This is a genomic window from Streptococcus sp. 3109, assembly GCF_013276905.1.
GTDB lineage: Bacteria > Bacillota > Bacilli > Lactobacillales > Streptococcaceae > Streptococcus.
Genome location: NZ_VMLY01000008.1, coordinates 1 through 56730 on the forward strand (window position 1 = coordinate 1; position 56730 = coordinate 56730).

The 56730-nt window shown below is 40.7% G+C and carries 60 protein-coding genes and 3 riboswitches; of the genes, 52 read left to right on the plus strand and 8 right to left on the minus strand.

Annotation, left to right across the window (positions count from 1 at the left end; translation table 11 throughout):
* Positions 1-295 precede the first annotated feature (295 nt).
* A complete protein-coding gene (locus HT698_RS05365; RefSeq protein WP_001051780.1) occupies positions 296-466 on the minus strand; it encodes a DUF3042 family protein in 171 nt (56 codons plus the stop codon).
* A 120-nt stretch (positions 467-586) separates the two neighbouring features.
* Between HT698_RS05365 and miaA the strand changes: the two genes are divergently transcribed.
* Genes miaA through HT698_RS05390 form a run of 5 tightly spaced genes read left to right on the plus strand, consistent with a single transcriptional unit; the run spans position 587 to position 5038 of the window.
* Positions 587-1471 (plus strand): tRNA (adenosine(37)-N6)-dimethylallyltransferase MiaA, encoded by an 885-nt coding sequence (miaA, locus tag HT698_RS05370; protein ID WP_173217714.1) that lies wholly within the window; start codon positions 587-589, stop codon positions 1469-1471.
* On the plus strand, positions 1464-2702 hold the full coding sequence (gene hflX / locus HT698_RS05375; protein WP_173217713.1) for a GTPase HflX: 1239 nt from the start codon (positions 1464-1466) through the stop codon (positions 2700-2702). Before miaA ends, hflX begins: the two co-directional genes overlap by 8 nt.
* Complete coding sequence (locus tag HT698_RS05380; RefSeq protein WP_173217711.1) at positions 2695-3318, plus strand: cystathionine beta-lyase; 624 nt, start codon at positions 2695-2697, stop codon at positions 3316-3318. Before hflX ends, HT698_RS05380 begins: the two co-directional genes overlap by 8 nt.
* A 14-nt stretch (positions 3319-3332) precedes the next feature.
* Entirely contained in the window at positions 3333-4262 is a 930-nt protein-coding gene (rnz, locus tag HT698_RS05385) for a ribonuclease Z (protein ID WP_000354331.1), read from the plus strand.
* Positions 4263-4282: 20 nt separating this feature from the next.
* Positions 4283-5038, plus strand: a complete 756-nt coding sequence (locus tag HT698_RS05390) for an SDR family oxidoreductase (RefSeq protein ID WP_173217709.1) — start codon at positions 4283-4285, stop codon at positions 5036-5038.
* 53 nt (positions 5039-5091) lie between these two features.
* Here the strand turns inward: HT698_RS05390 and HT698_RS05395 are convergent, their stop codons facing one another.
* On the minus strand, positions 5092-6000 hold the full coding sequence (locus tag HT698_RS05395) for a LysR family transcriptional regulator (protein WP_173217707.1): 909 nt from the start codon (positions 5998-6000) through the stop codon (positions 5092-5094).
* Positions 6001-6102: 102 nt separating this feature from the next.
* On the opposite strand from HT698_RS05395, the gene HT698_RS05400 reads away from it, so the two are divergent.
* The 3 genes from HT698_RS05400 (at position 6103) to HT698_RS05410 (ending at position 7012) form a co-directional block, all read left to right on the plus strand.
* Positions 6103-6333 carry a YqgQ family protein gene (locus HT698_RS05400; RefSeq protein WP_001808324.1) on the plus strand — a complete coding sequence of 77 codons (231 nt, stop codon included), beginning with the start codon at positions 6103-6105 and terminating at the stop codon, positions 6331-6333.
* Positions 6333-6713 carry a rhodanese-like domain-containing protein gene (locus HT698_RS05405; protein WP_173217705.1) on the plus strand — a complete coding sequence of 127 codons (381 nt, stop codon included), beginning with the start codon at positions 6333-6335 and terminating at the stop codon, positions 6711-6713. The genes HT698_RS05400 and HT698_RS05405 overlap by 1 nt, the downstream gene beginning before the upstream one ends.
* Before the next feature lie 71 nt (positions 6714-6784).
* On the plus strand, positions 6785-7012 hold the full coding sequence (locus HT698_RS05410; protein ID WP_049524359.1) for a hypothetical protein: 228 nt from the start codon (positions 6785-6787) through the stop codon (positions 7010-7012).
* 39 nt (positions 7013-7051) lie between these two features.
* Here HT698_RS05410 and HT698_RS05415 read toward each other — a convergent pair whose 3' ends face one another.
* Entirely contained in the window at positions 7052-7777 is a 726-nt protein-coding gene (locus HT698_RS05415) for a pseudouridine synthase (protein ID WP_173217703.1), read from the minus strand.
* A gap of 161 nt (positions 7778-7938) precedes the next feature.
* Between HT698_RS05415 and typA the strand changes: the two genes are divergently transcribed.
* The 21 genes from typA to thiE (HT698_RS05520) all read left to right on the plus strand — a co-directional run bounded on the left by typA (position 7939) and on the right by thiE (HT698_RS05520) (position 30777).
* A complete protein-coding gene (gene typA, locus HT698_RS05420; RefSeq protein ID WP_000164111.1) occupies positions 7939-9780 on the plus strand; it encodes a translational GTPase TypA in 1842 nt (613 codons plus the stop codon).
* Positions 9781-9799: 19 nt separating this feature from the next.
* The gene (locus HT698_RS05425; protein ID WP_050253188.1) at positions 9800-10054 is read left to right on the plus strand and encodes a DUF3165 family protein; all 255 of its coding nucleotides are present in this window, start codon (positions 9800-9802) and stop codon (positions 10052-10054) included.
* A 520-nt stretch (positions 10055-10574) separates the two neighbouring features.
* Positions 10575-12596 (plus strand): bacteriocin-associated integral membrane family protein, encoded by a 2022-nt coding sequence (locus HT698_RS05430; RefSeq protein ID WP_173217701.1) that lies wholly within the window; start codon positions 10575-10577, stop codon positions 12594-12596.
* 1 nt (position 12597) lies between these two features.
* Positions 12598-13239: an ABC transporter ATP-binding protein gene (locus tag HT698_RS05435; protein ID WP_000571284.1), complete on the plus strand. Its 642-nt coding sequence runs from the start codon at positions 12598-12600 to the stop codon at positions 13237-13239.
* A gap of 221 nt (positions 13240-13460) precedes the next feature.
* The gene (murD, locus tag HT698_RS05440) at positions 13461-14813 is read left to right on the plus strand and encodes a UDP-N-acetylmuramoyl-L-alanine--D-glutamate ligase (RefSeq protein WP_173217699.1); all 1353 of its coding nucleotides are present in this window, start codon (positions 13461-13463) and stop codon (positions 14811-14813) included.
* Position 14814: 1 nt separating this feature from the next.
* The gene (locus HT698_RS05445) at positions 14815-15873 is read left to right on the plus strand and encodes a UDP-N-acetylglucosamine--N-acetylmuramyl-(pentapeptide) pyrophosphoryl-undecaprenol N-acetylglucosamine transferase (RefSeq protein ID WP_173217780.1); all 1059 of its coding nucleotides are present in this window, start codon (positions 14815-14817) and stop codon (positions 15871-15873) included.
* 9 nt (positions 15874-15882) lie between these two features.
* Positions 15883-17103 carry a cell division protein FtsQ/DivIB gene (locus HT698_RS05450; protein ID WP_173217697.1) on the plus strand — a complete coding sequence of 407 codons (1221 nt, stop codon included), beginning with the start codon at positions 15883-15885 and terminating at the stop codon, positions 17101-17103.
* A gap of 232 nt (positions 17104-17335) precedes the next feature.
* Complete coding sequence (gene pyrF, locus HT698_RS05455) at positions 17336-18037, plus strand: orotidine-5'-phosphate decarboxylase (RefSeq protein ID WP_173217695.1); 702 nt, start codon at positions 17336-17338, stop codon at positions 18035-18037.
* Positions 18038-18069: 32 nt separating this feature from the next.
* On the plus strand, positions 18070-18702 hold the full coding sequence (pyrE, locus tag HT698_RS05460; RefSeq protein WP_173217693.1) for an orotate phosphoribosyltransferase: 633 nt from the start codon (positions 18070-18072) through the stop codon (positions 18700-18702).
* A gap of 373 nt (positions 18703-19075) precedes the next feature.
* Complete coding sequence (gene lysS / locus HT698_RS05465; RefSeq protein WP_088791010.1) at positions 19076-20566, plus strand: lysine--tRNA ligase; 1491 nt, start codon at positions 19076-19078, stop codon at positions 20564-20566.
* Between the two features lie 698 nt (positions 20567-21264).
* A complete protein-coding gene (lctO, locus tag HT698_RS05470; protein ID WP_088791092.1) occupies positions 21265-22401 on the plus strand; it encodes an L-lactate oxidase in 1137 nt (378 codons plus the stop codon).
* A gap of 148 nt (positions 22402-22549) precedes the next feature.
* A riboswitch (TPP riboswitch) is annotated at positions 22550-22638 on the plus strand.
* 215 nt (positions 22639-22853) lie between these two features.
* Positions 22854-23522, plus strand: a complete 669-nt coding sequence (locus HT698_RS05475) for a TenA family protein (protein ID WP_173217691.1) — start codon at positions 22854-22856, stop codon at positions 23520-23522.
* A 128-nt stretch (positions 23523-23650) separates the two neighbouring features.
* Positions 23651-24433 (plus strand): hydroxyethylthiazole kinase, encoded by a 783-nt coding sequence (gene thiM, locus HT698_RS05480; RefSeq protein ID WP_050262178.1) that lies wholly within the window; start codon positions 23651-23653, stop codon positions 24431-24433.
* A 1-nt stretch (position 24434) separates the two neighbouring features.
* The gene (gene thiE / locus HT698_RS05485) at positions 24435-25064 is read left to right on the plus strand and encodes a thiamine phosphate synthase (protein ID WP_173217690.1); all 630 of its coding nucleotides are present in this window, start codon (positions 24435-24437) and stop codon (positions 25062-25064) included.
* Positions 25065-25272: 208 nt separating this feature from the next.
* A riboswitch (TPP riboswitch) is annotated at positions 25273-25361 on the plus strand.
* Between the two features lie 157 nt (positions 25362-25518).
* Positions 25519-26079 (plus strand): ECF transporter S component, encoded by a 561-nt coding sequence (locus tag HT698_RS05490; protein ID WP_173217688.1) that lies wholly within the window; start codon positions 25519-25521, stop codon positions 26077-26079.
* Positions 26080-27465 (plus strand): ABC transporter ATP-binding protein, encoded by a 1386-nt coding sequence (locus tag HT698_RS05495; protein WP_173217686.1) that lies wholly within the window; start codon positions 26080-26082, stop codon positions 27463-27465. It begins immediately after the preceding gene.
* Between the two features lies 1 nt (position 27466).
* Entirely contained in the window at positions 27467-28117 is a 651-nt protein-coding gene (locus HT698_RS05500; RefSeq protein ID WP_173217684.1) for an energy-coupling factor transporter transmembrane component T, read from the plus strand.
* Positions 28118-28127: 10 nt separating this feature from the next.
* On the plus strand, positions 28128-28820 hold the full coding sequence (gene tenA / locus HT698_RS05505) for a thiaminase II (protein WP_023933983.1): 693 nt from the start codon (positions 28128-28130) through the stop codon (positions 28818-28820).
* Between the two features lie 4 nt (positions 28821-28824).
* On the plus strand, positions 28825-29349 hold the full coding sequence (gene thiW / locus HT698_RS05510) for an energy coupling factor transporter S component ThiW (RefSeq protein WP_023933981.1): 525 nt from the start codon (positions 28825-28827) through the stop codon (positions 29347-29349).
* The gene (locus HT698_RS05515) at positions 29349-30152 is read left to right on the plus strand and encodes a hydroxyethylthiazole kinase (RefSeq protein ID WP_173217682.1); all 804 of its coding nucleotides are present in this window, start codon (positions 29349-29351) and stop codon (positions 30150-30152) included. The genes thiW and HT698_RS05515 overlap by 1 nt, the downstream gene beginning before the upstream one ends.
* Positions 30145-30777: a thiamine phosphate synthase gene (gene thiE / locus HT698_RS05520; protein WP_172923372.1), complete on the plus strand. Its 633-nt coding sequence runs from the start codon at positions 30145-30147 to the stop codon at positions 30775-30777. Before HT698_RS05515 ends, thiE (HT698_RS05520) begins: the two co-directional genes overlap by 8 nt.
* A 163-nt stretch (positions 30778-30940) precedes the next feature.
* Here thiE (HT698_RS05520) and thiD read toward each other — a convergent pair whose 3' ends face one another.
* Positions 30941-31732, minus strand: a complete 792-nt coding sequence (gene thiD / locus HT698_RS05525; RefSeq protein ID WP_173217680.1) for a bifunctional hydroxymethylpyrimidine kinase/phosphomethylpyrimidine kinase — start codon at positions 31730-31732, stop codon at positions 30941-30943.
* A gap of 83 nt (positions 31733-31815) precedes the next feature.
* Positions 31816-31913, minus strand: a riboswitch (TPP riboswitch).
* Between the two features lie 184 nt (positions 31914-32097).
* Here thiD and HT698_RS05530 point away from each other — a divergent pair.
* From HT698_RS05530 to manA, 8 genes are all read left to right on the plus strand, one after another.
* Positions 32098-32493, plus strand: a complete 396-nt coding sequence (locus HT698_RS05530) for a CopY/TcrY family copper transport repressor (protein WP_173217778.1) — start codon at positions 32098-32100, stop codon at positions 32491-32493.
* 10 nt (positions 32494-32503) lie between these two features.
* Positions 32504-32875 (plus strand): cupredoxin domain-containing protein, encoded by a 372-nt coding sequence (locus tag HT698_RS05535; RefSeq protein WP_173217678.1) that lies wholly within the window; start codon positions 32504-32506, stop codon positions 32873-32875.
* 9 nt (positions 32876-32884) lie between these two features.
* On the plus strand, positions 32885-35128 hold the full coding sequence (locus HT698_RS05540) for a heavy metal translocating P-type ATPase (RefSeq protein WP_173217676.1): 2244 nt from the start codon (positions 32885-32887) through the stop codon (positions 35126-35128).
* A 206-nt stretch (positions 35129-35334) separates the two neighbouring features.
* Complete coding sequence (spxB, locus tag HT698_RS05545) at positions 35335-37110, plus strand: pyruvate oxidase (RefSeq protein WP_173217675.1); 1776 nt, start codon at positions 35335-35337, stop codon at positions 37108-37110.
* Positions 37111-37363: 253 nt separating this feature from the next.
* The gene (locus tag HT698_RS05550; RefSeq protein ID WP_173217673.1) at positions 37364-37711 is read left to right on the plus strand and encodes a VOC family protein; all 348 of its coding nucleotides are present in this window, start codon (positions 37364-37366) and stop codon (positions 37709-37711) included.
* A gap of 282 nt (positions 37712-37993) precedes the next feature.
* Positions 37994-38161: a hypothetical protein gene (locus tag HT698_RS05555; protein ID WP_173217671.1), complete on the plus strand. Its 168-nt coding sequence runs from the start codon at positions 37994-37996 to the stop codon at positions 38159-38161.
* Between the two features lie 178 nt (positions 38162-38339).
* Positions 38340-38600, plus strand: a complete 261-nt coding sequence (locus tag HT698_RS05560; protein WP_004261618.1) for a SemiSWEET family transporter — start codon at positions 38340-38342, stop codon at positions 38598-38600.
* Between the two features lie 258 nt (positions 38601-38858).
* On the plus strand, positions 38859-39803 hold the full coding sequence (gene manA, locus HT698_RS05565; RefSeq protein WP_173217669.1) for a mannose-6-phosphate isomerase, class I: 945 nt from the start codon (positions 38859-38861) through the stop codon (positions 39801-39803).
* A gap of 41 nt (positions 39804-39844) precedes the next feature.
* Here the strand turns inward: manA and HT698_RS05570 are convergent, their stop codons facing one another.
* Positions 39845-41185, minus strand: coding sequence for a sodium-dependent transporter (locus HT698_RS05570; RefSeq protein WP_173217667.1), 1341 nt, complete (start codon positions 41183-41185; stop codon positions 39845-39847).
* A 234-nt stretch (positions 41186-41419) separates the two neighbouring features.
* On the opposite strand from HT698_RS05570, the gene HT698_RS05575 reads away from it, so the two are divergent.
* Positions 41420-42160, plus strand: coding sequence for a MerR family transcriptional regulator (locus HT698_RS05575; RefSeq protein ID WP_000274768.1), 741 nt, complete (start codon positions 41420-41422; stop codon positions 42158-42160).
* Between the two features lie 41 nt (positions 42161-42201).
* On the opposite strand, the gene HT698_RS05580 is transcribed toward HT698_RS05575, so the two are convergent.
* From HT698_RS05580 to HT698_RS05590, 3 genes are read right to left on the minus strand one after another with little or no spacing between them, the layout of a single operon-like run.
* Entirely contained in the window at positions 42202-42723 is a 522-nt protein-coding gene (locus tag HT698_RS05580; protein ID WP_164226370.1) for a DUF1697 domain-containing protein, read from the minus strand.
* Between the two features lie 48 nt (positions 42724-42771).
* Complete coding sequence (locus HT698_RS05585; RefSeq protein WP_173217665.1) at positions 42772-43944, minus strand: NAD(P)/FAD-dependent oxidoreductase; 1173 nt, start codon at positions 43942-43944, stop codon at positions 42772-42774.
* Between the two features lie 58 nt (positions 43945-44002).
* Positions 44003-44848: a DegV family protein gene (locus HT698_RS05590; protein WP_173217664.1), complete on the minus strand. Its 846-nt coding sequence runs from the start codon at positions 44846-44848 to the stop codon at positions 44003-44005.
* A 124-nt stretch (positions 44849-44972) separates the two neighbouring features.
* Between HT698_RS05590 and HT698_RS05595 the strand changes: the two genes are divergently transcribed.
* The 14 genes from HT698_RS05595 (at position 44973) to ftsX (ending at position 56508) form a co-directional block, all read left to right on the plus strand.
* A complete protein-coding gene (locus tag HT698_RS05595) occupies positions 44973-45530 on the plus strand; it encodes a TetR/AcrR family transcriptional regulator (RefSeq protein ID WP_173217662.1) in 558 nt (185 codons plus the stop codon).
* A gap of 18 nt (positions 45531-45548) precedes the next feature.
* A complete protein-coding gene (locus HT698_RS05600; protein WP_000136974.1) occupies positions 45549-46016 on the plus strand; it encodes a cytidine/deoxycytidylate deaminase family protein in 468 nt (155 codons plus the stop codon).
* A gap of 88 nt (positions 46017-46104) precedes the next feature.
* The gene (gene upp, locus HT698_RS05605) at positions 46105-46734 is read left to right on the plus strand and encodes a uracil phosphoribosyltransferase (protein ID WP_000515974.1); all 630 of its coding nucleotides are present in this window, start codon (positions 46105-46107) and stop codon (positions 46732-46734) included.
* Between the two features lie 173 nt (positions 46735-46907).
* Positions 46908-47498 (plus strand): ATP-dependent Clp protease proteolytic subunit ClpP, encoded by a 591-nt coding sequence (gene clpP / locus HT698_RS05610; RefSeq protein WP_000613471.1) that lies wholly within the window; start codon positions 46908-46910, stop codon positions 47496-47498.
* Between the two features lie 78 nt (positions 47499-47576).
* Positions 47577-47843: a YlbG family protein gene (locus HT698_RS05615; RefSeq protein WP_050223575.1), complete on the plus strand. Its 267-nt coding sequence runs from the start codon at positions 47577-47579 to the stop codon at positions 47841-47843.
* Positions 47844-47927: 84 nt separating this feature from the next.
* Positions 47928-49088, plus strand: coding sequence for an ABC transporter substrate-binding protein (locus HT698_RS05620; protein ID WP_173217660.1), 1161 nt, complete (start codon positions 47928-47930; stop codon positions 49086-49088).
* A 267-nt stretch (positions 49089-49355) separates the two neighbouring features.
* A complete protein-coding gene (locus HT698_RS05625) occupies positions 49356-50225 on the plus strand; it encodes a branched-chain amino acid ABC transporter permease (RefSeq protein ID WP_000941421.1) in 870 nt (289 codons plus the stop codon).
* Positions 50226-50228: 3 nt separating this feature from the next.
* Positions 50229-51185 (plus strand): branched-chain amino acid ABC transporter permease, encoded by a 957-nt coding sequence (locus HT698_RS05630; protein WP_000662290.1) that lies wholly within the window; start codon positions 50229-50231, stop codon positions 51183-51185.
* A complete protein-coding gene (locus tag HT698_RS05635; protein WP_164226364.1) occupies positions 51185-51949 on the plus strand; it encodes an ABC transporter ATP-binding protein in 765 nt (254 codons plus the stop codon). The genes HT698_RS05630 and HT698_RS05635 overlap by 1 nt, the downstream gene beginning before the upstream one ends.
* Positions 51949-52659, plus strand: coding sequence for an ABC transporter ATP-binding protein (locus tag HT698_RS05640; protein WP_000062200.1), 711 nt, complete (start codon positions 51949-51951; stop codon positions 52657-52659). Before HT698_RS05635 ends, HT698_RS05640 begins: the two co-directional genes overlap by 1 nt.
* A 361-nt stretch (positions 52660-53020) precedes the next feature.
* Positions 53021-53677 carry a CBS domain-containing protein gene (locus HT698_RS05645; RefSeq protein WP_000268665.1) on the plus strand — a complete coding sequence of 219 codons (657 nt, stop codon included), beginning with the start codon at positions 53021-53023 and terminating at the stop codon, positions 53675-53677.
* Between the two features lie 106 nt (positions 53678-53783).
* Positions 53784-54879, plus strand: a protein-coding gene (gene prfB, locus HT698_RS05650; protein WP_173217658.1) for a peptide chain release factor 2 whose coding sequence is annotated in 2 segments (ribosomal slippage) — positions 53784-53855 and positions 53857-54879 — 1095 coding nt in all. Because the reading frame shifts where the segments join, the coding sequence is not laid out codon by codon here.
* Positions 54880-54896: 17 nt separating this feature from the next.
* Complete coding sequence (gene ftsE, locus HT698_RS05655; protein WP_000022265.1) at positions 54897-55589, plus strand: cell division ATP-binding protein FtsE; 693 nt, start codon at positions 54897-54899, stop codon at positions 55587-55589.
* The gene (gene ftsX, locus HT698_RS05660; RefSeq protein WP_000625541.1) at positions 55582-56508 is read left to right on the plus strand and encodes a permease-like cell division protein FtsX; all 927 of its coding nucleotides are present in this window, start codon (positions 55582-55584) and stop codon (positions 56506-56508) included. The genes ftsE and ftsX overlap by 8 nt, the downstream gene beginning before the upstream one ends.
* The last annotated feature ends 222 nt before the right edge of the window (positions 56509-56730 follow it).

A 56730-nucleotide genomic window follows, 5' to 3' on the forward strand; every position in this document is an offset into this window, starting at 1 on the left:
TTGATATCAAAGCAGAAGATTTTGACTTGGTGGATTATGACCCTGTTAAGCCGCAGTTGAAGTTTGACCTAGCTATTTAATACTCTTCGAAAATCTCTTCAAACCACGTCAGCGTCGCTTCATCAACAACCTCAAAACCATGTTTTGAGCTGACTTCGTCAGTCTTATCTACAACCTCAAAGCAGTGCTTTGAGCAACCTGCGGCTAGCTTCCTAGTTTGCTCTTTGATTTTCATTGAGTATAAAAGAATAGAAAAAAAGAAGTTGAGACAATGAATCCTAACTTCTTTTGTTTCTTAACGTGATACGCGGCGGCGAGCTGCTTTTTTACGGTTTTCTTCGATGAAAGCTGCTTTTTGCTCTTCTGGTTCGATTACTTTCTTTTTAAATGCGTATACTGCACCTGCAACGGCAGCGACAGTTCCTGCGACACCTGTTACAAGACCTTTAGCGAATCCTTTAGCCATGAGTCTTCCTCCTTTATATTCTCAATCAGTCAGCCTCCTCAAGAGGTCACATTTTTCTGACTGACCTTTTTGTGTTATAATAATAGTAACGAAAAAATGGGAATTTTTCAAGGAAAAAAGATGAAAACAAAAATAATTGTGATTGTTGGACCGACTGCAGTTGGAAAGACGGCTCTAGCCATTGAAGTGGCCAAGCGTTTTAATGGCGAAGTGGTTAGTGGAGATAGCCAGCAAGTCTATCAAGGACTTGATATTGGGACGGCTAAGGCTAGTCCAGAAGAGCAGGCAGCTGTTCCTCATCATTTAATCGATGTTAGAGAGGTAACCGAGTCTTACTCGGCTTTTGATTTTGTTTCAGAAGCTAAGATAGCTATTGAGGATATTCACAGCTGTGGCAAGCTAGCCATTATTGCTGGTGGAACTGGGCTTTATATCCAGAGCTTGCTTGAAGGTTACCACCTAGGTGGGGAGACTCCCCATGAGGAGATTTTGGCCTATCGGGCTAGTTTAGAGCCTTATACAGATGAGGAATTAGCTCATCTGGTGGAGCAAGCTGGCCTTGAGATTCCCCAGTTTAATCGTCGTCGTGCGATGCGTGCCTTGGAAATTGCCCATTTTGGTCAGGATTTGGAAAATCAAGAGACCTTGTATGAACCATTGATTATCTGCTTGGATGATGAACGTAGTCAACTTTATGAGCGTATCAATCGCCGAGTGGATTTGATGTTTGAGGCTGGGCTTTTGGATGAGGCCAAGTGGTTGTTTGATAATTATCCAGATGTGCAGGCTGCTAAGGGAATTGGCTATAAGGAACTCTTTCCATATTTCCGTGGAGAGCAGAACTTGGAGGAAGCTAGTGAGAGTCTCAAACAGGCGACCCGTCGTTTTGCCAAGCGTCAGCTGACCTGGTTCCGTAATCGCATGCAGGTCACCTTTTATCAGATTGGAGAGTCTGGTGTGCAAGACCGCATTTTAAGCCAGATAGAGGAGTTTTTAGATGATTGAAACGGAGAAAAAAGAGGAGCGGGTCCTGCTGATTGGTGTGGAATTGCAGGGCATGGACAATTTTGACCTTTCTATGGAAGAATTGGCCAGTCTAGCTAAGACAGCTGGGGCAATCGTTGTAGATAGCTACAGACAAAAACGTGAAAAATATGATTCTAAGACCTTCGTCGGCTCTGGTAAGTTGGAAGAGATTGCGCTTATGGTGGATGCAGAAGAAATCACCACTGTCATTGTCAACAACCGTCTGACGCCAAGGCAAAATGTCAATTTAGAAGAAGTTCTGGGTGTTAAGGTTATTGATCGTATGCAGTTGATTTTGGATATCTTTGCCATGCGAGCTCGAAGCCATGAAGGGAAGCTCCAAGTTCACCTAGCCCAGCTCAAATATCTCTTGCCTCGTTTGGTTGGTCAGGGAATTATGCTCAGCCGTCAGGCAGGGGGAATTGGTTCCCGTGGACCTGGTGAAAGCCAGCTGGAGCTGAACCGTCGTAGTGTTCGCAACCAAATCACGGATATCGAGCGCCAACTCAAGGTGGTTGAGAAAAATCGGGCGACTGTCAGAGAAAAACGTTTGGAGTCCAGCATCTTTAAGATTGGTTTGATTGGTTACACCAATGCTGGGAAATCAACCATCATGAACACCTTGACAAGTAAGACTCAGTATGAAGCGGACGAGCTATTTGCGACTCTGGATGCGACGACTAAGAGTATCCATCTGGGAGGCAATCTCCAAGTAACTTTGACAGATACCGTGGGATTTATCCAAGATTTGCCGACAGAGCTGGTATCCAGTTTTAAGTCAACCTTGGAAGAAAGCAAGCATGTGGATCTTCTGGTTCATGTTATCGATGCTAGCAATCCTTACCACGAGGAGCATGAAAAAACGGTCCTGTCTATCATGAAAGACTTGGACATGGAAGATATTCCTCGCCTGACCCTTTATAATAAAGCGGATTTGGTGGAGGACTTTACACCTACCCAAACACCTTATGCCCTCATTTCTGCCAAGTCTGAGGATAGTCGTGAGAATTTGCAGGCACTATTTTTAGAGAAAATCAAGGATATTTTTGAATCTTTTACTCTGCGCGTGCCTTTTTCAAAGTCCTACAAGATTCATGATTTAGAAAGTGTTGCGATTCTGGAAGAACGCGATTATCAAGAGGACGGCGAAGTGATTACAGGCTACATTTCTGAGAAAAATAAATGGAGGTTAGAAGAATTTTATGACTGATATTAAAACTTTGGCTCTAAAGTATGGAGGTTATACAAGTCTGGACAAGGTCTATCTGGATCAGCTTCTAGCTGGTAAAACAGAGCAGGAGCAGTTAACACTTATCACACCTCCGCCTAGCGTGGTCAATGCTTACTTTGCAGAACTTTATCAAAAAAAGAGTCCTCAAGCTGCAACCGATTATTTTGCGGAACTCAGTCAGGAACTGAATCTTTACAATACTGAGCCAAGTTTCACTCTAGAAAATAAGCCCTTTATTCGGCTTAATCTATCTGGTAAATCCTTTGGTTTTTGTTATGAGAGTGAGGGTCTGGGTCGGATTTTCTCTGAAAATGAAAAGGTAATCTCAGATGACTTGCTTTTTGAAATTGCGCAAATTTTCCCCCATCAACTGGTCTTTGAGGAGTCTGGCAAGATTTACATGAAGGCTGTTGGAGATGAGGAAGTTGTTAGCATGGAGAGTCTAACAGCTTTGACTGATTTGGAAAGCTTGGCTGATGGTCGCAAGCGTCTTAAAGGATACAGCCAAGAGGAGCTATTACAAGAAGCTACTGCTTTTTCTGGCAAGCGCTATTTCCGATCGGAAAACCGCACAGCCATGTTATATATTGATTAATTAGGAAGTATCGAATGGATATTCAATTTTTAGGAACGGGGGCTGGCCAGCCCTCTAAAGCCCGCAACGTTTCAAGTCTCGCCCTGAAACTTTTGGACGAGATTAACGAAGTCTGGCTCTTTGACTGTGGAGAAGGTACGCAAAATCGCATTCTGGAAACCACAATTAGACCACGTAAGGTCAGCAAAATCTTTATCACTCACTTGCATGGAGACCACATTTTTGGTCTGCCAGGTTTCCTTTCTAGCCGTGCCTTTCAGGCCAATGAAGAGCAGACAGATTTGGAAATCTATGGACCGCAAGGGATTAAGTCCTTTGTCTTAACCAGTCTTCGTGTGTCCGGTTCGCGCCTGCCTTACCGTATTCATTTTCATGAGTTTGACCAAGATTCTTTAGGAAAAATCCTTGAAACCGATAAATTCACGGTGTATGCAGAGGAGCTGGATCATACTATTTTCTGTGTTGGCTATCGTGTCATTCAAAAGGACTTGGAAGGAACGCTGGATGCTGAAAAACTCAAGGCGGCAGGTGTCCCATTTGGTCCACTTTTTGGAAAAATTAAAAACGGTCAGGACGTTGTTTTAGAAGACGGTACTGAAATCAAGGCAGCTGACTATATCTCAGCTCCACGTCCAGGTAAAATTATCACTATTTTAGGAGACACTCGAAAAACGGATGCCAGTGTGCGTCTAGCTGTCAATGCCGATGTCCTTGTCCATGAGTCCACTTATGGCAAGGGTGATGAAAAAATTGCTCGTAACCATGGCCACTCTACTAACATGCAAGCTGCGCAAGTAGCGGTAGAAGCAGGTGCTAAACGCCTCTTGCTCAACCATATTAGTGCCCGTTTCCTCTCAAAAGATATCAGCAAGCTCAAAAAAGACGCTGCTAGTGTCTTTGAAAATGTCCATGTGGTCAAAGATTTGGAAGAAGTGGAAATCTAGCAGTCACAGAAAGGAACAGTATGCCTACTATTCTCATTACCGGAGCTAGCGGTGGCCTAGCCCAAGAAATGGTCAAACTCCTGCCAGAAGACCAGCTCATCTTGCTTGGTAGAAATAAGGAAAAATTAGCCCAACTCTACGGAAACCATCCCCATGCAGAATTGATTGAAATCGATATTACCGATGATTCAGCCTTAGAAACTCTGGTAGCAGACCTCTATCTACGTTATGGCAAGATTGATGTTTTGATAAACAACGCTGGTTACGGGATTTTTGAGGAATTTGACCAGATTTCTGACCAAGATATTCATCAGATGTTCGAGGTCAATACCTTTGCCCTAATGAATCTGTCTCGTCGCCTTGCGGCTCGGATGAAGGAAAGCCGAAACGGCCATATCATCAATATCGTTAGCATGGCTGGTTTGATTGCTACTGGCAAGTCCAGTCTCTACTCAGCGACCAAGTTTGCGACCATTGGTTTTTCAAATGCGTTACGCCTCGAACTTATGTCATATGGAGTCTATGTGACAACAGTCAATCCAGGACCAATCCGTACAGGATTTTTTGACCAAGCCGACCCAGATGGAAGCTATCTCAAATCTGTTGACCGTTTCCTGCTAGAGCCAGATGCAGTGGCTAAAAAGATTGTCAAGATTATAGGAAAAAAGAAACGAGAACTTAATCTCCCGATTTTGTTGAACCTAGCCCATAAGTTTTATACTCTCTTTCCCAAGCTAGCTGATAAGTTGGCAGGGGAAACTTTTAATTATAAGTAAAAAGAACCAATATGCAGGTTGTTGCTAGCCTACATATTGGTTCTTATCATTTATCAACGATCAAACTGGACTTCTTCTAGTAGATAGTCGATAAAGCGTTCGCCCATCTTAGATAGGCTGGTTTTTTCATGCTGGATATAGACCAGCTCAATTGGATCATCAATATCAAGTGGGATAGAAACGATATTGTCTCCGTTGAGGTTGCTGTTCAAAATCCCTGTCGCAATAGTATAACCATCCAAACCAATCAAGAGATTAAAAAGGGTGGCACGGTCACTGACTACGATGGATTTCTTGTGATGCTCTTGAGAAAGAATTTCTTCTGAAAAGTAGAAGGAGTTGTGAGTTCCTTGGTCATAGCTGAGGTAAGGGAAATTCTCCAAATCAGACAGTTTGACCTTGTCTTTCTTTGCCAGAGGATTGGTCTTGCTGACAAAGATATGGGGCTGGGCTGTGAAGAGATGGTGAGCCAGCAGGTGGTTGTCATCCAGCATTTTGGTTAAAACATCACGGTTGTAGCTGTTTAAGAAGAGGACACCGACCTCACTACGGAAGTTCTTGACGTCGTCGATAATCTCCCAAGTCCGAGTTTCACGAAGGAAGAGCTCGTATTTCTCCATATCACTTTTCTTGAGCAGAGAGACAAAAGCGTTGACTACAAAGGCATAGTGCTGGGAGGAAACGCTAAAGAGTTCGCGGTGGGCGACAGGATTTTTATAGCGTTCTTCCAGAAGCTGAGTTTGCTCGACAACCTGACGGGCATAAGAGAGAAACTCCATCCCATCACGGGTCAAGGTGATACCCTTGGGATTGCGGATAAAGATTTCAATGCCCATTTCATTTTCCAAATCTCTCACGGCATTGGAAAGACTCGGTTGGGTGATAAAGAGCTGTTTGGCTGCCTCATTCATGGAGCCGGTTTCGACGATTTTGATAATATAGTGTAATTGTTGAATTCTCATGTTTTTATTGTACCACACTTGCGTCAGAATCGCCAAAGAAGATAGGAAAATCAGGAGCTTTGTGTAAGTCTCTTCTTGAAAAAAACACAAAATTTTGCTAGAATGAGTCTTATGAAAACATTCTATGATGTGCAGCAATTCCTCAAACGATTTGGTATTATTGTTTACATGGGAAAACGCTTATATGATATTGAGCTGATGAAGTTGGAACTCTCTCGGATTTACGATGCAGGGCTGATGGACAAACTGGATTATCTGGAAGCGGAAGCGGTTCTACGCAGAGAGCACAAGGTAGAATTGGATTATATTGAGAAAAATGGAGAAAAGAACTAATGGTTACTTGGATTTTGTGGGCACTTATACTAGCAATGTTGGCGTGGATGGGCTTTAACTATCTTCGTATTCGCCGTGCGGCTAAAATTGTAGACAATGAGGAGTTTGAAGCCTTGATTCGTACGGGTCAATTGATTGATTTGCGCGACCCAGCAGAATTCCACAGAAAACATATCCTTGGGGCCCGCAATATTCCTTCAAGTCAGTTGAAGACTAGTCTTGCAGCCCTTCGTAAGGATAAACCTGTCCTTCTCTACGAAAACCAACGTGCGCAACGTGTCACAAATGCGACCCTTTACTTGAAAAAACAAGGTTTTTCTGAGATTTATATCCTTTCTTATGGCTTGGATTCTTGGAAAGGGAAAGTGAAGACTAGTTAATATTCTGTAAAAAGTTGATATAGTCGGTCTAATATACTAAATTAATAATCATTTTAAGGAGTTTTTAAAAAATGCAAGAAAAGAAAAAACACTCTCTTGTTTTAGGTATCCTATCTATTGTGCTCGGTTTGCTATTTCCAATTGTAGGTCTGATTTTGGGGATCATAGGATTGGTCTTGGCTTTTTCATACCAAAAAGAATCTGGACTAGACTATAAAACAGAAAAAATTCTCAACATCGTAGGACTTGTGGTTTCTGTACTTAACTGGATTGTAGCCGTCGCAGTATTTTTTAGATAAGCAATAAACAAAAAGCTTTAAACATAAAGCTTTTTTCTTTTATCCACTTTTCTCTAAGTGATTTTTAATGATTTCCAATTCCTCTGGATTCAAAGGACGGTAATGGCCTTCTGTTAGTTCTGTGTCTAATGTAAAATCACCGAATTGAACTCGTTTGAGGGAGGTCACCTTAACACCACCCGAGAGGAACATTTTCTTGACCTGATGAAATTTCCCCTCTGAAATGGTGATGGAGGCTTGGCTGTGGGAAGGACTTGCTGATAGAATCTCTAATCTTGCAGGTTTACAGATAGTGCCATCTAAAAAGACAATTCCCTTTTGAAAGGCTTGGATATGGTCAGGCGTCAGAAGTCCATTAACCTCAACTCGATAAGTCTTATCGACATGATACTGGGGATGGAGGAGCTGAAAGCCCAAGGGACCGTTGTCAGTCAAGAGGAGGAGTCCTGTCGTATCTCGGTCCAGTCGGCCGACGGCATAGAGCTTGTCAGATTGGATGTCAGGCGGAAGGAGGTCCATGACGGTCGGAAGTTCCCTGTCTTTGTTGGCTGTAACGACACCAGCAGGCTTATGAAGCATAAGATAGGTGTGCTCATAACCTCGAATGATTTGGTCCTGAAAAAGGAGTTCTTGTAGTCCTGTATCAATATTTTGAGCTAGGGAGCGGGCTGGGCGACCATCGACTAGAATTTCCTCTTTGAGTAAGGCTTGTTTCATGGCCTTTCGGCTAACTTTTTCTTGAGCTAATAAATTATCTAAACGCATACTGTGCCTATCTTATCATAAGTCGCTTGCTTTGAAAAGGCTTGACGTGAAAAGAAAAGCGGAGTGAAAACATTTACACTTGCTTGAATTATGTTATTTACTTGAAAATATGGTATAATCGTTCAGTTAGAAAATAAATTTTGAATATTATAGAGGAAATCATGACAAAATTAAGAGAAGATATCCGTAACATTGCGATTATCGCCCACGTTGACCACGGTAAAACAACCCTCGTTGATGAATTATTGAAACAATCAGAAACGCTTGATGCACGTACTGAATTGGCTGAGCGTGCTATGGACTCAAACGATATCGAAAAAGAGCGTGGAATTACCATCCTTGCTAAAAATACAGCCGTTGCCTACAACGGAACTCGTATCAACATCATGGACACACCAGGACACGCGGACTTCGGTGGAGAAGTTGAGCGTATCATGAAAATGGTTGACGGTGTTGTCTTGGTCGTAGATGCCTACGAAGGAACAATGCCACAAACTCGTTTCGTATTGAAAAAAGCTTTGGAACAAGACCTTGTCCCAATCGTGGTTGTCAATAAAATAGATAAACCATCAGCTCGTCCAGCTGAAGTAGTGGACGAAGTCTTGGAACTATTCATCGAGCTTGGGGCTGATGACGACCAGCTTGACTTCCCAGTGGTCTATGCTTCAGCGATCAACGGAACTTCTTCATTGTCAGATGATCCAGCTGACCAAGAAGCGACTATGGCGCCAATCTTTGACACAATTATCGACCACATCCCAGCTCCAGTAGATAACTCAGATGAGCCTTTGCAGTTCCAAGTGTCACTTTTGGACTACAACGACTTTGTTGGGCGTATCGGTATCGGTCGTGTCTTCCGTGGTACTGTTAAGGTTGGGGACCAAGTTACCCTTTCTAAACTTGACGGCACAACTAAAAACTTCCGTGTTACAAAACTTTTCGGTTTCTTTGGTTTGGAACGTCGTGAAATCCAAGAAGCAAAAGCAGGTGACTTGATTGCCGTTTCAGGTATGGAAGATATCTTTGTCGGTGAAACCATTACTCCGACAGATGCAGTCGAAGCTCTTCCAATCCTACACATCGATGAGCCAACTCTTCAAATGACTTTCTTGGTCAACAACTCACCATTTGCTGGTAAAGAAGGTAAATGGGTGACTTCTCGTAAGGTGGAAGAACGCTTGCAGGCAGAATTGCAAACAGACGTTTCCCTTCGTGTTGACCCAACTGATTCACCAGATAAATGGACTGTTTCAGGACGTGGAGAATTGCACTTGTCAATCCTTATCGAAACAATGCGTCGTGAGGGATATGAACTTCAAGTATCTCGTCCAGAAGTTATCGTAAAAGAAATCGATGGTGTTAAATGCGAACCATTTGAACGTGTTCAAATCGACACTCCAGAAGAATACCAAGGGTCTGTTATCCAAAGCCTTTCTGAACGTAAGGGTGAAATGTTGGATATGATTTCAACTGGTAATGGTCAAACTCGTTTGGTCTTCCTTGTTCCAGCGCGTGGTTTGATTGGATACTCAACTGAGTTCTTGTCAATGACTCGTGGTTACGGTATCATGAACCATACCTTTGACCAATACTTGCCATTGATTCCAGGTGAAATTGGTGGTCGTCACCGTGGTGCCCTTGTTTCTATCGATGCTGGTAAGGCTACAACATACTCCATCATGTCTATCGAAGAACGTGGTACGATCTTTGTCAACCCAGGTACTGAGGTTTATGAAGGAATGATCATCGGTGAAAACTCTCGTGAAAATGACTTGACAGTTAACATCACTAAGGCAAAACAAATGACTAACGTTCGTTCAGCTACTAAGGACCAAACAGCTGTTATCAAGACACCTCGTATCTTGACACTTGAAGAGTCTCTTGAGTTCTTGAACGACGATGAGTACATGGAAGTAACGCCTGAGTCTATCCGTTTGCGTAAACAAATCCTTAACAAAGCAGAGCGTGAGAAAGCTAACAAGAAGAAAAAATCAGCTGAATAAGAGCTAGAAAGAGAGAAAGATGGTCTATTTAGTCCTAGGGATTTTACTGCTCCTACTCTATGTATTTGCGACACCAGAAAGCATTAAAGGGACAGTCAATATCGTCGCTATGGTATGTATTTTAGTGGCACTCTTAATTTTGTTGGCTCTATCTTTTCTGAAAATTTTTCAATTACCAACAGAAATGTTCCTAGCAATAGCCATGTTAATCCTAGCTTACTTTAGTGTGAGAGACATCACACTCATGCCAGTCAAAAAAAGTAAAAGAAGATAAAAAGAGAGTTTCGGCTCTCTTTTTTTGGTAGGAATTTTACAATAGTTTGAATTGTTTTTTACTATAACATCATCTCTTTTGCTTGGATAATATGAATGGGAAAAACTGGAATAAAATTCGTTAATGACATCTATTTTTTAGGAAGTTGTAAAACTTCATTACTGATAATATCTTAGTAAAATATGTTGATAGATTAGATAGAAAGTGATATACTTAAGTTATAAGAAACCGATTTCAAAATAAGAAAGGATTAAATTTATACTCAATGAAAATCAAAGAGCAAACTAGGAAACTAGCCGCAGGTTGCTCAAAGCACTGCTTTGAGGTTGTAGATAAGACTGACGAAGTCAGTCACATATATAATCCAAGGCGACGTTGACGCGGTTTGAAGAGATTTTTGAAGAGTATTGTTGTCTTGGTGCTCAGGGTGTGATGGATTAAACTAGGAAAATAATTCTAAGAATTTATAAAAGATAAAATCTTTTTCTATAGGGTTATTCTCTTATACAAGGAGTCTACTATGAAGAAACTATTCATATTATTATCAACTTTTTTTCTCAGCTTCTTCCTTGCTTGGATTATTGTCTTACGTGCGCCACAATATTTATATGCAAGCTATGATTCCGTTTCCTTACTTCGTGTCAAAAAAGAGGCTCAGGAACCGACTCGTGAGGTATTTGAACAGGAATTGGAGAATTTTGTAAACTCAGAACAGAGTTTAATAGCTAGAAGAATTGTAGAGCCGAGTAAGGATGGGACGACTCACTTTACTTATGCAACTTATGGTCAGGGAACTTTACCAAAAGAATTCCAAGAAGCTAGTCAAGAAAGTCGTGAACGTAGTGATCCGCTAAATAGTTATCTCCTTTTGTCAGGCTCCTTGACGAAAGAAAAGCTTGCCGATAAATTAGGAGATTTGGGTTATAAAGCAATTGCTGACCGAAAGACACCTCCCTATTCTCTTGCTTTTCGAATGTTACTAAATCCCCTTATTTTAATTAGTTTAGCAATATTTGGCTTATCTTTCTTTGCTTTAGTGATTATCACTCGGATTAAGGAAATGAGAGCAGCAGGTATAAAACTCTTTTCTGGTCAGACTCTCTTATCCATTATGGGGCATTCTTTATCTACTGATATTAAGTGGCTCCTTCTATCAGCCCTCCTTTCCTTCCTAGGTGGGGGAGTCGTTCTTTTTAGTCAAGGTTTGTTTTATCCTATCTTGTTAGCCACCTATGGTTTTGGGATTAGTTTCTATCTGTTGTTTTTATTGGGTATTTCAATTTTACTAATGCTTCTTTATCTAATGAGTTTGAGTTACAAAGCATTAGTTCCCGTTATTAAGGGAAGATTACCCCTCAAACGCTTGATGATTTTAACCCTATTGTGTCAGTTGGTTGCTGTCTTTACAGTGGGCTACGCTGTTAAGACAGGTTTGACGTCTTACCAACGATTGAAAGAACTTGAAATTTCAAAACAAGCATGGCATGACAGAGTAGACTATTATCAAATTTCTTTTGGCTTAGGTGACAGAGTAAATGATACAGAAAATCAGAATAAGTGGTATGCCTTTGCCAAGGAAGCAATCGAAGAAGAACAGGCTCTATTTGTAAAAGATAATCTCATTCATTTTGCAAATCCTCAAGGAAAAAATGAAAACGGAGAGACACTGGATACCTATAGTCCAGATGCTAATGTTCTCTATGTCAGTCCAAGTTATTTAGACAAGGAAAATGTGGCTGTAAATGATGAGACTAGACAGAAACTAGCTCATCTTCAAAAAGGGGAATTTGGACTCTTATTACCAGAATCTCTTCGTTCACAGGAAGCAGAACTTAAGAAAGTTTTTGAAGAACGTTTGAACTATTACGGAAAATCAAGTGAGGAGGCAAGTGCTCCTTTAGAGTATGAAATGAGAGCGATTGTTAGCTATCTTCCAACTGGAGAAAAGCGATTTGTTTATAATAACGGTGAAAGCCCAGTATCCATTCAGTACTTAACCGATCCGATTTTAGTTGTATTTACTCCAACATCTACAGGTGATAGTTTCATTTCAAAATATGTTTGGTCTATCAATGCTGGAAAACAACTCTTTATCAAAGGATATGAGAGTGGGCTAGAACTCTTGAAGAAAGCTGGAATTTATGAGCAAGTATCCTATCTTAAAGAAGGAAGAAGTGTTTATCTAACTCGTTATAATGAAGTGCAAACTGAAACAGCAACTTTAATCCTAGGAGCTATTGTGGGGATAGCTAGTTCCTTGTTACTCTTTTATTCTGTCAATCTTCTATATTTCGAGCAATTCCGTCGAGATATCTTGATTAAACGAATTTCAGGTTTACGATTTTTTGAAACACATGCTCAGTATATGGTTAGCCAATTTGCCAGTTTTGTATTTGGTGCTAGTTTCTTTATTTTAAGCAGTCGAGACTTGGTGATTGGCTTGCTCACTTTATTAGTCTTTCTAGCTAGTGCAGTTTTGACGCTTTACCGTCAAGCTCATAAAGAATCGCGTGTTTCTATGACAATTATGAAAGGAAAATAGGATGATTGAACTAAAGAATATATCTAAAAAATTTGGAAGCCGTCAGCTATTTTCAGATACGAATCTTCATTTTGAAGGTGGGAAAATTTATGCCTTAATTGGTACAAGTGGCTGTGGTAAGACAACACTCTTGAATATGATTGGACGATTAGAGCCATATGACAAAGGACAAATCATCTATGATGGCACTTCTCTTAAAGACATCAAGCCTTCTGTTTTCTTTAGAGATTACTTAGGATACCTATTTCAAGATTTTGGCTTAATTGAAAGCCAAACCGTCAAAGAGAATCTCAATCTGGGTTTAGTTGGTAAAAAGTTGAAAGAGAAAGAGAAAATCTCTTTGATGAAACAAGCTCTAAACCGTGTAAACCTCTCTTATTTGGATTTAAAGCAACCTATCTTTGAATTATCAGGAGGAGAAGCACAACGTGTTGCACTAGCGAAGATAATTTTAAAGGATCCACCTTTGATCCTGGCAGATGAACCAACCGCTTCGCTAGACCCCAAAAACTCTGAGGAATTACTTTCTATCCTAGAATCTTTAAAAAATCCGAATCGAACCATTATTATTGCGACCCACAATCCTCTGATTTGGGAGCAAGTGGATCAAGTTATTCGAGTTACCGATTTATCAAATAGATGATATGGTAAGATTCATACTCAATGAAAATCAAAAAGCAAACTAGGAAGCTAGCCGCAGGCTGCTCANNGTCAGTAACCATATATACGGCAAGGCGAAGCTGACGTGGTTTGAAGAGATTTTCGAAGAGTATCAGTTAGAAGAAAGAGTCACAAACACACTTTGTGGCTTTTTTATTTCCATAAAAATGGTAAAATAGTAGGAGTAGAAATGGAGTTTGAGACATGAAAGTAATAGATCAATTTAAAAATAAGAAAGTCCTTGTTTTAGGTTTGGCCAAGTCTGGTGAATCTGCAGCTCGTTTGTTGGACAAGCTAGGTGCCATTGTGACGGTAAATGATGGGAAGCCTTTTGAGGACAATCCAGCTGCCCAAAGTTTGTTGGAAGAAGGAATCAAGGTTATCACAGGTGGCCATCCTTTGGAACTTTTGGATGAAGAGTTTGCCCTTATGGTGAAAAATCCAGGTATTCCCTACAGCAATCCCATGATTGAAAAGGCTTTGGCCAAAGGTATCCCTGTTTTGACTGAGGTGGAATTGGCTTACTTGATTTCAGAAGCGCCCATTATCGGTATCACAGGTTCAAATGGAAAAACGACCACAACGACTATGATTGGGGACGTTTTGACTGCTGCTGGGCAACATGGTCTTTTATCAGGAAATATCGGCTATCCTGCCAGTCAGGTTGCTCAAACAGCGACAGACAAGGACACTCTTGTTATGGAACTTTCTTCTTTCCAACTCATGGGCGTTCAAGAATTCCATCCTGAGATTGCGGTTATTACCAACCTCATGCCAACTCATATCGACTACCACGGTTCTTTTGAGGAATATGTAGCAGCCAAGCGGAATATCCAGAACAAGATGACAGCAGCTGATTTCCTTGTTTTGAACTTTAACCAAGACTTGGCAAAAGAATTGGCAAGAAAAACACAAGCTACAGTTGTACCATTCTCAACACTTGAAAAGGTTGATGGAGCTTATTTGGAAGATGGTCAACTCTACTTCCGTGGGGAAGTGGTCATGGCAGCGAATGAAATCGGAGTTCCAGGTAGTCACAATGTGGAAAATGCCCTTGCGACTATTGCTGTAGCTAAGCTTCGTGGTGTAGATAACCAGATCATCAAAGAAACTCTTTCAGCCTTTGGTGGTGTCAAACACCGTCTCCAATTTGTGGATGAAATCAAGGGTGTCAAATTCTATAATGATAGTAAATCAACCAATATCTTGGCTACCCAAAAAGCCTTGTCAGGATTTGACAACAGCAAGGTCATCTTGATTGCAGGTGGTTTGGACCGTGGCAATGAGTTTGACGAATTGGTTCCAGACATTACTGGACTCAAGAAGATGGTCATTCTCGGTCAGTCTGCAGAACGTGTTAAACGGGCAGCAGACAAGGCTGGTGTGGCATATGTGGATGCGACTGACATTGCAGATGCGACCCGCAAATCCTATGAACTTGCGACTCAAGGAGATGTGGTTCTTCTCAGTCCTGCCAATGCCAGCTGGGATATGTATGCTAACTTTGAAGTACGTGGCGACCTCTTTATCGACACAGTAGCGGAGTTAAATGAATAATATGAAAAAAATTGTCTTTACAGGTGGGGGGACGGTGGGACACGTTACTCTCAACCTTTTGTTGATGCCCAAGTTCATCGAAGATGGATGGGAAGTCCACTATATCGGAGATAAACGTGGCATCGAACACCAAGAAATCCTCAAGTCGGGTCTAGATGTCACCTTCCATTCCATTGCGACTGGGAAATTGCGTCGTTATTTCTCTTGGCAAAATATGCTGGATATCTTTAAAGTTGGGTGGGGAATTGTCCAATCGCTCTTTATCATGTTACGAATTCGTCCACAGGCTCTTTTTTCAAAGGGGGGCTTTGTCTCAGTACCGCCTGTTATCGCTGCGCGTGTGTCAGGAGTGCCTGTCTTTATTCACGAATCTGACCTGTCTATGGGCTTGGCCAATAAAATCGCTTATAAATTTGCGACCAAGATGTATTCAACCTTTGAGCAAGCTTCAAGTTTGTCTAAGGTTGAGCATGTGGGAGCAGTGACCAAGGTTTCAGACCAAAAAAATCCAGAACCAGATGAATTGGTGGATATCCAAACCCACTTTAATCAAAAATTGCCAACTGTATTGTTTGTCGGTGGTTCTGCAGGCGCTCGTGTCTTTAACCAATTGGTGACAGACCATAAGAAAGAGCTGACAGAGCGCTACAATATTATCAATCTAACTGGAGATTCTAGCCTGAACGAGTTGAGCCAAAATCTTTTTCGTGTTGACTATGTGACCAATCTCTATCAACCTTTGATGGAATTGGCTGATATTGTTGTGACACGAGGTGGTGCCAATACGATTTTTGAGCTCTTGGCCATGGCAAAATTGCATGTTATTGTGCCGCTTGGTCGTGAAGCTAGTCGTGGAGACCAGATTGAGAACGCAGCTTACTTTGTTAAGAAAGGCTATGCAGAAGAGCTTCAAGAAAGTGATTTGACCTTGGATAGTTTGGAAGAGAAGCTGTCTCACTTACTAAGCCACAAGGAAGACTACCAAGCTAAGATGAAGGCTTCTAAGGAATTGAAATCTCTAGCAGATTTTTATCAATTGTTGAAAAAAGATTTATCATAAGGAAAGTAAATGTCAAAAGATAAGAAAAATGAGGGCAAAGAAATCCTCGAAGAATTTAAAGAGTTATCAGAATGGCAGAAACGAAACCAAGAATATCTAAAAAAGAAGGCTGAAGAAGAGGCGGCTCTAGCTGAGGAGAAAGAAAAGGAAAGACAAGCTCGAATGGGAGAAAAATCCGAGAAGTCAGAGGACAAGGAGGGCTCGGAGAGTGAAGCGGACCCAGAAGATGAAGAATCAGCTAAGGAAAAGTCTGAAGAAAAAGTAGAAGCCCCAGAGGGTGACAAAAAGGAAGAAGAGATAGAAGAATCAGGGTCTAAAGAGAAGGAGGAACAGGATAAAAATCTTGCTAAAAAGGCTCCAAAGGAAAAAGCAGCCAAAGCAAAGATTCCTGGCCTCCATATCTTGCGAGCTCTAACGATTTTATTTCCAAGTCTGCTTTTATTGATTGTCTCTGCCTACCTACTAAGTCCTTATGCGACCATGAAGGATATCCGTGTTGAGGGAACGATGCACACTACGGCTGATGATATCCGACAGGCTTCAGGCATTCAGGATTCGGATTATACGATTAACCTTCTGCTAGACAAGGCAAAATATGAAGAGCGGATCAAGTCTAATTATTGGGTTGAATCAGCTCAACTTGTCTATCAATTTCCAACCAAGTTTACTATCAAGGTTAAAGAATACGATATTGTGGCCTACTATGTTTCTGGTGAAAATCATTATCCTATTCTTTCCAGCGGTCAGCTTGAGACTAGTTCTGTGAGCTTGGTCAGTTTGCCAGAAACTTATATATCAGTTCTCTTTAATGATAGCGAACAAATCAAGGCTTTTGTCTCAGAACTTGCTCAAATTAGCCCAGAACTCAAGGCAGCTATCCAAAAGGTGGAACTAGCTCCCAGCAAGGTGACTTCCGATTTAATTCGATTGACCATGAATGATTCGGACGAAGTCTTGGTTCCCTTGTCTGAAATGAGCAAGAAATTGCCTTATTACAGCAAGATTAAGCCACAATTGTCAGAACCGAGTGTGATTGACATGGAAGCTGGAATTTACAGCTACACTGTAGCGGATAAATTAATTATGGAAGCTGAGGAAAAGGCCAAACAAGAGGCTAAGGAAGCCGAGAAAAAACAGGAAGAAGAACGTAAACGTTTAGAAGAAGAACAGAAAAAACAAGAGGAAGAGAGCAATCGAAACCAAACGACCCAGCGCTCATCGCGTCGCTAGGTTTACCTTTTCTTTCATAGCTCTTTAGTTGCCATGTTTTTACTTGACAAGTGCTAGTAGAAATAATAGAATAGTAAAAAACCTTTAAAGCAGTCCAGAGAGGCAGCTAAGGTTAGACGGTGAAAGGGTGGAGACTACCCATTTTTCGTGGAACCTTGCTGTTGGCAGGTTCCTTTTTTCGTGGCTTCTTGTGGCCAGACTCTCTCACTAGCAAAGGTAAAAGGAGAAACCTATGCGAGAACATCGTCCAGTCATTGCTCTTGATTTTCCTAGTTTTGAGGCGGTCAAGGAATTTTTAGCTCTTTTCCCAGCAGAAGAAAGCCTTTATCTCAAGGTAGGGATGGAGCTTTATTACGCAACGGGTCCTGAGATTGTATCTTACTTGAAAGGTCTGGGTCATAGTGTCTTTTTGGATCTCAAGCTTCATGACATTCCCAATACAGTCAAGTCAGCTATGAAGGTCTTGTCTCAGCTTGGTGTGGATATGACCAATGTTCATGCTGCTGGCGGTGTAGAGATGATGAAGGCTGCGCGTGAAGGTCTTGGAAGTCAAGCAAAATTGATAGCTGTAACGCAGCTCACATCAACGTCAGAAGCCCAGATGCAGGAGTTTCAAAATATCCAAACCAGTCTGCAAGAGTCTGTCATTCATTATGCTAAGAAGACAGCTGAAGCGGGATTAGATGGTGTCGTTTGCTCGGCTCAGGAAGTGGAAGTCATCAAGCAGGCTACCAATCCAGATTTTATCTGTCTGACACCAGGGATTCGTCCAGCTGGTGTTGCAGTTGGAGATCAAAAACGAGTCATGACACCTGCTAATGCCTATCAAATCGGTAGTGACTATATCGTAGTGGGACGTCCCATTACCCAAGCTGAGGATCCTGTTGCAGCTTATCATGCCATCAAGGATGAATGGACACAGGACTGGAATTAAAGAATAGATTATAAAAATAAAAGGAGAATACCATGACACTTGCTAAAGATATCGCTAGCCACCTCTTGAAAATTCAAGCCGTTTACCTCAAACCAGAGGAGCCTTTCACTTGGGCATCTGGTATCAAGTCGCCGATTTACACAGATAACCGTGTAAGTCTTGCCTATCCAGAAACTCGTACCCTAATTGAAAATGGCTTTGTGGAAGCTATCAAAGAAGCCTTTCCAGAGGTAGAAGTCATTGCAGGAACTGCAACAGCAGGGATTCCACACGGAGCTATTATTGCTGACAAGATGAATCTGCCATTTGCCTACATCCGTAGCAAACCAAAAGACCACGGTGCTGGTAATCAAATCGAAGGTCGCATAGCTCAAGGTCAAAAAATGGTAGTAGTTGAAGACCTTATTTCAACAGGTGGTTCTGTTCTTGAAGCAGTAGCAGCAGCCAAGCGAGAAGGAGCAGATGTACTTGGAGTTGTAGCGATTTTTAGTTACCAATTGCCAAAAGCAGATCAGAACTTCTCAGATGCAGGTGTCAAACTTGTGACGCTTTCTAACTACAGTGAACTCATCCATCTAGCCCAAGAAGAAGGCTATATCACACCAGAAGGACTCGATCTTCTAAAACGCTTTAAAGAAGACCAAGAAACTTGGCAAGAGGTGTAAAAAATCAAAAGACTAAAAGGTTAAAAATTATACTATTCTGTCATATCAGGTATATGGATGACAAGATTCAAGTTGTTAATGTTTTTTACGTCAATTGTTTCAGTTTTAGATTTGCTTAGCTTGCTCTTATATAAAAAGTAGCACACGTCATGAAAGTTACAAGGATTAAAGTATAATCCATAAACATGGTCAGATTTCCTTTTCTGAGATTTTGGAATTTCTTGCTTATCCCAGTCTTTTCAGTGATTTTAGCGCCAAGTTCTTTTTAGTTTTGAAAGATTATCCGTGAATTTCTTGGTTATTTATGATAAAATGGGAGTATCGCAAAAAATGACTCATCGTATTCAATTTTGAGTAAAACTAGGAGGATCCCATGTCTACAGAACATATGGAAGAACTAAATGACCAGCAGATCGTTCGCCGTGAAAAAATGGCTGCGCTCCGTGAACAAGGAATCGATCCCTTTGGAAAACGCTTTGAACGTACTGCAAATTCACAAGAATTAAAAGATAAATTTGCTGACCTCGATAAAGAACAATTACATGATAAAAACGAAACAGCTACTATCGCAGGACGCTTGGTAACCAAACGTGGTAAAGGTAAAGTAGGTTTTGCCCACCTTCAAGACCGTGAAGGTCAAATCCAGATCTACGTTCGTAAGGATGCTGTCGGTGAAGAAAACTACGAAATCTTCAAAAAAGCAGACCTTGGTGACTTCCTTGGTGTCGAAGGTGAAGTGATGCGTACGGATATGGGAGAACTCTCTATCAAGGCTACTCACATCACACACTTGTCTAAGGCTCTTCGTCCTCTACCAGAGAAATTCCATGGTTTGACAGACGTTGAAACAATTTACCGTAAACGTTACCTTGACTTGATTTCTAACCGTGAAAGCTTTGAACGCTTTGTCACTCGTTCAAAAATCATCTCTGAAATCCGTCGTTACCTTGACCAAAAAGGTTTCCTTGAAGTGGAAACACCTGTTCTTCATAACGAAGCCGGTGGTGCTTCTGCCCGTCCATTTATCACCCACCACAATGCCCAAAACATTGACATGGTACTTCGTATCGCGACTGAGCTTCACTTGAAACGCCTTATCGTGGGTGGTATGGAACGCGTCTATGAAATTGGCCGTATCTTCCGTAACGAAGGAATGGATGCTACTCACAACCCTGAATTTACTTCTATCGAAGTTTACCAAGCTTATGCAGACTTCCAAGACATCATGGACTTGACGGAAGGCATTATCCAACATGCTGCTAAAGCTGTTAAAGGTGATGGTCCAGTCAACTATCAAGGTACTGAAATCAAGATCAACGAACCATTTAAACGTGTTCACATGGTGGATGCTATCAAAGAAATTACTGGTGTCGATTTCTGGCAAGACATGACTTTGGAAGAAGCTAAAGCTATCGCTGCTGAGAAGAAAGTTCCAGTTGAGAAACACTACACTGAAGTTGGTCACATCATCAATGCCTTCTTTGAAGAGTTTGTTGAAGAAACCTTGATCCAACCAACCTTTGTCTATGGACATCCAGTAGCTGTATCTCCACTCGCGAAGAAAAATCCTGAAGACCAACGCTTTACTGACCGTTTCGAGCTCTTCATCATGACTAAGGAGTACGGTAATGCCTTTACTGAGCTCAACGACCCAATCGACCAACTTAGCCGTTTTGAAGCCCAAGCTAAAGCCAAAGAACTTGGTGATGATGAAGCGACAGGAATCGACTATGACTACATCGAGGCTCTTGAATACGGTATGCCACCAACAGGTGGTTTGGGAATCGGTATCGACCGTCTCTGCATGCTCCTCACTGATACAACTACTATCCGTGATGTATTGCTCTTCCCAACAATGAAATAAGCTCTTATCCTCTGGTACTTGCCAGGGGATTTTTTTGCCTCTTTGTCAACTGTAGTGGGTTGAAGAAAAGCTAAGCTCGAGAAAGGACAAATTTCGTCCTTTCTTTTTTTTGATGCAAAAAGAGACTGAATTTAAGGAGAAAATGAAGTATAGTGTATTGAAGTTGAAATAGTACACTTTGATTTCTAAGACATTGTTAGAAATTGGTTTAAATTCCCTAATCAATTTGCGCATGTTTTATTTCATTTTACGATAGTACGCTGAAACTTTTCAAAAAGTACTAGAAATTGACTTGGACTCCCCAATTGATTTGTTCAGATTCACTATAAATAAAAAATTAATAAGAGGGATAGGAAGTTAGCGTCAACTAGGATAGTATCTTGCTTAAACAGTATTATGGGACTGATATAAGTCCATAGGCTCTATTAGAGGATGTTCTGGTGTCTTATTCACTTGTTTTTTATAGCATTAGTAGATAGAATCAGCAAATAAAAAAGTAGTTCAAATGCCTGGCAGCAAAAAATCTCAACGATTCACTTAATATAGACTAAAGTTTAGAGTTTAAGGAAAGTAGGGATAGTATATTGTATGAAAAAATAAGATGGTTTTTAAGCAAAACTCTTGAAAATGATTGAAAAAAGAGTTATTATAGTTGTATAGTAAAAAGCAAACGATTACTTAATCAAGGAGGACAGTTTATGTCATACAAAACAAGCAATGCAGAAGGTCATGTAGATTTCATCAATACCTATGATTTGGAGCCCATGGCGCAAAAAGTGATCCCTAAAGCAGCCTTTGGTTATATCGCCAGTGGAGCAGAGGATACTTTTACTTTACGGGAGAACATCCGTGCTTTTAACCACAAACTCATCGTTCCGCATACGCTTTGCAATGTAGAAAATCCAAGTACAGAGATTGAATTTGCAGGTGAAAAACTGTCTTCACCAATCATTATGGCGCCTGTTGCGGCTCATAAATTAGCTAATGAACAGGGTGAAGTGGCGACTGCGCGTGGTGTGCATGAGTTTGGTTCTCTTTATACAACTAGCTCATACTCTACTGTTGACCTTCCAGAGATTTCTGAAGCCCTTCAAGGGACACCTCACTGGTTCCAATTTTACTTTAGTAAGGATGACGGTATCAACCGCCATATCATGGACCGTGTGAAGGCTGAAGGTTATAAAGCGATTGTCTTGACGGCAGATGCTACTGTAGGGGGTAATCGTGAAGTGGATAAGCGTAATGGTTTTGTCTTCCCAGTTGGCATGCCGATTGTTGAAGAATACCTGCCAGAAGGTGCTGGTAAATCAATGGACTTTGTTTACAAATCAGCTAAACAACGCTTGTCTCCACGTGATGTAGAATTTATCGCTGAATACTCAGGACTTCCTGTGTATGTCAAGGGACCACAATGCCGTGAGGACGTTGAACGTTCGCTTGCTGCAGGAGCTTCTGGTATCTGGGTAACCAACCACGGTGGTCGTCAAATCGACGGTGGACCAGCTGCATTTGATTCACTTCAAGAAGTAGCAGAAGCAGTCGACAAACGCGTACCAATTGTCTTTGACTCAGGTGTTCGTCGTGGTCAACATGTCTTTAAAGCCTTGGCTTCAGGAGCAGACTTGGTAGCTATTGGTCGCCCTGTTATCTATGGCTTGGCTCTCGGCGGTAGTGTTGGTGTGCGTCAAGTCTTTGAACACTTGAATGCGGAATTGAAGACAGTTATGCAGTTGTCTGGAACTCAGACCATTGAAGATGTCAAACATTTCAAACTCCGTCACAACCCATACAACCCAACCTTCCCAGTTGACCCACGTGACTTAAAATTGTATTGATAAAAGAGATTGCCTCCACTGAATGTGGAGGTTTTTCTTCGTGTATTGGAAGAATAAATCACCATTAAAAACAATATAAATATATTTTCTAATCAAATATCTTGCTAGGGCTTTCATTTTTTGCTATACTGGTGCAGTAATTAAATAATAAAGACATTTGGGGTGCTTTAGGCTGAGATGATACCCATTGAACCTGATACAGTTAAGACTGTCGAAGGGAAATGTGAAACGTTTTTTCGTATGTCGAAATGAACGGTCTAATCTTGTAAGCTAAACTCTAATTCTTGATTGTAATTGGAGTTTTTTTGTTTATATAAGCTGGATGAAGGTGATACAAAGCATTTAGGTAGCTCTTCTTGAACGCCCTTGATTTTCTTTAAAAAGGTCAAGTAAAACTAGGATTTTCTTGGTGTTTTGTTGATTACGAACGAGTAAAAGGAGGAAAAATAAATATGGAAACACAGGTTTATGCATTTCAGCCAGGTTTGATTGTTGGAGAATTATTAAAAAATAGTCAGAAGGATTGGCAGGCTGCAATCAATCATCGTTTTGTCAAGGAACTTTTTACGGGGACAATTGAGAATAAGGTCTTAAAGGATTACTTGATTCAAGATTATCACTTCTTTGATGCCTTCTTATCCATGCTAGGTGCTTGCGTAGCCCACGCAGACCAGCTTGAATCCAAGCTCCGTTTTGCCAAGCAACTAGGCTTTCTTGAAGCAGATGAAGATGGTTATTTCCAAAAGGCTTTCAAAGACTTAAAAGTATCTGAGAATGACTATCTGGAAGTGACCTTGCACCCTGTAACAAAAGCCTTTCAGGATCTGATGTATTCGGCAGTGGCTTCATCAGACTATGCCCATCTTTTGGTCATGCTGGTCATTGCAGAAGGACTCTATTTAGACTGGGGTTCTAAAGATTTGGCTCTACCTGAAGCCTACATTCATTCGGAATGGATCAATCTCCACAGAGGTCCTTTCTTTGCAGAGTGGGTTCAATTTCTGGTTGACGAACTCAATCGTGTCGGAAAAGGTCGAGAAGATTTGACAGAACTTCAGCAACGCTGGAATCAAGCGGTCGCTTTAGAATTAGCCTTTTTTGATATTGGTTATGATGCCTAGAGAAAGTTCAGGATACTGACAAATTTGACGAGGTAAATCATTCAATGTAACTGAAAAAAATTCTCAACTAAAGATAGAGATAAATCGAAATCAATAGATCGTATAAAGTGAAAAGAAAGGAATTCAATATGACAAGTTTAAAATTATTAAAAGAAAAAGCACCTTTGGTCATTTGCATAACCAATGATGTAGTAAAAAATTTCACAGCAAATGGATTAGTAGCACTGGGTGCCTCACCAGCTATGAGCGAGTACCCAGCAGACTTAGAAGATTTATTAAAATATGCTGGAGGATTATTGATTAACATTGGGACTTTAACGGATGATAATTGGAAATTATACCAAGCTGCTCTGAAAATTGCAGAGAAATATAATGTCCCAGCAGTTTTAGATCCTGTAGCCTGTGGAGCAGGAGAATATAGAAAAAAAGTAGCAGATGATTTAATCAACAATTACAAACTAGCTGCGATTAGGGGGAATGCTGGAGAGATTGCTTCTTTAGTAGGTATAAATGTGGCATCTAAAGGAGTAGATAGTGCTGGTGTGGATAATATTGATGAGATTGCTCTAGCAGCCAACGCTAAGTTTCATATTCCAATAGTAGTGACTGGAGAAGTTGATGCGATTGCTGTTAATGGAGAAGTGGTAACGATTCATAATGGTAGTGCCATGATGCCAAAAGTCATTGGGACAGGATGTTTATTAGGGGCAGTGGTAGCAAGCTTTATCGGACTAGAAAAAGGTCAAGAATTGAAATCATTAGAAACAGCAATGTTGGTTTACAATATCGCTGGAGAAATGGCAGAAAAACGTCCAAATGGACATCTTCCTGGAACATTTAAAGTTGAATTTATGAATGCCTTATACGAGATTTCAGATGAAGATGTAAAGGAATTCAAAAGAGTGAAGTAAAATGTTTCATAAAGAATTACTAAAACTATATTTTATTTGTGGAACGACTACTTGCCAAGGAAAAGATCTATATAGAGTCGTTGAGGAAGCCTTAAAAGGTGGTATAACCTTATTTCAATTTCGTGAAAAAGGGGAGGGAGCCTTAGAAGGTAAAGAAAAAGTCGAATTAGCAATTAAACTACAGGATCTTTGTAAAAAATACAATGTTCCATTTATCGTTAATGATGATATTGAGTTAGCATTGGAAATAGATGCTGATGGCGTACATGTAGGACAAGATGACCTTGGAGTTGATGAAATTAGAAAATTGATGCCAGATAAAATAATTGGTCTTTCTATAAAAAATGAGGAAGAATTTCAACAATCAAAAGTTGAATATGTAGATTATGTCGGTGTTGGTCCTGTATTTGATACCCAGTCAAAGGATGATGCTGGTGGTGCTATAGGTTATGAAGGTCTTAAATTGATAAGAAAACTATTGCCACAAATGCCCTTAGTTGCAATTGGTGGGATACAGACGCAACATATTAAAGACATTATACAGACCAATATAGATGGTGTTTCAATCATTTCAGCAATATCGTATGCAAAAAATATAGAAAAAACTGTTCGAGAAATGAGTGAACAATAGGTATCAATCTATCCTTGGATTCTGAGTAGGATTTTCCTTTTTTAAAAAGCTATGTTCAGATTCAGCTTGAATGGCTAATTCATCAAACAGGTCATTTGTTTTTTGCAAAAGAAAGATCTGCTGTATTTATGAGTGCAAGGCTGTATTTCCAGTTCAATTTCTTGAACTAGTATAAAATGTGTGTTATAATAATCACATAATTAAATAATAAAGACATTTGGGGTGCTTTAGGCTGAGATGATACCCATTGAACCTGATACAGTTAATACTGGCGAAGGGAAATGTGAAATGTTTTTTTCGTATGTCGAAAAGAACGGTCTAATCTTGTAAGCTGAACTCTAATTCGTATCTGTAATTAGAGTTTTTTCTTTTACGAAACTGGATGAAGGTGATATAAATCCTTTTGGTAGCTCACCTTGAGTGCCCCAATTTTCTTTAAAAAAAGGAGTTTTTTATGTTGAAAAAATGGCAGTTAAAAGATGTTATTTTGCTTGCTTTCTTGTCTATCTTTTTTGGTGGCGTTTTCGTTGGTTCAGGATATGTGTATAATATTCTCAGCCTACTCTTAACACCTCTTGGTTTACAGGCTTTTGCCAATGAAATCCTCTTTGGACTCTGGTGTATGGCTGCGCCCATTGCTGCCATCTTTGTTCCGAGAGTCGGAAGTGCAACGATTGGAGAAGTGCTAGCTGCGCTTGCTGAAGTCCTTTATGGTAGCCAATTCGGTCTAGGTGCCCTTTTGTCTGGCTTGGTTCAAGGTTTGGGAAGTGAACTTGGTTTTATCGTAACCAAGAATCGCTATGAAAGTTGGCTCTCTCTAACTGCTAGTAGTATTGGGATTACGCTTGTTAGCTTTGTCTATGAATACATTAAGTTAGGTTACTACGCCTTCTCTCTTCCTTTTGTCCTTTCCTTGCTTGTGGTGCGTTTTATTTCTGTTTATTTCTTCTGTACCATTTTGGTTCGTGCCATTGTCAAACTCTATCATCAGTTTGCAACTGGAGGAAAGGCATAGATGGGGCTGGAATTACGGGAGATTCAGGCCCCAATTTTTTCGGAACCGCTTGATTTTACTTTTCATGAGCAAGCTTTTACCTTGTTAGTTGGGAGTAGTGGGTCTGGAAAATCGAGCCTCTTTCAAGTTATTGCCCAAGTTAGTTCTCTTCCCTATAGCGGTCAAGTCCTGATAGATGAGAGCGAGGTCAGTCAGCTTTCTATCATCGAACGTGTCCAAACGGTTGGTATTCTCTTTCAAAATCCCAATCATCAATTTACCATGGAGAACTTGTTTGAGGAGCTGATTTTTACCTTGGAGAATATCGGCTATCCCGTTCAGGAAATTGATTCTAAAATAGCAGAGGTTGTCCAGCAATGTCGTTGCAAGGACATCTTGCACCGTCCCATCCATCACTTATCAGGTGGAGAAAAGCAAAAGGCTGCTTTGGCTGTTCTCTTTGCTATGAATCCTAGGGTCTATCTATTAGATGAGCCCTTTGCTTCCATTGATCGCAAGAGTAGGATAGAGATATTGGAGATTCTAAAAGAGTTGGTCTCTAATGGGAAGACAGTTATTTTGTGCGACCATGATTTATCTGATTATGAAGCCTATATCGACCATATGGTGGGGCTAAGAGTTGGACAACTAAGGGAAGTGTTTCAAATCCCTGCCTCTGAAATGACACAGGCTGTTTCAAAGGAGGTTGCTTCTAGCCCAGAACTATTCCATATGGATCGAACGACTTGTGAGCTTGGTAACCGCCCCCTCTTTTCGATTGCTGATTTCACATTTTACCAAGGAATTTCCTGTATTTTGGGTGACAATGGTGTCGGGAAATCAACCCTCTTTCGGTCTATTCTTCAATTTCAAAAGTATAAGGGGCGCATTACCTGGAGGGGGACAGTCCTGAAAAAGAAAAAGAGTTTGTATCGTGACCTGACGGGTGTTGTTCAGGAAGCTGAGAAACAGTTTATCCGAGTCAGTCTGCGAGAAGAGCTTCAATTAGATGGACCTGATTCTGAAAGAAATCAACGAATTTTCCAAGCTTTACGATATTTTGATCTGGAGCAGGCTCTTGATAAGAGTCCCTATCAATTAAGTGGTGGTCAGCAAAAAATTCTTCAGCTCTTGACCATCTTGACCAGTAAGGCTTCAGTGATCTTGCTAGATGAACCTTTTGCAGGTTTGGATGATAGAGCTTGCCATTATTTTTGCAAGTGGATTGTGGAGGAGAGAAATCAAGGAAGAAGTTTTCTGATCATTAGCCATCGTTTAGATCCCTTGATCTCTGTGGTTGATTATTGGATTGAGATGACTAGTCAGGGTCTTCGTCATGTGAAATCAGTGACAATTACCAAACCACTTACGTCTCAGAGTAGCAATATCCAAGGGGAGGTGAGATAGTATGGTCAAAGTAGCAACCCAGACACCGATTATCAGTCTCTTCTTGCTGATTTTATCCTTGGAAACATCTTTCATTCCTTCGATTGCTCTGAATCTTTCGGTAGTCGCATTCTGTATTCTCTTTATGCTCTATTACCGTCGATTTAAAGTATTGGCTTGGATGATTCTGCTCGCCATTTTGCCATCCTTTGCCAACTACTGGGCAGTTCAGTTACATGGAGATGCTTCGCAGGCAGTCATGCTTGGAACGAGGGCCTTTGTGACCGTTTGTATTGGTCTTGTTTTTGTTTCCTCTATTTCCCTAAAAGAGCTTCTCTTGTACTTGGCCCAAAAGGGGTTATCACGCTCTTGGGCCTATGCCTTGATTGTGGTATTTAATTCCTTCCCCCTCATTCAGCAAGAAATCAAGTCCCTAAAAGAAGCTTGCCTATTACGTGGTCAAGAACTGCATTTTTGGTCGCCCTTGATTTACAGCAAGGTTCTGATGACAGTCTTTAGGTGGCGCCATCTTTACCTGAGAGCCCTGTCGGCGCATGGATATGACGAACATGCACAGTTGAAGAATAGCTATCGGACTTTTTATATTCCTAAAAAAACAAAATTAATCTACCTGCTTTTCTTTTTATTGCTTCAAACCAGTCTATTTTTATAAAGGAGTTATTATGGAATTTACAGATATTGCGATGGAATTATCCAAGGAAGCTTGGCAGGCTTCCTTTCATCATCCCTTTATTTTACAATTACAAGAGGGGGATTTAGAACCTGCCGTTTTCCGCTATTACCTGATTCAGGATGCCTACTATCTGAAGGCCTTCTCAGAAATCTATCACCTTTTGGCTGATAAGACTTCAAACCAAGAGATGAAAAGACTCTTGAAACAAAATGCTCAGAGTCTAGTGGAGGGTGAGTTATTTATCCGCCAACAATTTTTCAAGGAATTGGAAATCAGCGATCAGGAAATGGAGCAACATCCAATCGCTCCAACCTGCTATCATTACATTTCTCACATTTATCGGCAATTTGCAGAGCCAAACTTGGGCATTGCCTTTGCAAGTTTGCTGCCTTGTCCTTGGTTATACCATGATATAGGCAAATCACTTAATCTTAAACCATCACCAAATCCTCTCTACCAACAATGGATTGAAACTTATATTACGGATGAGTTAGAGCAACAGATCAGAGAGGAGGGAGAGCTAGTCAATCAACTCTATCGCGAAAGTAATGAGACAGACAAGAAAAAAATGCTAGATGCCTTCCACATCAGTGTTCACATGGAAGCTAAGTTTTGGCAAATGGCCTACCAACACCAGACATGGAAGAGTGATTTACACTCTTTAGAAAAAGGAGAAGAATAGAAATATGAGAAAGCACCAATTGCAAGTTCACAAATTAACCATTTTATCCATGATGATTGCCCTTGATGTAGTCCTTACGCCTATCTTTCGGATTGAGGGAATGGCACCGATGTCCAGTGTAGTCAATATTCTAGCAGGAATCATGATGGGACCTGTTTATGCCTTGGCTATGGCTACAGTCACAGCCTTTATCCGTATGACGACTCAAGGGATTCCGCCTTTAGCTCTCACAGGAGCGACTTTTGGAGCCCTCCTTGCAGGTCTCTTTTATAAGTATGGTCGAAAATTTCATTATTCCGCTCTAGGAGAGATTTTGGGAACAGGTATTATTGGTTCTATTGTTTCCTATCCTGTTATGGTACTCTTTACAGGATCGGCCGCTAAGCTTAGTTGGTTTATCTATACTCCTCGATTTTTTGGAGCAACCTTGATTGGTACAGCGATTTCCTTTATTGCCTTTCGATTTTTAATCAAGCAGGAATTCTTTAAAAAAGTGCAAGGATATTTCTTTGGTGAAAGGATAGACTGATGCAGGCATTGACAAATCCTTTTCCTCTGGAAATGACTTCCCTAATTCACTGTATTACCAATGAGATTTCTTGTGAGATGCTAGCAAATGGGATTTTGGCTTTGGGATGTAAACCAGTTATGGCAGATGATTCCCGTGAGGTTCTTGATTTTACTAAGCAAAGCCAGGCACTCTTCATCAATTTGGGGCATTTGTCAGCTGAGAAGGAAAAAGCAATCCGTATGGCAGCTTCTTATGCAGCTCAAGTTTGTCTCCCAATGGTAGTAGATGCGGTTGGCGTAACAGCTTCAGTCATTCGTAAGAGCTTAGTTAAAGACCTTTTAGACAATAGCCCTACGGTCCTTAAAGGAAATATGTCAGAAATCCGAAGTCTTGTTGGCTTAAAACACCACGGCGTTGGGGTCGATGCCAGTGCTAAAGATCAAGAAACGGAGGATTTGCTTCAAGTCTTGAAAGACTGGTGTCAGACCTATCCTGGTATGTCATTCTTAGTTACTGGTCCTAAGGACCTCATCGTTTCGAAGAATCAGGTCGCTGTACTGGGAAATGGCTGTACAGAATTAGACTGGATAACAGGGACAGGAGACTTGGTTGGAGCCTTGACAGCCGTTTTTCTCAGCCAAGGAAAGACTGGATTTGAAGCTTCGTGTTTAGCAGTCTCTTATCTTAATATCTCCGCTGAGAGAATAGTTGTTCAAGGAATGGGATTGGAAGAATTTCGTTACCAAGTACTCAATCAGTTTTCGCTTCTAAGGAGAGATAAAAACTGGTTAGATGCCATCAAAGGAGAGGTTTATGAATAGAGAAGCACTTAGACTATATCTGGTAACCAATCGCTACCAAGATTCCGTGGAAAGATTTCTTGAAAAGGTTGAGACGGCTTGCCGTTCAGGGGTTACCATAGTCCAATTACGAGAAAAAAATCTCACAACCAATCAATATTATCAACTAGCAAAACAAGTCAAGGAAATAACAGATGTTTATCAGGTACCCTTGATAATCGATGATCGTTTGGATGTTTGTCTTGCAGTCGATGCTGCAGGTCTGCATATCGGAGACGATGAATTACCAGTTTCGGTTGCCCGACAAGTCTTGGGACCTGAAAAAATCCTCGGTGTCACCGCTAAAACAATAAAAAGAGCTCTGGAAGCAGAAACATCAGGTGCAGATTACTTGGGGACAGGAGCCATTTTCCCAACCACCACCAAGGAAAATGCGCCCATTACTCTGATATCGACCTTGAAAACAATTTGCCAAACGGTTGACATTCCAGTAGTTGCTATTGGCGGCTTGACTTCAGAGAACATTGACCAGCTTATGGGCACTGGCATAGCTGGAGTAGCTGTAGTGCGTGATTTGATGCAGGCAGAAGATATTGAGGCAAAAACCCAAGCCTTTTTATCAAAGCTGGATGACATTATTTCCTAACTAATACTCAATGAAAATCAAAGAGCAAATTAGGAAGCTAGCTGCAGGTTACTCAAAGCACAGCTTTGAGGTTGCAGATGGAAGCTGACGTAGTTTGAAGAGATTTTCGAAGAGTATAAAAACTCTCTAATTCCCTTAAAGTAGGAACTAGAGAGTTTTTTTCTTAATCTTTAAAAGTTGTATGGTTGACTGGGCCAGAGCCATGACCGAGTTGAGGAGCGTCTTGGATGGCTTTTGTGATAAAGGCCTTGGCCTTATCGACTGCCTGATAGAGAGTCTTGCCCTTGGCTAGTTCAGCCGTAATCACTGCAGCAAAGGTACACCCAGTACCATGGGTGTGACAGGTTTGAATTCGTGGGCTTTCCCAGACAAATTGGTCATCCTTGGTAAAGAGGAAATCCTTGGCACCGCCTTCGAGATGCCCACCTTTGATTACCACAGACTGAGGACCAAATTCTTTTAAAATCAGGCGACCGGCACGCTGCATGTCTTCAGGATCATGGATTGAAAAACCAACAATCTCTTCTGCCTCAGGAAGATTGGGCGTGATAATGGTTGCAAGGGGAAGTAGGTTTGTTTTTAGGTAAGTTCTGGCACTGGTACCAATCAGGGTGTCACCGCTTGTTGCGACCATAACAGGGTCAAGGACGTAGGGACAGTCCAACTTTTTAAGATAGGGTTGGATGATTTCCATGATTTCGGTAGTTGCCAACATCCCAGTTTTTACAGCCTGAGGTGGAATATCAGAAAAGACACTGTCCAATTGGGCTTTCAACATTTGAGGAGAAACGTGCTCGATTAATTGAACACCTCTGGTATTTTGAGCGACAAGACTGGTTACAACAGCCATTCCATAGACATCTCTAGCTTGGAACGACTTTAAATCAGCCATAATGCCAGCACCACCACTGGGGTCAGTACCTGCAATGGTCAAAGCAACGGGTAAATAAGTCATCTAAAACCTCCCAACCAACTGAAGTTTGTATTCTCAAGAACAAGCAAGTCTGTTTTAGGAAGGTAATAGAAGACTGCTAGTCCCCATTATCATTTCCACTTCCATCAGCTAGCATTACCTAGATTGAGTCAAAGGGTCTAACAGTTGTTAATCTCAGCTTTACGCACCCCTAGTGGTTGTTTTCTTTTTTTCTTTAGTATAGCATATTTTTATTGTTTATATAGTAATATTTGACTGCAAATCGTTTTTTAAATGATTAAAATTCTATTTTTTAAAGAAAAGATTGATTTTATAATTGACAAATGTAGATTTTAAGAGTATACTATTTAACATAATTGACAAATGTAGATTTTGGAGGTGTGATGATGCAGATTTCAGATGCAGAATGGCAGGTAATGAAGATTATTTGGATGCAAGGAGAGCAGACTAGTACGGATTTGATTAGGGTTCTGGCGGAGCGGTTCGACTGGTCCAAGTCGACCATTCAGACTCTTTTGGCTCGTTTGGTTGAGAAAGAGTGTCTGACAAGGAAAAAAGAAGGCAAGTTCTTTGTCTATTCAGCCCTTTTAACTTTGGAACAAAGTCGGGATTTACTTGTCCAAGATATCAAGGACAAGGTTTGTTCTCGTAGGATTAAGAACTTGTTGGCTGATTTGATTACTGAATGTGATTTTACTCAGGCTGACTTGGAAGACTTGGAAGCTGTGATTTCTGAGAAGAAATCAAGCGCTGTAACAAAAGTAAAATGTAATTGTATGTAAAGGAGACGTCATGTTAAATAGTATTGTAACCATTATTTGTATTGCCCTTATCGCGTTTATCTTGTTCTGGTTTTTCAAAAAGCCTGAAAAATCTGGACAAAAGGCCCAGCAAAAAAAGGGCTACCAAGAGATTCGAGTGGAGGTCATGGGGGGCTATACGCCTGAGTTGATTATCCTCAAGAAATCAGTGCCAGCCCGCATTATCTTTGACCGCAAGGATCCTTCACCCTGTCTGGATCAAATTGTTTTTCCAGATTTTGGTGTCCATGCGGACCTACCTATGGGGGAAGAGTATGTAGTGGAAATCACGCCTGAGCAGGCTGGAGAGTATGGTTTCTCTTGTGGCATGAATATGATGCACGGTAAGATGATAGTAGAGTAGGAGGAGACTATGACTGAAATTGTAAAAGCAAGTCTTGAAAATGGTGTTCAAAAAATCCGTATCACGGCAGACAAAGGCTATCATCCAGCCCACATTCAACTGCAAAAAGGAGTTCCTGCTGAGATCACCTTTCACCGTGTGACACCTTCAAACTGTTATAAGGAGATTCTTTTTGAAGAAGAAGGCATCTTGGAACCAATCGGCGTAGACGAAGAGAAAACAATTCGTTTTACACCTCAAGAATTAGGCCAACATGAATTTTCTTGTGGTATGAAGATGCAAAAGGGAAGCTATACAGTCGTTGAGAAGACTCGAAAATCTCTGTCACTTTTACAGCGTTTTTGGATTACTAGTATCTTTACTGTGCCTCTTGTGATCCTCATGATTGGGATGTCGACAGGAGGAATTAGTCACCAAGTCATGCGTTGGGGCACCTTTTTAGCCACAACACCGATTATGCTAGTAGCAGGTGGTCCTTATATTCAAAGTGCTTGGGCTAGTTTTAAAAAGCACAATGCCAACATGGATACCTTGGTTGCTCTGGGAACCCTAGTGGCCTATTTCTATAGCTTAGTTGCCCTCTTCGCTGGCCTCCCCGTTTACTTTGAAAGTGCTGCATTTATCTTCTTCTTCGTTCTTATGGGAGCCGTTTTTGAGGAGAAAATGCGGAAAAATACTTCCCAAGCTGTGGAGAAATTACTTGACTTGCAGGCTAAAACTGCAGAAGTCTTGCGTGAGGATAACTATGTTCAAGTCCCTTTGGAGCAAGTCAAGGTAGGTGACCTGATTCGAGTGCGTCCCGGTGAAAAGATTGCGGTTGATGGTGTCGTAGTAGAAGGTATCTCTAGTATTGATGAGTCTATGGTGACAGGTGAGAGTCTACCTGTGGACAAGACAGTTGGAGATACTGTTATTGGCTCAACCATCAATAATAGTGGAACACTTGTTTTTAGAGCAGAAAAAGTTGGTTCAGAGACTGTTTTGGCTCAGATTGTGGATTTTGTGAAGAAAGCTCAGACAAGTCGTGCGCCGATTCAGGACTTGACGGATAAAATTTCAGGCATTTTTGTTCCAGCAGTTGTCATTTTAGGGATTGTGACCTTTTGGGTTTGGTTCGTCTTGCTCAGGGATAGTGTAGTTGTGCTTGGAGCGAGTTTTGTCTCTTCGCTTCTCTATGGAGTAGCAGTTCTGATTATTGCCTGCCCTTGTGCCTTGGGACTTGCAACACCGACAGCCCTTATGGTGGGGACAGGTCGCAGTGCCAAGATGGGAGTTCTCCTCAAAAATGGAACGGTTCTACAGGAAATCCAGAAAGTCCAAACTATTGTTTTTGATAAGACAGGAACTTTGACGGAAGGGAAACCTGTGGTCACAGATATCATCGGCGACGAAGTAGAAGTGCTTGGATTGGCAGCTTCCTTGGAAGAAGCTTCTCAACACCCACTGGCTGAGGCTATTGTTAAGCGAGCGACTGAAACTGGACTTGAGCTTCACACTGTGGAAAATTTCCAAGCCTTGCACGGAAAAGGTGTCTCAGGGCAAATCAATGGAAAACAAGTTCTGCTTGGAAATGCTAAAATGCTGGATGGCATGGATATTTCTAGCACTCATCAAGATAAACTAGAAGAACTGGAAAAAGAAGCTAAGACAGTTGTGTTCTTGGCTGTGGACAATGAAATCAAAGGCTTGCTAGCCTTGCAAGATATCCCCAAGGAAAATGCCAAGCTAGCCATCAGTCAGCTGAAAAAACGAGGTCTTAAAACAGTCATGCTGACAGGAGACAATGCAGGTGTGGCGCGTGCTATTGCCGATCAAATCGGAATCGAAGAGGTCATTGCAGGTGTCTTGCCAGAAGAAAAAGCCCATGAAATCCATAAACTACAAGCGACTGGAAAAGTAGCCTTTGTTGGGGACGGTATCAATGACGCTCCTGCCCTTAGTGTAGCAGATGTGGGGATTGCTATGGGAGCTGGAACAGATATTGCCATCGAGTCAGCAGATTTGGTGTTGACAACTAATAACCTCCTAGGAGTGGTTCGTGCCTTTGACATGAGTAAGAAAACCTTTAATCGAATTCTGCTCAATCTTTTCTGGGCCTTTATCTACAATGTCGCCGGAATTCCGATTGCAGCAGGAGTCTTTTCAGGTGTTGGACTGGCCCTCAATCCAGAACTGGCAGGTCTAGCTATGGCCTTTAGTTCTGTATCTGTTCTGACTAGTTCACTCTTACTAAACTTTAGTAAAATAGACTAAAAGTAATGACTGGATTTCTTTGTTATAAAACAGGAGTGACAGCACTTTCAAAACTGTATTAGAATAGAGAATAGAGAGTTTTGAGCAGATTTTTAGAAAAGTCAACATAAATATGATACAGTGGAATAGTAAAAGTTTGGAGAACGTTTCCAATTCTATGTAATCGTATTCTCCAAGTCTAAAAAAATTGAAGGAGAGTTATCACTATGACTCAAGGGAAAATTACTGCATCTGCAGCAATGCTTAACGTATTGAAAACATGGGGCGTAGACACAATCTACGGTATCCCATCAGGAACACTCAGCTCATTGATGGACGCTTTGGCTGAAGAAAAAGATATCCGCTTCTTGCAAGTTCGCCACGAAGAAACAGGTGCTCTTGCAGCGGTTATGCAAGCTAAATTCGGTGGCTCAATCGGGGTTGCAGTTGGTTCAGGTGGTCCAGGTGCGACTCACTTGATTAACGGTGTTTACGATGCAGCTATGGATAACACTCCATTCCTAGCGATCCTTGGATCACGTCCAGTTAACGAACTCAACATGGATGCTTTCCAAGAATTGAACCAAAACCCAATGTACAACGGTATCGCTGTATACAACAAACGTGTAGCTTACGCTGAGCAATTGCCAAAAGTAATCGACGAAGCTTGCCGTGCTGCAGTTTCTAAAAAAGGTCCAGCTGTTGTTGAAATCCCAGTAAACTTCGGTTTCCAAGAAATCGACGAAAACTCATACTACGGTTCAGGTTCATACGAACGTTCATTCATCGCTCCTGCTTTGAACGAAGTTGAAATCGACAAAGCTGTTGAAATCTTGAACAATGCTGAACGTCCAGTTATTTACGCTGGTTACGGTGGTGTGAAAGCTGGTGAAGTGATTACTGAATTGTCACGTAAAATCAAAGCACCAATCATCACAACTGGTAAAAACTTTGAAGCTTTCGAATGGAACTATGAAGGTTTGACAGGTTCTGCTTACCGTGTTGGTTGGAAGCCAGCCAACGAAGTGGTCTTTGAAGCAGACACAGTTCTTTTCCTTGGTTCAAACTTCCCATTTGCTGAAGTTTACGAAGCATTCAAGAACACTGAAAAATTCATCCAAGTCGATATCGACCCTTACAAACTTGGTAAACGTCACGCCCTTGACGCTTCAATCCTTGGTGACGCAGGTCAAGCAGCTAAAGCTATCCTTGACAAAGTAAACCCAGTTGAATCAACTCCATGGTGGCGTGCAAACGTTAAGAACAACCAAAACTGGCGTGATTACATGAACAAAATCGAAGGTAAAACTGAGGGTGAATTGCAATTGTATCAAGTTTACAATGCAATCAACAAACATGCTGATCAAGACGCTATCTATTCAATCGACGTAGGTGACACTACTCAAACATCTACTCGTCACCTTCACATGACACCTAAGAACATGTGGCGTACATCTCCACTCTTTGCGACAATGGGTATTGCCCTTCCTGGTGGTATCGCTGCTAAGAAAGACAATCCAGATCGCCAAGTATGGAACATCATGGGAGACGGTGCATTCAACATGTGCTACCCAGACGTTATCACAAACGTTCAATACGACCTTCCAGTTATCAACGTTGTCTTCTCAAATGGTAAATATGCCTTCATCAAGGACAAATACGAAGACACAAACAAACACTTGTTTGGTTGTGACTTCTCTAATGCTGACTATGCGAAAATTGCTGAAGCTCAAGGAGCTGTTGGATTTACAGTTGACCGTATCGAAGACATCGATGCAGTTGTTGCAGAAGCTGTTAAACTCAACAAAGAAGGTAAAACTGTTGTGATCGATGCTCGCATCACTCCACACCGTCCACTTCCAGTAGAAGTACTTGAGTTGGATCCAAAACAACATTCAGAAGAAGCAATCAAAGCCTTCAAGGAAAAATACGAAGCAGAAGAACTCGTACCATTCCGTCTCTTCTTGGAAGAAGAAGGGTTGCAATCACGCGCAATTAAATAATTCCTCTCGTCGAAATCAAAGATAAATTTATAGACTTCTTTATTAGCTTACTGCCGACGATTCCATCATTGAAACTATAAATTTCAATGATGTAATCTAGTGTGGAGCCTAGAAAAAGTCCCAAAGGATTTTTCGTAGTTTGATGAGCAAATATTTGCCATCAAACTTGGTGTCACCTTGTTTATTCTTTGATTTTCATAGAGCAGAACTTGAAAAGATCGGAACAATCCGGTCTTTTTATGGAGGATAGTAAATGGATTTAAATCAATTAGATATTATTGTTTCAGATGTTCCCCAAGTCTGTGCTGACTTGGAGCATATCTTGGATAAAAAGGCAGATTATGCTGATGATGGTTTTGCTCAGTTTACGATTGGCAGTCACTGTCTGATGTTGTCCCAAAATCATTTGATTCCTTTGGAAGATTTTCAGTCAGGCATCATTCTTCACCTTGAGGTTGAGAATGTAGACCAGAATTACCAACGTTTAAAAGAGATCGGTGTCGAGATTTTAAACGGTATTTGTGAAACGGATTGGGGAACAGAGTCCTTATTAGTTAAAGGTCCAGCTGGTCTAGTGATTGATTTTTATCGTATGAAATAGGACGCTTAGTCATTTGACGTTAACCTTAACCATTCTTAAAACAGAAATTGAGAATATGAACTATTGAAAGATCGGAGCAATCCGGTCTTTTTATATAAAGAAATTGCATATAAATAGTTGACGGCGCTTTCTTAAAATCTTATAATAAAAATATAACAGCAGAAAATAAGATTGATATGGAAAGGAGAAATATTTTTTAAACAGCAGTTGTAAGTGGATTTTATTATTTCACTGGAACTTGGGATTGAAATATCTCCATGAATAGATAGTAGGAGGAAAGAGATGCAAAAAAAGGATATTTATCTAATCTGTGTGACCATGATTATCTGTTCAATTATTATAGGTTTGATTGTAGGAAATTTTATTTTGCACGGTCTTGAAGATATTGCTGACATCATTAACTACGGCTTGCTGATAATCAATCAAACTATCAATCAATCTATCTATTGATTGACAAGAGCTATTCATTTTTACATTTTATAGATCAAACAGATCGGAGCAATCCGGTCTTTTTCTTATCACAAGACTGTGATAGTTTACATTTTTATAACAAAAATCTTAAACTCTTGCTTGTTTTTGTATTAAATTATAAAATAGAAAGTATAAAAGAATAAAAGAGGTTTTGAAAATGTCTGAAAAACAAATGAAAGTGTTGGGCTGGGCAGCGACATTTATGTCTGTTATGATGTATGTGTCATATTTCCCACAAATCATGAATAATCTTGCCGGTCAAAAAGGCAACTTCATTCAACCCCTAGTCGCAGCTATCAACTGTAGTCTCTGGGTTTACTATGGTCTTTTCAAGAAGGAAAGAGATATTCCACTTGCAGCTGCTAATGCACCAGGTATCGTTTTTGGTTTAGTAACGGCTATCACAGCTTTGATTTAAAAAGAAGACTGCTTTCAGTCTTTTTCTTTTATGAAAATAGATGCTTCATTAAAGTAATTTTTGAATGAGAGTTGAGGGAACAAGTCCAGTTACAGCTAGCTTTACGAGAGTCTTTTATGTTCGTCTCTATCAAAGAAAAAAGTATATCGTTACTATTTTTATAAAATCTTCTCCCTACTTTATAAGATGTTAAAAAGAGTTCAAATGGAACTCTTTTTTTGCTATAATGAAGGAAGAAAAATCAGACAGGAGATCAAGATGTCAGAACCGTTATTTTTACAATCAGTTATGCAAGAAAAGATCTGGGGTGGAACCAAGCTACGTGATGAGTTTGGCTACGATATCCCAAGTGAAAAAATCGGAGAATACTGGGCTATCTCAGCCCATCCAAATGGTGTCTCTAAAGTTGCCAATGGTCGTTTCGAGGGAACAGACCTGGCTACTTTATATGCAGAGCACCGTGAATTGTTTGGCAACCGTCCAGAGCCTGTATTTCCACTTTTGACCAAAATTCTCGATGCCAATGACTGGCTCAGTGTTCAAGTTCATCCAGATAATGCTTATGGACTTGAGCATGAAGGCGAGCTTGGAAAAACAGAGTGCTGGTACATCATCGCTGCGGATGAAGGTTCAGAGATTATCTACGGGCATAATGCCAAGTCAAAAGAAGAACTCCGCCAGCAAATCGAAGATAAAAACTGGGATGCCTTGCTGACAAAAGTACCAGTTAAGGCTGGAGATTTCTTCTATGTGCCAAGTGGAACTATGCACGCTATCGGTGCAGGCATCTTGATTCTTGAAACCCAACAGTCTAGTGATACTACCTATCGCGTTTATGACTTTGACCGCAAGGATGATAATGGTAACTTGCGTGAACTTCACCTTGAAAAATCTATTGATGTATTAAACATTGGTGAGCCAGCAAATAGTCGTCCTGTAACTGTCAAAGCAGATGATTTGCGTTCCACTCTCCTTGTATCCAATGATTTCTTTGCAGTTTACAAGTGGGAAATTACTGGAAAAGTTGACTTCGAAAAGACAGCTGACTACAGCTTATTCAGTGTCTTGGCTGGTCAAGGTCAACTGACTGTTGACGGGAAAAATTATTCAATCCAAAAAGGCAGCCACTTTATCTTACCAAGTGATGTTGAAGCTTGGACTCTGGAAGGGCAAGGTTTGGAATTGATTGTTAGCCATCCATAAAAAAAGAAAGGGCCTGAGTTCACTACTCAAGTCCTTTTTGATTACATAAACTGGGCGATAAAGACCACGATGATGATGATAGGAATGATAAAACGAAGAAGGAAGAGCCAGACTTGGAAAAGTCCTTGTTTCCAGGCTGTTTCATCAAGATGCAGTTCCTCCATTGCAAGTGTCTTCTTAAAGATGTAGCCAGTAAAGAGTGAAAGGCAGAGAGCTCCAAATGGCATAAGGAGATTGGAAACCAAGAAGTCCATAGCGTCAAAGAAGGTCTTCCCAAAGATGTGAACATCCGCCATAACTCCATAGGATAGGGCCGAAGGAATTCCAAAGACAAAGGTCAAGATTCCCAAAATCACACTCCATTTGGCACGCTTGCTGTTGTCCTGATTGGTGATATTACCCACATTGATTTCCAGCATCACGACAGAGGAAGTGACCGTCGCAAAGAGGAAGAGCAAGAGAAAGAGGATGTAGAAAATGGTTCCAAAAGGCATCTTGTCAAAGAGTTGAGGCAAGACGATAAAGAGCAAGCTCGGTCCCCCTTCAGACTGGATATTGAAGGCTGACATGGCTGGGAAAATGGCTAGTCCTGCCATGATGGATACTGAGATATTCATGGCTACGATGGAGCTTCCTGAGTGGACCAGATTGGTTTTCTTGTCCAAGTAAGAAGCATAGGTCAACATAGCTGTAACCCCTAGTGAGAGGGCAAAGAAAGATTGTCCCAGAGCATAGAGGAGACCAGAACTTGTCAGTTTTGAAAAGTCTGGTTTGAGGAAGTAGAGAACGCCTTCCATGGCATTTGGCAAACTGAGAGAGCGCCCGATGATGACAACAAAGATGATAAAGAGCAGGGGCATCATGACTTTCGAAGCTCTTTCAATCCCTTTTTGAACCCCACGTGATACAATGAAGATATTCAATAGGATAAAGGCTGCTTGAGCTCCTAAGGCAATGGCTGGATTAGAAATAATATCGGTAAAGAGCTGAGCATAGTCATTGGTAATGCCTAGGTGGAGAGCTTTACCGATAGCGATACCTAAATAAATGAAGACCCATCCTCCAATAACACTGTAGAAAGATAAGAGGATAAAGAGGGCAAAGGCACCAATCCAACCGATAAAGTTGTACTTACTATTCTTGCCTAGTTTTCCAAAGGTTTTGATAGCTGAGACACCAGCACTTCGGCCGAGAGCAAATTCAGCCAGCAATAGGGGGAAACCGATTAAAATAGTGGAAATGAGAAAGACTAGTAAAAAGCCTCCTCCACCGTTAGCAGCAGTCATGTAGGGGAATTTCCAAACGGCACCAAGTCCGATGGCTGAACCAGCAGATGCTAGAATAAAGCCCAGTTTAGAACCCCATTGCGATTTTTCAGACATAGTTAAACTCCTAAAATTAGTGTTACAAAAGAAAAAGCTACTGCCCTTGGCAACTAGCCTCACCAGTACTCAAAATGAGCCTTTCTTTTGATTGATAGACTTGACTATCCTATCATGTTTTCTAAGGTCTGTCAAGAAAACCATTTTCATGTTATGACAAAGTAAAAAATTTCGCAAAAACGCTTGACTCTGACCTAAGGGGAGGGGTTATACTATCAATGTAAGGAGGAAATCATGTACCATATAAAAGAAGCTGCGCAGCTTTCGGGCGTCTCTGTCAAGACCCTGCACCACTACGATAAGATAGGACTTTTGGTTCCTTTAAAGTCGGAAAATGGCTATCGAACCTACAGTCAGGAGGATTTGGAACGCCTTCAGGTCATTCTTTACTATAAATATCTAGGCTTTTCTCTAGAAAAAATAGCAGAGCTGTTAAAGGAAGATAGATCAGATTTGTTGCCTCATTTGACCAGACAGTTGGACTATTTGACTCGAGAAAGGCAGCATCTGGATACCTTGATTTCAACTTTGCAAAAAACCATTCAAGAACAAAAAGGAGAAAGAGAAATGAGCATTCAAGAGAAATTCGCTGGATTTAACTACCAAGATCATCAAAAATACCACCAAGAGGCGGTAGAGAAATATGGTCAAGAAGTCATGGACCAAGCGCTGGAGCGCCAGAAAGGTCACGAAGACGAGGCTACGGCTGCCTTCAACCAAGTTTTTCGAGCCTTGTCACAAAATCTTCAAGCTGGTATACCTGTAACAGCAACAGAAAACCAAGAAGAAGCTGCTAAACTCTTGCAAGCCATCCGTACTTATGGATTTGACTGCTCTATTGAGGTATTCGGTCATATCGGTAAAGGCTACGTCTACAACCCAGAATTTAAGGAAAACATTGACAAATTTGGTACTGGAACAGCCCAGTACACATCAGATGTGATTGCTCACTATGTCCAAACTCAGACAAAATAAAATCGGAGGAGTATTCTTCCGATTTTTACTAAATTCAAGCATTACTTGCTTAATAATTTTTCTACTACATTTAGCTTTCGCATTGTCAAATCTACATTAAAAAGTTTTTCAAGATAGTTGGTATGGAGTTTCTTTTGTTTTGCAGTTCTAGGGAGATAGAGGTAAAGACAATGGTTACCGACACAAATTTCTTCTTCGCCGTAATCCATTTTTAATTTTTCTAAGGGGAGACTTTGAATAGCTTCTTGATAAAAAATCACGTGTATACGGTCATAAAGATAGTGTTCTCCAAAAGGGTTTTCTTGGACAATTTTTGTAAAATTACTTTTGTTCTTGATAACCATTTTTAAGTCGGCCCCAATTTTTTCCTTTATCAGAGTATGAACACGTTCTCGTATTTCTTCGAGAGCTAAGTTACTTTCAAGAATGATATTCCCACTTTGAATATAGGTTCGAACTTGTTGAAAACCAGCTTCTGTCAAGATATCTACTAGATAAGACATTTTAGGGATAGCATTTTTTCCATTAGGAGTAACTCCTCTTAACAAGATAATATGTTCCAAAGGACTTCCTTTCTTTTGGGGTGGATTTAGTCATTGAATAATTTAGATTTAGATTGGGTTTGATCCTGCCACCCAGCCAGTGCAGAGGGCAGAAGTGATGTTAAAGCCACCTGTGTGGGCATTGATATCCATGACCTCGCCAGCAAAGTGGAGTCCAGGGACCAGCTTACTTTCAAGGGTTTTAGGATTGATTTCCTTGAGACTAACCCCTCCTTTGGTAACAAAGGACTTGGCAAGGGACATTTTGCCAGTCACAGGGATTTTGAGAGCCTTGATGGACTGGAGAAGTTGTTCTTGTTCCTTTTCAGTCAACTGTTTGACTTTTTCTGGATAGCCTTGCACAAAAAATTCTGCCAAGCGTTCTGGTAACAAAGTTTTTAAGGCATTTTTCAAGGATTTTTCCCGATTTTCTTCTAGAAATGCAGCCAAGTCCTTCTCAGAAAGTTGAGGCAAAACATCTAGCGAGAGAACCTCCCCACCCTTGACAAAACTTGACATACGCAGAGCAGCAGGGCCTGACAAACCAAAGTGGGTAAAGAGCAGATCGTGAGTGATAACATGCTTGCCATAGCTTAGGGTCACATCATCCAATGAAATTCCCTGCAAGGCCTTGTGTGGAAAATCTGTTAATAAAGGACTTTCAGCGGCTTCAAGTTCGGTAATGGTATGCTTAAAATGACGGGCAATCTCGTGACCAAAACCAGTAGAACCAGTCGAAGGATAAGATTTACCACCAGTTGTGACAATGAGTTTCTCACAAGTGAAGGTTTGGTCAGCTGATTTAAGGACAAACTGGTCATCTATCTTTTTAACCGAAACAATTTCTGTTTGAGTAGCAACTTGACCACCGAGCTCAGTGATTTTCTTTTCCAAGGCTTCGATAATGGTACGAGACTTGTCACTAGTAGGAAAGACGCGGCCGTGGTCTTCGACCTTAAGTTTAACCCCATTTTCTGTAAAAAAGTTAATGATGTCATGATTATCAAACTGGGAGAAGACACTGTATAAAAAGCGTCCATTTCCAGGAATTCCAGCTAGCAGGTCGTCCAAACTACCATTGTTGGTTACATTGCAACGACCACCACCAGTACCAGCTAATTTTTTTCCGAGTTTCCGATTTTTTTCGATGAGGAGGGTTTTCTGTCCATAAAAGCTACTGGAAATCGTAGCCATCATACCAGCAGGTCCTCCACCGATGACAATAGTATCAAAATGTTTCATAGCTCTATTGTACCACAAAAAAACAAGAGATGATGGTCACCTCTTGTCAAGAATGCAATTAATCAATTTCATATCCCATCAGCAAACCACCATCTTCTGCATAGAAACTGCAGAGACCAGATGTCGGGAGAATTTTAATATCCGCCTGTGGGAAGGTTTCGCGAATTCGCTCTGAGAGCTGTTGACAACATTTCTCGTTATTACGTTGGGCCATGACGATACGGCCACCAGTATATCCTGCTTTTACTAACTCTTCATAGGCTGCCTGAATCGCTTTCTTTGCTCCTCTTGCTTTTTGTAGCAATTCAAGGGTTCCAGTTTCACTAGCTTCCCCGACCATACGGATATTGAGAAGGCCAACGACTGTACCGATAAGCTTGCTCAAACGGCCGTTCTTCACCAAGTTGTCGACTTTAGCTAGGACAAAGAGCAACTTGGTTTTTTCTTGATAGGCAGTGATAGCTTCAACCACTTCTTCAAAATATAAGCCCTGGTCAATCAAGTCATTTAACTTTTCTACGAGCAAGTCAACTTCCCCGCCAGCAGACAAACTATCAATTACATGAATCTTAGTGTCAGGATGGTCTTCCAGATAAATATTCTTGGCTAGTTGAGCACTATTGTGACTGCCAGAAAGAGTACCAGTGATGGTTACTAGGAAAATGTTTTTGGCTCCTTCAAATGCTCGCAAATAATCATCTGGGCTTGGACAAGCTGATTTTGAAGCTTCTGCAGTTGCATACATGGTTTCCATCATTTGGTCAATATCAAGACTGGCATCATCAACAAAGACCTGATCAGCTACTTGAATGGTTAAGGGAACACTTACAAAGGTCGTGTCAATAGCTGGTGTCTCCAGCTGACGATAATCACAACCAGAGTCAGCAATAATCTTCCAAGTCATAGAAATTCTCCATCTTTGTCAGTTATACATTGACAAAGGTTCTGTCTTTTTTTACAATTATATCATGAAAGCCCTTGAAACAAAAGCCTCATCCGTCTGTTGTGACAAGTAGAAAGAAAATGTTATGTCTGAACGTAGAATCTCTGAAAAGTCTCTTGAAAATCTCAGAAAATCAAACCAAGAATCCAATTTATTAACTAGAGAAGCCATCGAAACAGCCCTTTTGCAACTCTTGGAAAAAAAGGACTTGACCAAGATTAGTATTTCTGAATTGGTCAAACGTGCAGGCGTTTCGCGTGCAGCCTTTTATCGCAATTATGATTCCAAAGAGGAGATTTTAGAAAGCGTCTTTAAACGAACTGTCCACAATATTATGAAACAGCTGCATCATTACGATTTAAAGACAGACCTTTATCTGGTCTGGATTCACCTTTTCCGTGAGGCAAGAAAGGAAGCCAGAGTGATTCAACTTGCCTTAGATTACCATCTGGAAAAAATCTTTGTCCAAGCCATGCAGGAATTTTTAGAAAAATACCATGGAAAATCAAAAGGTGTCAGCTCTTATCTTCATTCCTTTTGGAGCTCGGCCATCGTCTCTGTCCTTCTAAAATGGATTAAAGATGGCATGAAAGTACCTGCTGAAAAGATTGCGGATTTACGGTTACCATTTTTTAAAAAATAGAGAAAAAGGAGAAAAGAGATGACTGAAAAAAGACTAGCCTGGGATGAGTATTTTGCAGCCCAAGCCCTACTAATTGCCAATCGTTCCACTTGTAAACGCGCTAAAGTGGGTGCAATTTTGGTTAAGGATAATAAAGTTATTTCCACTGGTTACAATGGTTCGGTGTCAGGGACTGAGCATTGTATTGATCACGAATGTTTGGTCATTGAAGGCCACTGTGTTCGCACCCTTCACGCTGAGGTTAATGCCATTCTCCAAGGGGCTGAGCGTGGTGTTCCTAAAGGTTTTACAGCCTATGTAACCCATTTTCCTTGTCTAAACTGTACAAAACAATTGCTGCAGGTCGGTTGCAAGCGCGTGGTTTATATTAACCAGTACCGAATGGACGACTATGCCCAATACCTTTATCAAGAAAAGGGAACAGAATTAACCCATCTACCACTTGAGACCGTACAGGAAGCTCTTAAAGAAGCAGATTTAATGTAAAAATTATCAAAAATAAATGGTTTAGAAAGATTTTTAAACCGTTTTTTGGTATAATAAGAAGAATAAATTGAAAGAAGGAATTCCAAAAATGGGAAAAATTGAAGTTATTAATCACCCGCTGATTCAACACAAATTGTCAATCTTGCGTCGTACAGATACTTCTACAAAAGCTTTTCGTGAGCTAGTAGATGAGATTGCAATGTTGATGGGGTATGAAGTACTTCGTGATCTTCCACTAGAAGATGTGGAAATCGAAACACCAATTACAAAAACAGTTCAAAAACAATTGGCAGGTAAGAAATTGGCCATCGTTCCAATCTTGCGCGCAGGTATCGGGATGGTTGATGGGCTCTTGAGCTTGGTTCCAGCTGCTAAAGTTGGCCATATCGGTATGTACCGTGATGAAGAAACACTTCAACCAGTTGAATACTTGGTGAAATTACCTGAGGACATTGACCAACGTCAAATTTTTGTAGTAGACCCAATGTTGGCAACAGGTGGCTCAGCAATCTTGGCTGTTGATTCTCTTAAAAAACGTGGCGCATCAAATATCAAATTTGTCTGCCTTGTATCTGCTCCAGAAGGTGTAAAAGCCCTTCAAGAAGCTCATCCAGATGTAGAAATCTTTACAGCAGCTTTGGATGAACGCTTGAACGAACACGGTTATATCGTTCCAGGCCTTGGAGATGCTGGGGACCGCTTGTTCGGTACGAAATAAGATCGAAAAGAAGACTGACTTGGAAAAGAATTTCCTGTCGTGAAAGGGGGTTGAATTTTTGTTTCTGTCTAATGAAAACAGAGCAAAAATTTGACCTTTTTTGACCTAGATATTATAATGGTCTTATCTTCAGTCATTTGACCAACAAAATTAAAATTCAAAAGGAGAAATAAATGATTCCTGTAGTTATTGAACAAACAAGCCGTGGAGAACGTTCCTACGATATTTACTCACGTCTTCTAAAAGACCGCATCATCATGCTGACAGGTCCAGTTGAAGATAATATGGCTAACTCTGTTATTGCCCAGTTGCTTTTCTTGGATGCCCAAGATAGTACAAAGGATATTTACCTTTATGTCAATACACCAGGTGGTTCCGTTTCAGCTGGTTTGGCGATCGTTGATACCATGAACTTTATTAAGGCAGATGTCCAAACCATCGTTATGGGTATGGCCGCATCTATGGGGACTGTCATCGCATCAAGTGGAGCAAAAGGCAAACGTTTCATGCTTCCAAATGCTGAATACATGATTCACCAACCAATGGGCGGTACAGGTGGTGGTACTCAACAAACCGATATGGCGATTGCTGCAGAACACTTGCTCAAAACTCGTAACATCTTGGAAAAAATCTTGGCTGAAAATTCAGGTCAGTCAATCGAAAAAGTCCATGCAGATGCAGAACGCGATAACTGGATGAGTGCCCAAGAAACACTCGAATATGGCTTTATTGATGAAATCATGGCCAACAATTCATTGAACTAATGATGAAAGAAGGCAAACTCGACTGGGTTTGCTTTTTTTGGTATAATAGGGAGAGATTTCTTAGAAAGAGGATTTATCATGTTTGAAAAAGTCAATCGATCTGGCTTGATTATCTATCTTTACTATAATCGTGATGCAAAAAAACTGCAGGATTATGGAGATATTACCTATCATTCCAAGAAACATCGTTACTTACAACTCTATGTTCCAACTCAAGAAGTGGAGCAATTGGTCGGGCGCTTGAGCAAGGAAAAATTTATCAAAAAAGTCAGAGTTTGTCATATCCAAGAGCTGGAAACACCCTTTGTTGGCAACCTTTACCGAGAAGAAAACGTTATCAGATAAAAATTTAAAGAAAAGCGTTGACAATTTTCTGATAATTCGGTATATTCTTAACAGACTATTTAAGAAATAAGGAGACAAAAAAAGATGAAGAAAAAATTTGCCCTATCGTTTGTGGCGTTTGCAAGTGTAGCACTTCTTGCAGCCTGTGGAGAAGTGAAGTCTGGAGCAGTCAACACTGCTGGTAACTCAGTAGAAGAAAAGACAATTAAAATCGGGTTTAACTTTGAGGAAACTGGTGCCGTAGCAGCCTACGGAACATCTGAACAAAAAGGTGCCCAATTGGCTGTTGATGAAATCAATGCTGCAGGTGGTATCGATGGAAAACAAATCGAAGTAGTTGATAAAGATAATAAGTCTGAAACAGCTGAGGCGGCTTCAGTAACAACTAACCTTGTAACCCAATCTAAAGTATCAGCAATCGTAGGACCTGCGACATCTGGTGCAACTGCAGCTGCGGTAGCGAACGCTACAAAAGCAGGTGTTCCATTGATCTCACCAAGTGCGACTCAAGATGGATTGACTAAAGGTCAAGATTACCTCTTTATCGGAACTTTCCAAGATAGCTTCCAAGGAAAAATTATCTCAAACTATGTTTCTGAAAAATTAAATGCTAAGAAAGTTGTTCTTTACACTGACAATGCCAGTGACTATGCTAAAGGGATTGCTAAAGCCTTCCGTGAAGCTTACAAAGGTGAAATCGTTGCAGATGAAACTTTCGTAGCAGGTGACACAGACTTCCAAGCAGCCCTTACAAAAATGAAAGGGAAAGATTTTGATGCTATCATCGTTCCTGGTTACTACACTGAAGCTGGTAAAATTGTAAACCAAGCGCGTGGTATGGGAATTGACAAACCAATCGTTGGTGGTGATGGATTCAACGGTGAAGAGTTTGTACAACAAGCAACTGCTGAAAAAGCATCAAACATCTACTTTATCTCAGGCTTCTCAACTACTGTAGAAGTTTCAGCTAAAGCAAAAGCCTTCCTTGATGCATACCGTGCTAAGTACAATGAAGAGCCTTCAACATTTGCAGCCTTGGCTTATGACTCAGTTCACCTTGTAGCAAATGCAGCAAAAGGTGCTAAAAACTCTGGTGAAATCAAGGATAACCTTGCTAAAACAAAAGATTTTGAAGGTGTAACTGGTCAAACAAGCTTCGATGCAGACCACAACACAGTCAAAACTGCTTACATGATGACCATGAACAATGGTAAGGTTGAAGCAGCAGAAGTTGTAAAACCATAATAGAAAAATGTTGAAATAGGGAATGAGCCTCGGACTCACTCCCTGTTTCGATGTTTAATACTCTTCGAAAATCTCTTCAAACCGCGTCAACGTCGCCTTGGATTATATATGTGACTGACTTCGTCAGTCTTATCTACAACCTCAAAGCAGTGCTTTGAGCAACCTGCGACGAGTTTCCTAGTTTGCTCTTTGATTTTCATTGAGTATAAGAACCTATAAAAAAGTGAGGGAAAACCCTCGGAATTATAAATAGAAAGAGTGAATCTTATGCTCCAACAACTAGTAAATGGTTTGATTCTAGGTAGTGTATACGCGCTGTTAGCTCTAGGATATACCATGGTTTACGGAATTATCAAGCTCATCAACTTCGCCCACGGTGATATTTATATGATGGGAGCCTTTATCGGTTATTTCTTGATCAATTCTTTCCAAATGAATTTCTTTGTAGCGCTTATTGTAGCGATGCTAGCGACAGCCATTCTTGGTGTCGTGATTGAGTTCCTTGCTTACCGACCTTTGCGTCACTCTACTCGTATTGCTGTTTTGATTACAGCTATTGGGGTTTCTTTCCTATTGGAGTATGGGATGGTCTATCTGGTTGGTGCCAATACTCGTGCCTTCCCTCAAGCGATTCAAACAGTTCGCTATGATTTGGGTCCAATTAGCCTAACAAACGTGCAGTTAATGATTTTGGCCATTTCCTTGATTTTGATGATTTTGTTACAAGTCATTGTTCAAAAGACAAAGATGGGGAAAGCCATGCGTGCAGTATCTGTAGATAGCGATGCGGCGCAATTGATGGGAATCAATGTAAACCGTACTATCAGCTTTACCTTTGCTTTGGGTTCTGCTCTTGCGGGGGCGGCTGGTGTTCTGATTGCCCTTTATTATAACTCTCTTGAGCCTTTGATGGGGGTTACTCCAGGTCTTAAATCTTTCGTTGCCGCAGTACTTGGTGGTATCGGAATTATTCCTGGTGCGGCTCTTGGTGGTTTTGTGATTGGTCTATTGGAAACCTTTGCGACAGCCTTTGGGATGTCAGACTTCCGTGATGCCATTGTTTATGGGATCTTGTTGTTGATCTTGATTGTCCGCCCAGCTGGTATCCTTGGTAAAAATGTGAAAGAGAAGGTGTAAACGATGAAGGAAAATTTAAAAGTTAATATTCTATGGTTACTCCTTTTGTTAGCTGGCTATGGCTTGATTAGTGTACTGGTTTCGGTCGGAGTACTCAATCTATTCTATGTACAGATTTTACAACAAATCGGAATTAATATTATTCTGGCTGTTGGTCTCAACTTAATCGTTGGTTTTTCAGGACAATTTTCACTTGGTCATGCTGGTTTCATGGCGATTGGTGCCTATGCAGCAGCTATTATTGGTTCTAAATCACCAACCTACGGTGCCTTCTTTGGAGCCATGCTGGTAGGAGCTTTGCTTTCAGGAGCAGTTGCCTTGCTTGTCGGAATTCCAACCTTGCGCTTGAAGGGGGACTATCTTGCGGTAGCGACTCTAGGTGTTTCTGAAATTATCCGTATCTTTATCATCAATGGCGGAAGCCTTACAAATGGTGCAGCAGGTATCTTGGGAATTCCAAACTTTACAACTTGGCAAATGGTTTACTTCTTTGTTGTGATTACAACCATTGCAACCTTGAACTTCTTGCGTAGCCCTATTGGTCGTTCAACCCTCTCCGTTCGTGAGGATGAAATCGCTGCTGAGTCAGTTGGGGTTAATACGACTAAAATTAAAATCATCGCCTTTGTCTTTGGTGCTATTACTGCAAGTATTGCAGGGTCACTTCAGGCAGGATTTATCGGTTCAGTTGTACCGAAAGATTACACTTTCATCAACTCAATCAACGTTTTGATTATTGTTGTCTTTGGTGGACTTGGTTCCATTACAGGTGCCATTGTATCGGCTATTGTTCTGGGAATTTTGAATATGCTTCTCCAAGATGTTGCTAGTGTGCGTATGATTATCTACGCTTTGGCTTTGGTATTGGTAATGATTTTCAGACCAGGTGGACTCCTTGGAACATGGGAATTGAGCCTATCACGTTTCTTTAAAAAATCTAAGAAGGAGGAACAAAACTAATGGCATTACTTGAAGTAAAACAGTTAACCAAACATTTTGGCGGTCTAACAGCTGTTGGAGATGTGACTCTTGAATTGAACGAAGGGGAATTGGTTGGACTAATCGGTCCAAACGGAGCTGGGAAAACCACTCTTTTCAACCTCTTGACGGGTGTTTATGAACCAAGCGAGGGAACAGTAACCCTAGATGGTCACCTTTTGAATGGAAAGGCACCTTATAAGATTGCTTCTTTAGGACTTGGACGTACTTTCCAAAATATCCGTCTCTTTAAAGATTTAACCGTTTTGGACAATGTTTTGATTGCCTTTGCCAACCATCACAAACAACATGTTTTTGCTAGTTTCTTACGCTTACCAGCTTTTTACAAGAGTGAAAAAGAATTAAAGGCTAAAGCTTTAGAATTGCTGAAAATCTTTGATTTAGATGGTGATGCAGAAACTCTCGCTAAAAATCTTGCCTACGGACAACAACGTCGTTTGGAAATTGTTCGTGCCCTCGCTACGGAACCTAAAATTCTCTTTTTAGATGAACCAGCAGCAGGTATGAACCCGCAGGAAACAGCAGAATTAACTGAGTTAATTCGTCGTATCAAAGATGAATTTAAAATTACGATCATGCTGATTGAACACGATATGAATCTGGTCATGGAAGTAACAGAACGTATCTACGTACTTGAATATGGTCGTTTAATTGCTCAAGGAACTCCAGATGAAATTAAGACTAATAAACGCGTTATCGAAGCTTATCTAGGAGGTGAAGCCTAATGTCTATGTTAAAAGTTGATAATCTTTCTGTGCATTACGGTATGATCCAAGCAGTCCGTGATGTAAGCTTTGAAGTTAATGAAGGAGAAGTTGTTTCCCTTATCGGTGCCAATGGTGCTGGTAAGACAACTATTCTCCGTACCTTGTCTGGTTTAGTTAGACCAAGCTCAGGAAAGATTGAATTTTTAGGTCAAGAAATCCAAAAGATGCCAGCGCAGAAAATCGTAGCAGGTGGGCTTTCACAAGTTCCAGAAGGACGCCACGTCTTTCCTGGCTTGACTGTTATGGAAAATCTTGAAATGGGAGCTTTCTTAAAGAAAAATCGTGAAGAAAATCAAGCTAACTTGAAGAAAGTTTTCTCACGCTTCCCACGTCTTGAAGAGCGGAAGAACCAGGACGCAGCCACTCTTTCAGGAGGGGAACAACAAATGCTTGCCATGGGACGCGCTCTTATGTCAACACCAAAACTTCTTCTCTTAGATGAACCATCAATGGGACTTGCTCCAATATTTATTCAAGAGATTTTTGATATCATTCAAGATATTCAGAAGCAAGGGACAACTGTCCTCTTGATTGAACAAAATGCCAATAAAGCACTCGCAATCTCTGACCGAGGATATGTATTGGAAACAGGGAAAATCGTCCTATCCGGAACAGGAAAAGAACTCGCCTCATCAGAAGAAGTCAGAAAAGCATATCTGGGTGGTTAAAAAGGTCCGGGGGACCTTTTTAATCGGTGGATAGAGATTGCGAAGCAATCATCGCATAGTCTGGGAGACTAGTTTAGGTTGCAGATGGAGATTACGAAGTAATCATCAATATAATCCGGGGGATCTTTTTAGTCGGTGGATGAGGATTACGAAGCAATTCTCATCTGCACTGGAAGGTTAGCTTCTAATAATTGAAAAAACCGAATGAAGCGTACCTATCCTTCATTCACAGAGCTCGATTTTAGAGCTCTTTTTGCTAGCTTATTCATACTTTTCTGAATTTTGAAAAAGAAATGTAAGCGTTTGATAGATTTACAAAAAGATTGTATAATAGGGATAAGAATAGAAAAGGAGAAGTCTCATGGCAGTTAAAGATTTTATGACCCGCAAGGTAGTGTACATTAGTCCAGATACAACAGTATCTCATGCAGCAGATTTGATGAGAGAGCAAGGGTTGCACCGTTTGCCTGTTATCGAAAATGATCAATTGGTTGGTTTGGTGACTGAGGGCACCATTGCCCAAGCTAGTCCATCAAAAGCAACTAGTCTTTCTATCTATGAGATGAATTATCTTCTGAATAAGACAAAAGTAAAAGATGTCATGATTCGCGATGTTGTCACTGTTTCAGGCTATGCGAGTTTAGAAGATGCAACTTATCTGATGTTGAAAAACAAGATTGGTATTCTTCCTGTCGTAGATAACCATCAAGTCTATGGGGTTATTACGGACCGTGACGTTTTCCAAGCCTTTCTCGAAATTGCTGGTTATGGAGAAGAAGGAATTCGTGTGCGCTTTGTTACAGAAGATGAAGTTGGCGTTCTTGGTAAGATTGTTTCTCTAATCGTTGAAGAAAATTTGAATATCTCCCATACAGTCAATATTCCGCGTAAGGATGGTAAGGTGATTATCGAAGTGCAAATCGATGGATCAATTGATTTACCAGCCTTGAAAGAAAAATTTGAAGCAAATGGTATTCAAGTGGAAGAAATCACTCGCACTTCAGCAAAAGTCTTGTAAGAAGGGAAGCCGAAAGGCTTCTTTTTTCATAAAAAGGGACTAGAGCAAAAGATGGAAAGAAATGATAAAATATGCTATAATGAAATGATGTAAAAAAGGAGTATTTATGGACATTTCAGTAATCCGTCAAAAAATTGACGCAAATCGTGAAAAATTAGCTTCTTTCAGGGGGTCTCTTTGACCTAGAAGGTCTAGAGGAAGAGATTGCCATCTTGGAAAACAAGATGACAGAACCTGATTTTTGGAACGATAATATCGCGGCCCAAAAAACGTCGCAAGAATTAAATGAATTAAAAAACACCTATAATACCTTCCATAAGATGGAAGAGTTGCAGGATGAAGTTGAAATTTTATTGGACTTTTTAGCAGAAGACGAGTCGGTTCAAGAAGAACTGGTAGAGCAGTTAGCCGAACTTGATAAGATGATGACCAGATATGAGATGACTCTACTCTTGTCAGAACCTTATGACCACAACAATGCCATCTTGGAAATCCATCCAGGATCCGGTGGTACTGAGGCTCAGGACTGGGGTGATATGTTGCTTCGTATGTACACTCGCTATGGCAATGCTAAAGGCTTTAAAGTAGAAGTATTGGATTATCAAGCAGGTGATGAGGCGGGTATTAAGTCGGTAACCTTATCATTTGAAGGTCCTAATGCCTATGGTCTTCTCAAGTCAGAAATGGGTGTGCACCGTTTGGTGCGAATTTCACCATTCGACTCTGCCAAACGTCGCCATACCTCTTTCACATCTGTAGAAGTGATGCCAGAGTTGGATGATACCATTGAAGTGGAAATCCGGGAAGATGACATCAAGATGGATACCTTCCGTTCAGGTGGTGCCGGTGGACAAAACGTCAACAAGGTTTCAACAGGTGTACGTTTAACCCACATTCCAACTGGAATTGTTGTCCAATCAACGGTCGATCGTACCCAGTATGGAAATAGAGATCGGGCTATGAAGATGTTGCAGGCTAAGCTCTATCAAATGGAGCAAGAGAAGAAGGCTGCGGAGGTAGATTCCCTCAAGGGTGAGAAAAAAGAAATCACATGGGGAAGCCAAATCCGTTCTTATGTCTTCACGCCTTATACTATGGTAAAAGATCATCGAACTAGCTTTGAAGTTGCTCAGGTAGATAAGGTTATGGACGGAGACCTAGATGGTTTTATCGATGCCTACCTCAAGTGGCGAATCAGCTAAGAAAGAAAGGAACTCACATGTCAATCATTGAAATGAGAGATGTCGTCAAAAAATACGACAACGGAACGACTGCCCTACGCGGTGTTTCGGTCAGCGTTCAACCAGGGGAATTTGCTTACATCGTAGGACCTTCAGGAGCAGGGAAGTCAACCTTTATTCGTTCTCTGTATCGTGAAGTAAAAATCGATAAAGGAAGCCTATCAGTTGCTGGTTTTAATCTGGTTAAGATCAAAAAGAAAGACGTCCCGCTTCTACGTCGTAGTGTTGGGGTTGTCTTCCAGGATTATAAACTCTTGCCAAAGAAAACGGTCTATGAAAATATTGCTTACGCTATGGAAGTAATCGGGGAAAATCGCCGTAATATCAAAAAACGAGTAATGGAAGTTTTGGACTTGGTTGGCTTGAAGCACAAGGTTCGTTCTTTCCCAAATGAGCTCTCAGGTGGGGAGCAACAGCGGATTGCGATTGCGCGCGCTATTGTAAACAATCCAAAAGTATTGATAGCCGATGAACCAACAGGAAACCTAGATCCGGATAATTCATGGGAAATTATGAATCTTTTGGAACGGATTAACCTACAAGGGACAACTATTTTGATGGCGACTCATAATAGCCAGATTGTAAATACCTTGCGCCACCGTGTCATTGCCATTGAAAATGGCCGTGTCGTTCGTGACGAATCAAAAGGAGAGTATGGATACGATGATTAGTAGATTTTTTCGCCATTTATTTGAAGCCTTAAAAAGTTTGAAACGAAATGGTTGGATGACAGTAGCTGCTGTCAGTTCAGTCATGATTACTTTGACCTTGGTGGCAATATTTGCTTCTGTTATTTTCAATACAGCGAAACTAGCTACAGATATTGAAAATAATGTCCGTGTAGTAGTTTATATCCGAAAGGATGTGGAAGATAACAGTCAGACAATTGAAAAAGAAGGTCAAACTGTTACAAATAATGACTACCACAAGGTATATGATTCTTTGAAGAACATGTCTACGGTAAAGAGTGTTACGTTTTCAAGTAAAGAAGAACAATATGAAAAATTAACCGAGACAATGGGAGATAACTGGAAAATCTTTGAAGGAGATGCCAATCCTCTCTATGATGCCTATATTGTAGAGGCAAATACTCCAAATGATGTAAAAACTATAGCCGAAGATGCTAAAAAAATTGAAGGTGTCTCTGAGGTTCAAGATGGCGGTGCCAATACAGAAAGACTCTTCAAGTTAGCTTCATTTATCCGTGTTTGGGGACTAGGGATTGCTGCTTTGTTAATTTTTGTCGCAGTTTTCTTGATTTCAAATACCATTCGTATTACCATTATTTCCCGCAGTCGCGAAATTCAAATCATGCGCTTGGTCGGAGCTAAAAACAGTTATATCCGTGGACCGTTCTTGTTAGAAGGAGCCTTTATCGGTTTATTGGGAGCTATCGCACCATCTGTTTTAGTCTTTATTGTATATCAAATGGTTTACCAATCTGTCAACAAATCGTTGGTAGGACAAAATCTATCCATGATTAGTCCAGATTTATTTAGTCCTTTGATGATTGCCCTACTATTTGTGATTGGGATTTTCATTGGTTCATTGGGATCAGGAATATCCATGCGCCGATTCTTGAAGATTTAGGTAAAATAATTATTTTTATGAGGAGATTGTAAAATCTCCTTTTTTGCTACAAGAGTTTTTGAAAAGAGATGCGTAGAAGAAAAGAACTTCCAAAAGAGTCGCTCAGAGAAGACTTCTTGATGGCTAATTTGAACTTGAAATTTGGCACTAGAAAATTTTTTGAAAAAAGTGTAATTTTTTTTGTAAAAGCCTTTACAAAAAAAATTAAAGTGGTATAATTAA

What these genes read in the sequence shown, in the direction of transcription:
- HT698_RS05400 (WP_001808324.1), top strand. Translation starts at nt 6,103, where the DNA reads ATGAGTCTTATGAAAACATTCTATGATGTGCAGCAATTCCTCAAACGA.
- HT698_RS05635 (WP_164226364.1), top strand. Translation starts at nt 51,185, where the DNA reads ATGGCATTACTTGAAGTAAAACAGTTAACCAAACATTTTGGCGGTCTA.
- HT698_RS05555 (WP_173217671.1), top strand. Translation starts at nt 37,994, where the DNA reads ATGCAAAAAAAGGATATTTATCTAATCTGTGTGACCATGATTATCTGT.
- lctO (WP_088791092.1), top strand. Translation starts at nt 21,265, where the DNA reads ATGTCATACAAAACAAGCAATGCAGAAGGTCATGTAGATTTCATCAAT.
- upp (WP_000515974.1), top strand. Translation starts at nt 46,105, where the DNA reads ATGGGAAAAATTGAAGTTATTAATCACCCGCTGATTCAACACAAATTG.
- thiW (WP_023933981.1), top strand. Translation starts at nt 28,825, where the DNA reads ATGAGAAAGCACCAATTGCAAGTTCACAAATTAACCATTTTATCCATG.
- HT698_RS05645 (WP_000268665.1), top strand. Translation starts at nt 53,021, where the DNA reads ATGGCAGTTAAAGATTTTATGACCCGCAAGGTAGTGTACATTAGTCCA.
- spxB (WP_173217675.1), top strand. Translation starts at nt 35,335, where the DNA reads ATGACTCAAGGGAAAATTACTGCATCTGCAGCAATGCTTAACGTATTG.
- HT698_RS05475 (WP_173217691.1), top strand. Translation starts at nt 22,854, where the DNA reads ATGGAAACACAGGTTTATGCATTTCAGCCAGGTTTGATTGTTGGAGAA.
- HT698_RS05530 (WP_173217778.1), top strand. Translation starts at nt 32,098, where the DNA reads ATGCAGATTTCAGATGCAGAATGGCAGGTAATGAAGATTATTTGGATG.
- thiE (WP_172923372.1), top strand. Translation starts at nt 30,145, where the DNA reads ATGAATAGAGAAGCACTTAGACTATATCTGGTAACCAATCGCTACCAA.
- HT698_RS05550 (WP_173217673.1), top strand. Translation starts at nt 37,364, where the DNA reads ATGGATTTAAATCAATTAGATATTATTGTTTCAGATGTTCCCCAAGTC.
- thiD (WP_173217680.1), bottom strand. Translation starts at nt 31,732, where the DNA reads ATGACTTATTTACCCGTTGCTTTGACCATTGCAGGTACTGACCCCAGT.
- HT698_RS05430 (WP_173217701.1), top strand. Translation starts at nt 10,575, where the DNA reads ATGAAGAAACTATTCATATTATTATCAACTTTTTTTCTCAGCTTCTTC.
- pyrE (WP_173217693.1), top strand. Translation starts at nt 18,070, where the DNA reads ATGACACTTGCTAAAGATATCGCTAGCCACCTCTTGAAAATTCAAGCC.
- miaA (WP_173217714.1), top strand. Translation starts at nt 587, where the DNA reads ATGAAAACAAAAATAATTGTGATTGTTGGACCGACTGCAGTTGGAAAG.
- HT698_RS05615 (WP_050223575.1), top strand. Translation starts at nt 47,577, where the DNA reads ATGTTTGAAAAAGTCAATCGATCTGGCTTGATTATCTATCTTTACTAT.
- HT698_RS05395 (WP_173217707.1), bottom strand. Translation starts at nt 6,000, where the DNA reads ATGAGAATTCAACAATTACACTATATTATCAAAATCGTCGAAACCGGC.
- HT698_RS05640 (WP_000062200.1), top strand. Translation starts at nt 51,949, where the DNA reads ATGTCTATGTTAAAAGTTGATAATCTTTCTGTGCATTACGGTATGATC.
- HT698_RS05620 (WP_173217660.1), top strand. Translation starts at nt 47,928, where the DNA reads ATGAAGAAAAAATTTGCCCTATCGTTTGTGGCGTTTGCAAGTGTAGCA.
- HT698_RS05425 (WP_050253188.1), top strand. Translation starts at nt 9,800, where the DNA reads ATGGTCTATTTAGTCCTAGGGATTTTACTGCTCCTACTCTATGTATTT.
- hflX (WP_173217713.1), top strand. Translation starts at nt 1,464, where the DNA reads ATGATTGAAACGGAGAAAAAAGAGGAGCGGGTCCTGCTGATTGGTGTG.
- HT698_RS05410 (WP_049524359.1), top strand. Translation starts at nt 6,785, where the DNA reads ATGCAAGAAAAGAAAAAACACTCTCTTGTTTTAGGTATCCTATCTATT.
- HT698_RS05575 (WP_000274768.1), top strand. Translation starts at nt 41,420, where the DNA reads ATGTACCATATAAAAGAAGCTGCGCAGCTTTCGGGCGTCTCTGTCAAG.
- HT698_RS05540 (WP_173217676.1), top strand. Translation starts at nt 32,885, where the DNA reads ATGACTGAAATTGTAAAAGCAAGTCTTGAAAATGGTGTTCAAAAAATC.
- HT698_RS05630 (WP_000662290.1), top strand. Translation starts at nt 50,229, where the DNA reads ATGAAGGAAAATTTAAAAGTTAATATTCTATGGTTACTCCTTTTGTTA.
- typA (WP_000164111.1), top strand. Translation starts at nt 7,939, where the DNA reads ATGACAAAATTAAGAGAAGATATCCGTAACATTGCGATTATCGCCCAC.
- HT698_RS05535 (WP_173217678.1), top strand. Translation starts at nt 32,504, where the DNA reads ATGTTAAATAGTATTGTAACCATTATTTGTATTGCCCTTATCGCGTTT.
- lysS (WP_088791010.1), top strand. Translation starts at nt 19,076, where the DNA reads ATGTCTACAGAACATATGGAAGAACTAAATGACCAGCAGATCGTTCGC.
- HT698_RS05495 (WP_173217686.1), top strand. Translation starts at nt 26,080, where the DNA reads ATGGGGCTGGAATTACGGGAGATTCAGGCCCCAATTTTTTCGGAACCG.
- murD (WP_173217699.1), top strand. Translation starts at nt 13,461, where the DNA reads ATGAAAGTAATAGATCAATTTAAAAATAAGAAAGTCCTTGTTTTAGGT.
- HT698_RS05625 (WP_000941421.1), top strand. Translation starts at nt 49,356, where the DNA reads ATGCTCCAACAACTAGTAAATGGTTTGATTCTAGGTAGTGTATACGCG.
- HT698_RS05515 (WP_173217682.1), top strand. Translation starts at nt 29,349, where the DNA reads ATGCAGGCATTGACAAATCCTTTTCCTCTGGAAATGACTTCCCTAATT.
- HT698_RS05500 (WP_173217684.1), top strand. Translation starts at nt 27,467, where the DNA reads ATGGTCAAAGTAGCAACCCAGACACCGATTATCAGTCTCTTCTTGCTG.
- HT698_RS05445 (WP_173217780.1), top strand. Translation starts at nt 14,815, where the DNA reads ATGAAAAAAATTGTCTTTACAGGTGGGGGGACGGTGGGACACGTTACT.
- pyrF (WP_173217695.1), top strand. Translation starts at nt 17,336, where the DNA reads ATGCGAGAACATCGTCCAGTCATTGCTCTTGATTTTCCTAGTTTTGAG.
- HT698_RS05490 (WP_173217688.1), top strand. Translation starts at nt 25,519, where the DNA reads ATGTTGAAAAAATGGCAGTTAAAAGATGTTATTTTGCTTGCTTTCTTG.
- HT698_RS05380 (WP_173217711.1), top strand. Translation starts at nt 2,695, where the DNA reads ATGACTGATATTAAAACTTTGGCTCTAAAGTATGGAGGTTATACAAGT.
- thiE (WP_173217690.1), top strand. Translation starts at nt 24,435, where the DNA reads ATGTTTCATAAAGAATTACTAAAACTATATTTTATTTGTGGAACGACT.
- manA (WP_173217669.1), top strand. Translation starts at nt 38,859, where the DNA reads ATGTCAGAACCGTTATTTTTACAATCAGTTATGCAAGAAAAGATCTGG.
- HT698_RS05600 (WP_000136974.1), top strand. Translation starts at nt 45,549, where the DNA reads ATGACTGAAAAAAGACTAGCCTGGGATGAGTATTTTGCAGCCCAAGCC.
- HT698_RS05415 (WP_173217703.1), bottom strand. Translation starts at nt 7,777, where the DNA reads ATGCGTTTAGATAATTTATTAGCTCAAGAAAAAGTTAGCCGAAAGGCC.
- HT698_RS05365 (WP_001051780.1), bottom strand. Translation starts at nt 466, where the DNA reads ATGGCTAAAGGATTCGCTAAAGGTCTTGTAACAGGTGTCGCAGGAACT.
- ftsX (WP_000625541.1), top strand. Translation starts at nt 55,582, where the DNA reads ATGATTAGTAGATTTTTTCGCCATTTATTTGAAGCCTTAAAAAGTTTG.
- HT698_RS05595 (WP_173217662.1), top strand. Translation starts at nt 44,973, where the DNA reads ATGTCTGAACGTAGAATCTCTGAAAAGTCTCTTGAAAATCTCAGAAAA.
- HT698_RS05390 (WP_173217709.1), top strand. Translation starts at nt 4,283, where the DNA reads ATGCCTACTATTCTCATTACCGGAGCTAGCGGTGGCCTAGCCCAAGAA.
- HT698_RS05560 (WP_004261618.1), top strand. Translation starts at nt 38,340, where the DNA reads ATGTCTGAAAAACAAATGAAAGTGTTGGGCTGGGCAGCGACATTTATG.
- thiM (WP_050262178.1), top strand. Translation starts at nt 23,651, where the DNA reads ATGACAAGTTTAAAATTATTAAAAGAAAAAGCACCTTTGGTCATTTGC.
- HT698_RS05585 (WP_173217665.1), bottom strand. Translation starts at nt 43,944, where the DNA reads ATGAAACATTTTGATACTATTGTCATCGGTGGAGGACCTGCTGGTATG.
- clpP (WP_000613471.1), top strand. Translation starts at nt 46,908, where the DNA reads ATGATTCCTGTAGTTATTGAACAAACAAGCCGTGGAGAACGTTCCTAC.
- HT698_RS05570 (WP_173217667.1), bottom strand. Translation starts at nt 41,185, where the DNA reads ATGTCTGAAAAATCGCAATGGGGTTCTAAACTGGGCTTTATTCTAGCA.
- HT698_RS05450 (WP_173217697.1), top strand. Translation starts at nt 15,883, where the DNA reads ATGTCAAAAGATAAGAAAAATGAGGGCAAAGAAATCCTCGAAGAATTT.
- HT698_RS05590 (WP_173217664.1), bottom strand. Translation starts at nt 44,848, where the DNA reads ATGACTTGGAAGATTATTGCTGACTCTGGTTGTGATTATCGTCAGCTG.
- HT698_RS05405 (WP_173217705.1), top strand. Translation starts at nt 6,333, where the DNA reads ATGGTTACTTGGATTTTGTGGGCACTTATACTAGCAATGTTGGCGTGG.
- rnz (WP_000354331.1), top strand. Translation starts at nt 3,333, where the DNA reads ATGGATATTCAATTTTTAGGAACGGGGGCTGGCCAGCCCTCTAAAGCC.
- HT698_RS05435 (WP_000571284.1), top strand. Translation starts at nt 12,598, where the DNA reads ATGATTGAACTAAAGAATATATCTAAAAAATTTGGAAGCCGTCAGCTA.
- tenA (WP_023933983.1), top strand. Translation starts at nt 28,128, where the DNA reads ATGGAATTTACAGATATTGCGATGGAATTATCCAAGGAAGCTTGGCAG.
- ftsE (WP_000022265.1), top strand. Translation starts at nt 54,897, where the DNA reads ATGTCAATCATTGAAATGAGAGATGTCGTCAAAAAATACGACAACGGA.